At 45.2% G+C, this 57,671-nt stretch carries 52 protein-coding genes, 1 tRNA gene, 1 other RNA gene, 1 pseudogene and 2 other annotated features (2 of these 57 cut by a window edge); of the genes and pseudogenes, 48 read left to right on the top strand and 7 right to left on the bottom strand.

The genetic code is table 11. The features are described 5' to 3' along the window. The 4 genes from A4V09_RS08620 to A4V09_RS08605 form a co-directional block, all read left to right on the top strand. On the top strand, positions 1-178 hold the 3' portion of the coding sequence (locus A4V09_RS08620) for a sporulation initiation factor Spo0A C-terminal domain-containing protein (protein WP_242964030.1). Its footprint begins 104 nt before the window's first position; only the last 178 of its 282 coding nucleotides appear in the window; its start codon lies off the left edge, out of view; it ends in the stop codon at positions 176-178. 682 nt (positions 179-860) lie between these two features. After that, positions 861-1,292 (top strand): PadR family transcriptional regulator, encoded by a 432-nt coding sequence (locus tag A4V09_RS08615; RefSeq protein ID WP_065544704.1) that lies wholly within the window; start codon positions 861-863, stop codon positions 1,290-1,292. 79 nt (positions 1,293-1,371) lie between these two features. After that, the gene (locus A4V09_RS08610; protein WP_157766927.1) at positions 1,372-1,701 is read left to right on the top strand and encodes a hypothetical protein; all 330 of its coding nucleotides are present in this window, start codon (positions 1,372-1,374) and stop codon (positions 1,699-1,701) included. Continuing rightward, entirely contained in the window at positions 1,694-2,167 is a 474-nt protein-coding gene (locus A4V09_RS08605; protein ID WP_065541978.1) for a hypothetical protein, read from the top strand. Before A4V09_RS08610 ends, A4V09_RS08605 begins: the two co-directional genes overlap by 8 nt. A gap of 432 nt (positions 2,168-2,599) precedes the next feature. On the opposite strand, the gene A4V09_RS08600 is transcribed toward A4V09_RS08605, so the two are convergent. The 3 genes from A4V09_RS08600 to A4V09_RS08590 form a co-directional block, all read right to left on the bottom strand. Next, the gene (locus A4V09_RS08600) at positions 2,600-3,238 is read right to left on the bottom strand and encodes a DUF3298 and DUF4163 domain-containing protein (RefSeq protein WP_065544703.1); all 639 of its coding nucleotides are present in this window, start codon (positions 3,236-3,238) and stop codon (positions 2,600-2,602) included. Positions 3,239-3,243: 5 nt separating this feature from the next. Beyond that, on the bottom strand, positions 3,244-3,720 hold the full coding sequence (locus A4V09_RS08595; protein WP_065541977.1) for a TspO/MBR family protein: 477 nt from the start codon (positions 3,718-3,720) through the stop codon (positions 3,244-3,246). Between the two features lie 78 nt (positions 3,721-3,798). Further along, a complete protein-coding gene (locus A4V09_RS08590) occupies positions 3,799-3,978 on the bottom strand; it encodes a DUF6774 domain-containing protein (protein WP_065541976.1) in 180 nt (59 codons plus the stop codon). Between the two features lie 43 nt (positions 3,979-4,021). Here A4V09_RS08590 and A4V09_RS08585 point away from each other — a divergent pair, with 43 nt between their 5' ends. Continuing rightward, positions 4,022-4,900, top strand: a complete 879-nt coding sequence (locus A4V09_RS08585) for a uroporphyrinogen decarboxylase family protein (RefSeq protein ID WP_157123481.1) — start codon at positions 4,022-4,024, stop codon at positions 4,898-4,900. Between the two features lie 96 nt (positions 4,901-4,996). Here the strand turns inward: A4V09_RS08585 and A4V09_RS08580 are convergent. Together A4V09_RS08580 and A4V09_RS08575 are read right to left on the bottom strand one after the other, a co-directional pair. Then, a tRNA-Pro gene (locus A4V09_RS08580) sits at positions 4,997-5,070 on the bottom strand. Between the two features lie 224 nt (positions 5,071-5,294). Beyond that, on the bottom strand, positions 5,295-5,687 hold the full coding sequence (locus A4V09_RS08575) for a pyridoxamine 5'-phosphate oxidase family protein (protein WP_065541974.1): 393 nt from the start codon (positions 5,685-5,687) through the stop codon (positions 5,295-5,297). 115 nt (positions 5,688-5,802) lie between these two features. Here A4V09_RS08575 and A4V09_RS08570 point away from each other — a divergent pair, with 115 nt between their 5' ends. The 32 genes and pseudogenes from A4V09_RS08570 to A4V09_RS08430 all read left to right on the top strand — a co-directional run bounded on the left by A4V09_RS08570 (position 5,803) and on the right by A4V09_RS08430 (position 43,013). Continuing rightward, complete coding sequence (locus tag A4V09_RS08570; protein ID WP_065541973.1) at positions 5,803-6,840, top strand: SGNH/GDSL hydrolase family protein; 1,038 nt, start codon at positions 5,803-5,805, stop codon at positions 6,838-6,840. 61 nt (positions 6,841-6,901) lie between these two features. Beyond that, positions 6,902-7,165 (top strand) — a binding site (T-box leader). Between the two features lie 138 nt (positions 7,166-7,303). Beyond that, positions 7,304-8,959 (top strand): 2-isopropylmalate synthase, encoded by a 1,656-nt coding sequence (locus A4V09_RS08565; protein ID WP_065541972.1) that lies wholly within the window; start codon positions 7,304-7,306, stop codon positions 8,957-8,959. A 736-nt stretch (positions 8,960-9,695) separates the two neighbouring features. Continuing rightward, positions 9,696-10,526, top strand: a complete 831-nt coding sequence (locus A4V09_RS08560; RefSeq protein ID WP_065541971.1) for a cell wall hydrolase — start codon at positions 9,696-9,698, stop codon at positions 10,524-10,526. Between the two features lie 20 nt (positions 10,527-10,546). Beyond that, positions 10,547-12,034 carry a threonine synthase gene (gene thrC / locus A4V09_RS08555; RefSeq protein WP_065541970.1) on the top strand — a complete coding sequence of 496 codons (1,488 nt, stop codon included), beginning with the start codon at positions 10,547-10,549 and terminating at the stop codon, positions 12,032-12,034. A gap of 122 nt (positions 12,035-12,156) precedes the next feature. Then, positions 12,157-13,848, top strand: a complete 1,692-nt coding sequence (locus tag A4V09_RS08550) for a phosphoenolpyruvate carboxykinase (ATP) (RefSeq protein WP_065541969.1) — start codon at positions 12,157-12,159, stop codon at positions 13,846-13,848. A 133-nt stretch (positions 13,849-13,981) separates the two neighbouring features. Then, positions 13,982-14,752: an HD domain-containing protein gene (locus tag A4V09_RS08545; protein ID WP_065544702.1), complete on the top strand. Its 771-nt coding sequence runs from the start codon at positions 13,982-13,984 to the stop codon at positions 14,750-14,752. A 55-nt stretch (positions 14,753-14,807) separates the two neighbouring features. Next, positions 14,808-14,989, top strand: a non-coding RNA gene (gene ssrS / locus A4V09_RS08540) — 6S RNA. Between the two features lie 184 nt (positions 14,990-15,173). Next, positions 15,174-16,238: an aldose epimerase family protein gene (locus A4V09_RS08535; RefSeq protein ID WP_065541968.1), complete on the top strand. Its 1,065-nt coding sequence runs from the start codon at positions 15,174-15,176 to the stop codon at positions 16,236-16,238. 154 nt (positions 16,239-16,392) lie between these two features. Continuing rightward, positions 16,393-17,961, top strand: coding sequence for a fused MFS/spermidine synthase (locus A4V09_RS08530; protein WP_065541967.1), 1,569 nt, complete (start codon positions 16,393-16,395; stop codon positions 17,959-17,961). A 95-nt stretch (positions 17,962-18,056) separates the two neighbouring features. Continuing rightward, the gene (locus A4V09_RS08525; protein WP_065544701.1) at positions 18,057-19,514 is read left to right on the top strand and encodes a SpoIID/LytB domain-containing protein; all 1,458 of its coding nucleotides are present in this window, start codon (positions 18,057-18,059) and stop codon (positions 19,512-19,514) included. Positions 19,515-19,585: 71 nt separating this feature from the next. Beyond that, entirely contained in the window at positions 19,586-20,539 is a 954-nt protein-coding gene (locus tag A4V09_RS08520) for a YihY/virulence factor BrkB family protein (RefSeq protein WP_065544700.1), read from the top strand. 44 nt (positions 20,540-20,583) lie between these two features. Beyond that, positions 20,584-20,814, top strand: a binding site (T-box leader). Between the two features lie 101 nt (positions 20,815-20,915). Then, positions 20,916-21,935, top strand: coding sequence for a phenylalanine--tRNA ligase subunit alpha (gene pheS / locus A4V09_RS08515; protein WP_065541966.1), 1,020 nt, complete (start codon positions 20,916-20,918; stop codon positions 21,933-21,935). Positions 21,936-21,998: 63 nt separating this feature from the next. After that, on the top strand, positions 21,999-24,416 hold the full coding sequence (pheT, locus tag A4V09_RS08510; protein ID WP_065541965.1) for a phenylalanine--tRNA ligase subunit beta: 2,418 nt from the start codon (positions 21,999-22,001) through the stop codon (positions 24,414-24,416). Positions 24,417-24,456: 40 nt separating this feature from the next. Continuing rightward, entirely contained in the window at positions 24,457-25,059 is a 603-nt protein-coding gene (locus tag A4V09_RS08505) for a histidine phosphatase family protein (protein ID WP_065541964.1), read from the top strand. A 77-nt stretch (positions 25,060-25,136) separates the two neighbouring features. After that, a complete protein-coding gene (gene queA, locus A4V09_RS08500) occupies positions 25,137-26,174 on the top strand; it encodes a tRNA preQ1(34) S-adenosylmethionine ribosyltransferase-isomerase QueA (RefSeq protein WP_065544699.1) in 1,038 nt (345 codons plus the stop codon). A 319-nt stretch (positions 26,175-26,493) separates the two neighbouring features. Continuing rightward, positions 26,494-27,984: a GntR family transcriptional regulator gene (locus A4V09_RS08495; protein ID WP_242964115.1), complete on the top strand. Its 1,491-nt coding sequence runs from the start codon at positions 26,494-26,496 to the stop codon at positions 27,982-27,984. Positions 27,985-28,116: 132 nt separating this feature from the next. Continuing rightward, entirely contained in the window at positions 28,117-31,554 is a 3,438-nt protein-coding gene (locus A4V09_RS08490; protein WP_084043501.1) for a diguanylate cyclase, read from the top strand. A gap of 71 nt (positions 31,555-31,625) precedes the next feature. Beyond that, a complete protein-coding gene (locus A4V09_RS08485) occupies positions 31,626-34,406 on the top strand; it encodes an ATP-binding protein (protein WP_065544698.1) in 2,781 nt (926 codons plus the stop codon). 94 nt (positions 34,407-34,500) lie between these two features. Further along, a complete protein-coding gene (locus A4V09_RS25730) occupies positions 34,501-34,623 on the top strand; it encodes a hypothetical protein (RefSeq protein ID WP_274537195.1) in 123 nt (40 codons plus the stop codon). Positions 34,624-34,639: 16 nt separating this feature from the next. Then, the gene (locus tag A4V09_RS08480; RefSeq protein ID WP_065541961.1) at positions 34,640-37,372 is read left to right on the top strand and encodes a PAS domain-containing hybrid sensor histidine kinase/response regulator family protein; all 2,733 of its coding nucleotides are present in this window, start codon (positions 34,640-34,642) and stop codon (positions 37,370-37,372) included. Positions 37,373-37,592: 220 nt separating this feature from the next. Then, on the top strand, positions 37,593-38,060 hold the full coding sequence (locus A4V09_RS08475) for a response regulator transcription factor (protein WP_084043499.1): 468 nt from the start codon (positions 37,593-37,595) through the stop codon (positions 38,058-38,060). Positions 38,061-38,065: 5 nt separating this feature from the next. Further along, positions 38,066-39,370, top strand: a complete 1,305-nt coding sequence (locus A4V09_RS08470) for a VirB4-like conjugal transfer ATPase, CD1110 family (RefSeq protein ID WP_084043498.1) — start codon at positions 38,066-38,068, stop codon at positions 39,368-39,370. 194 nt (positions 39,371-39,564) lie between these two features. Next, positions 39,565-39,699 carry a hypothetical protein gene (locus A4V09_RS25725; protein WP_274537194.1) on the top strand — a complete coding sequence of 45 codons (135 nt, stop codon included), beginning with the start codon at positions 39,565-39,567 and terminating at the stop codon, positions 39,697-39,699. After that, on the top strand, positions 39,696-40,073 hold the full coding sequence (locus A4V09_RS08465; RefSeq protein WP_084043497.1) for a hypothetical protein: 378 nt from the start codon (positions 39,696-39,698) through the stop codon (positions 40,071-40,073). The genes A4V09_RS25725 and A4V09_RS08465 overlap by 4 nt, the downstream gene beginning before the upstream one ends. A gap of 91 nt (positions 40,074-40,164) precedes the next feature. Beyond that, positions 40,165-40,974 (top strand): DUF6674 family protein, encoded by an 810-nt coding sequence (locus A4V09_RS08460; RefSeq protein ID WP_065541960.1) that lies wholly within the window; start codon positions 40,165-40,167, stop codon positions 40,972-40,974. Between the two features lie 13 nt (positions 40,975-40,987). Then, positions 40,988-41,110: a hypothetical protein gene (locus A4V09_RS25720; RefSeq protein ID WP_274537193.1), complete on the top strand. Its 123-nt coding sequence runs from the start codon at positions 40,988-40,990 to the stop codon at positions 41,108-41,110. Continuing rightward, on the top strand, positions 41,094-41,411 hold the full coding sequence (locus A4V09_RS25715; RefSeq protein WP_065541959.1) for a JAB domain-containing protein: 318 nt from the start codon (positions 41,094-41,096) through the stop codon (positions 41,409-41,411). The genes A4V09_RS25720 and A4V09_RS25715 overlap by 17 nt, the downstream gene beginning before the upstream one ends. 40 nt (positions 41,412-41,451) lie before the next feature. Next, positions 41,452-41,604 (top strand): JAB domain-containing protein, encoded by a 153-nt coding sequence (locus tag A4V09_RS26755; protein ID WP_157123479.1) that lies wholly within the window; start codon positions 41,452-41,454, stop codon positions 41,602-41,604. Between the two features lie 105 nt (positions 41,605-41,709). Further along, positions 41,710-42,036 carry a nucleotidyltransferase domain-containing protein gene (locus tag A4V09_RS08450; protein ID WP_065541958.1) on the top strand — a complete coding sequence of 109 codons (327 nt, stop codon included), beginning with the start codon at positions 41,710-41,712 and terminating at the stop codon, positions 42,034-42,036. A 45-nt stretch (positions 42,037-42,081) separates the two neighbouring features. After that, positions 42,082-42,300, top strand: coding sequence for a DUF3791 domain-containing protein (locus tag A4V09_RS08445; RefSeq protein ID WP_065541957.1), 219 nt, complete (start codon positions 42,082-42,084; stop codon positions 42,298-42,300). Continuing rightward, a pseudogene (locus tag A4V09_RS24300) lies at positions 42,297-42,781 on the top strand (DUF3990 domain-containing protein). The gene A4V09_RS08445 and the pseudogene A4V09_RS24300 overlap by 4 nt, the downstream one beginning before the upstream one ends. Continuing rightward, a complete protein-coding gene (locus tag A4V09_RS08430) occupies positions 42,774-43,013 on the top strand; it encodes a hypothetical protein (RefSeq protein WP_065541956.1) in 240 nt (79 codons plus the stop codon). The pseudogene A4V09_RS24300 and the gene A4V09_RS08430 overlap by 8 nt, the downstream one beginning before the upstream one ends. A gap of 154 nt (positions 43,014-43,167) precedes the next feature. On the opposite strand, the gene A4V09_RS08425 is transcribed toward A4V09_RS08430, so the two are convergent. Beyond that, positions 43,168-44,588 (bottom strand): IS3 family transposase gene (locus tag A4V09_RS08425; RefSeq protein WP_242964028.1). Its coding sequence is split into 2 segments (ribosomal slippage): positions 43,168-44,102 and positions 44,102-44,588, totalling 1,422 coding nucleotides; the frame shifts between segments, so codons are not numbered across the junction. Positions 44,589-44,680: 92 nt separating this feature from the next. Here A4V09_RS08425 and A4V09_RS08420 point away from each other — a divergent pair. The 9 genes from A4V09_RS08420 to A4V09_RS24870 all read left to right on the top strand — a co-directional run bounded on the left by A4V09_RS08420 (position 44,681) and on the right by A4V09_RS24870 (position 55,953). Continuing rightward, entirely contained in the window at positions 44,681-46,036 is a 1,356-nt protein-coding gene (locus A4V09_RS08420; protein ID WP_065541954.1) for an LPD25 domain-containing protein, read from the top strand. 108 nt (positions 46,037-46,144) lie between these two features. Continuing rightward, on the top strand, positions 46,145-46,990 hold the full coding sequence (locus A4V09_RS08415) for a phosphoadenosine phosphosulfate reductase family protein (RefSeq protein ID WP_084043494.1): 846 nt from the start codon (positions 46,145-46,147) through the stop codon (positions 46,988-46,990). 23 nt (positions 46,991-47,013) lie between these two features. Further along, positions 47,014-47,553 carry a hypothetical protein gene (locus tag A4V09_RS08410; RefSeq protein WP_065541952.1) on the top strand — a complete coding sequence of 180 codons (540 nt, stop codon included), beginning with the start codon at positions 47,014-47,016 and terminating at the stop codon, positions 47,551-47,553. Continuing rightward, positions 47,543-49,699, top strand: coding sequence for an NlpC/P60 family protein (locus A4V09_RS08405; protein WP_065541951.1), 2,157 nt, complete (start codon positions 47,543-47,545; stop codon positions 49,697-49,699). Before A4V09_RS08410 ends, A4V09_RS08405 begins: the two co-directional genes overlap by 11 nt. 10 nt (positions 49,700-49,709) lie before the next feature. Then, positions 49,710-49,910 carry a DpnD/PcfM family protein gene (locus A4V09_RS08400; RefSeq protein WP_065541950.1) on the top strand — a complete coding sequence of 67 codons (201 nt, stop codon included), beginning with the start codon at positions 49,710-49,712 and terminating at the stop codon, positions 49,908-49,910. Positions 49,911-49,918: 8 nt separating this feature from the next. Next, positions 49,919-50,515, top strand: coding sequence for a hypothetical protein (locus A4V09_RS08395; RefSeq protein WP_065541949.1), 597 nt, complete (start codon positions 49,919-49,921; stop codon positions 50,513-50,515). 14 nt (positions 50,516-50,529) lie between these two features. After that, positions 50,530-54,501, top strand: coding sequence for a helicase-like domain-containing protein (locus tag A4V09_RS08385; RefSeq protein ID WP_065541948.1), 3,972 nt, complete (start codon positions 50,530-50,532; stop codon positions 54,499-54,501). A gap of 41 nt (positions 54,502-54,542) precedes the next feature. Next, on the top strand, positions 54,543-55,709 hold the full coding sequence (locus A4V09_RS08380) for a helicase-related protein (protein ID WP_157123478.1): 1,167 nt from the start codon (positions 54,543-54,545) through the stop codon (positions 55,707-55,709). Positions 55,710-55,770: 61 nt separating this feature from the next. Next, positions 55,771-55,953 (top strand): septation protein SpoVG family protein, encoded by a 183-nt coding sequence (locus A4V09_RS24870; protein WP_157766922.1) that lies wholly within the window; start codon positions 55,771-55,773, stop codon positions 55,951-55,953. A gap of 338 nt (positions 55,954-56,291) precedes the next feature. Here the strand turns inward: A4V09_RS24870 and A4V09_RS26745 are convergent, their stop codons facing one another. Continuing rightward, positions 56,292-56,774, bottom strand: coding sequence for a GHKL domain-containing protein (locus A4V09_RS26745; protein ID WP_162291105.1), 483 nt, complete (start codon positions 56,772-56,774; stop codon positions 56,292-56,294). Between the two features lie 504 nt (positions 56,775-57,278). Here A4V09_RS26745 and A4V09_RS24290 point away from each other — a divergent pair. Both A4V09_RS24290 and A4V09_RS08365 read left to right on the top strand, forming a co-directional pair. Then, positions 57,279-57,446, top strand: coding sequence for a hypothetical protein (locus tag A4V09_RS24290; protein ID WP_157123477.1), 168 nt, complete (start codon positions 57,279-57,281; stop codon positions 57,444-57,446). A gap of 82 nt (positions 57,447-57,528) precedes the next feature. Then, positions 57,529-57,671 carry the 5' portion of a M73 family metallopeptidase gene (locus tag A4V09_RS08365; RefSeq protein ID WP_065541944.1) on the top strand. It continues 169 nt past the right edge of the window, so 143 of the gene's 312 nt are visible here — the first part of the coding sequence; its start codon is at positions 57,529-57,531; its stop codon lies off the right edge, out of view.

The raw sequence follows: 57,671 nt of genomic DNA, 5'->3' as shown, positions 1-57,671 counted from the left end.
GAGGGTGGAGAGAAACATACGGACTGTAATTGAAAAGTGCTGGGAAAATAACCGGGCATTTATGGAAGAGATTGCAGGAAAAGAATTGGAGATTTGTCCGAGTAATGGTCAGTTTTTTGATTTTGTAGCCTATTGGATGCTTAAGAACAATGCTGCTGAGAAAGATAAATCTGTATAAACCGGTTCTTCATGTGTCGTATAATGTGTTATTCCCCCGCTTCCATCAGTCAGAAATATAGACATTGGGCGGGGGATGCTTGTATCAGGAGATGAGCCGGACCCGGATAAGAAATGGCTGTAATTATGAAGTTCTAGACAAGCAGAGAATAGGGGCATGTGTATATATTTATATAGAAGCAAAATTATAATTTGCATAATGTTGCTGTTATATCGCTTATCGTTGCGTAATGGTTGCTATAATTGCTATCTGATATAAAATGATTATATCAATTGGATTAAGAAGCGGGGGTTGGTCTGATGTGGAAACGGTTGAAATCATAAGATAAAAAGTCAGAATGAAGATAGAATGGAAATAGTCATGTTGAATATGCATTTTACAATGTTTAATGAGCAGATCAGAAATTGCAAAAAATGTAAAATACTAACAAAAATGCTTGAATAATATGGAATATAGTGTTAATATTATTACATAAAAAATGAGCTATTACAAATACGAAATAATTGTAATCTGTTATAATACGATCATTTTATAAAATTGCATTCAGATAACATACATGCTCAGTGAAAGGCAGGGGATAAAGACACTAGTTATCAGAACAGGGATCAGAGGTAAAAGATAAGAGTTTTATTATATATAGGTTAAAATGGTTTTATTTAACATTAAGAGGGATAAAAAGACAGTGAAAGGAGGAGTGAAAGAAGAAAGAAACGTATATTTTACAATAATAATAGAGAGAGAGGGTGATATGATGGGAAACAGTGACAACTTTAGAAAAGGTGTAATGGAGTTATTGCTTCTTAAAATCATATCTGAAGGAGATTGCTATGGTTACCAGATTTCCCAGACTATGAAGAAGTTATCTGATGGAGTAATAGTAGTGGCTGAAGGGTCTATGTATACTGCGCTTAATAAATTAGAAAAGAAAGGATGTGTATCCGACTACAGACGCAGGGTGGGAGACCGTCCGGAACGCATATATTATCATTTAGAGAATGCGGGTAAGGAAGAATTGAATCGATTGATGATAGATTATGCTGAATTTACAGAGGCAGTAAAGGTTGTTTTGGCTTATGCAGGTGAAGAAAAATTGGAGCAAAGGGATATTATTTAATATGGCGTCATTACAAAGGAATAATTGTGCGCAGAAGTACTATAAAATACTTCGAGAATTATTTTTGAATATTAATTATATGGACGGAAAATTTTTGAAGGATTTTAGGTTTAATTTGTTTCAATACGTTAAAGAACATCCGGGATGTACATACGAGGGATTGATTGAAGAGTTTGGATCACCAGAAGAGACCTTTTGCGAGTATGTTGAATCAAAAGATGAAGATTATCTTATATCTAGTATTAATAAAAAACATTTCAGGGAATGGATGAAAGTCGGGATAATAGTTGCTTGCATTTGCAGTTGTCTTATCTGGGGCTTGTTTTATTATAGGATATATAAAGAGAGTACAAACGCTACAATTAATAAAAAAATAATTTTTGTCGAGGAGGAAAATATTAATGAGTAAAATTAAAAAGGTTTTAGGAATTATGCTAGGTGTAATGTTGCTTTGTTCGCAAGCACTTTTGGTTTCTGCAGCACCTGTGGATACTGTTAACGTGGAAAGACAGTATTTAGAAAATGGTGATTATATAGAAACCGTCATTTCTGAATCTCCAATTGCATCATATGCCAGTAATTCAAAATCAGGTTCAAAAACTTCGACATATTATAATAGCGATGATGTTGCTTTATGGTATGTAAAAGTAACAGGATCGTTTACATACACAGGCAGTAGTGTTAGGTGTACTGGTGCTTCTGTATCTGCAGATTCTTATAGTAGTTACTGGGGGATTTCTAATCGTTCTTCAAGCTATAGCGGTAATATTGCAACAGCCAAAGCGACAGGAACACATTATTTTGGTAATGCAGTTGTTGAAAGAGTAAATGAGACTGTCAATCTTTCCTGCAGTGTTAATGGTTCTTTATATTAGAACAGATAAAGAGATAGGGTAGTTGAGAAAATTTCTCAACTACCCTATTGTTATTAAAAAATATGGATGTTAAAAAACTTTATATCTATGAAAAATTTATTGGGCCATCTATATAATAGAAAACCTTTGGAAATAAAGCCATTAAATTATAAATCAAGGTGCATAAATGAGAAGTCAGAAGAGGAAATTGTTGCAATAAATCGCCCGGTCAATTATAAATTCACCTGATATTCTGCTGTAGGATAAGTCCTCAGGCGCGTTAGATACTCAGACTACCGGGAAAATCATAGGATTATTCCTGCGTCTTAAGAAAATTGAATGGCGGTAATTATTGTCACACATAATCCTTTAGTAGCTGGGTGCTGCCAGCGAATCATCCGGTTACAGGGTGGGAAGCTAACAGGAAAAGCCAGGTAAGCCATTCATTAGTAGTTAAAAACTAACCGGAATATAAAATTCAGGCAATCCCGTAGAATAAGGCGCGATATCATACTGCTGATAATAGATGACCATCATTCCTGGCTGTATATAAAAACTATTCACGTTAAAGGTATCTTGCAGAAGCGCTCTATAATCTTCAAAATATATACCTGGATTTGCCTTTAGTCTTTCTGCAACCTGTCCCTCCATAGATTTTTGAAGCTGATACAATGAGACAGGGGTAAGAGGATAGAAGTCTGTGAGACGCAATGATTTTCCTGTGTTAAAGTCCCAGGTGTCGGAAGTGCGTATTGTTTGGCCGTGCGCTCCGCCCGCATAGGTATATGTATCCATATATAAACTGACGATGCATCCTGCATTATAAGTGATCTGATAAACAACATCGAGAGTGTAAATGGGAAATGGCCGGGGGCTTTGGGGGTATTCTGCGTCTGCTGCTGCCTGTGCGTAGAGCACTTTTCTGCCGTATTCTTCGGTTTTCTGTGCCAGTTGGGCATAATGATGGTTTATGGATTCACTGGCATCACTGCATGTTGTGGTAAAGGAAGGATAATTGATCTTATATGTGAATACCGGTATCTCTTTATAGTACATGGTATCGGTTAAGGTATTTGTAGTGATTGTCTGCATCATGATTACCCCGCTGATTTATTCATAATATATATCATAAAATTTAGATATGCCGCAAATATACACCAGATAAAATAAGGTATTTGTAAATAGGCAGCAACAGGGCTGATCTTATAGAACTGATAAATCATAACAGCAATAAGTATGATCAACGCCAGCAGCCATAAAAATGCAAAGAAGTATTGCGATAAGCCAAAGAAAATGATGCTCCAGAAGAAGTTAAAAAGCAATTGTATGGCATACGTTTTAAGAGCACTGGATTTACCCGATGAATTTGATTCATAAACGATATAGGAAGATATGCCCATCAAAATATAAAGTATTGACCATACTATTGGAAAAATAAAAGCCGGAGGACTTAGAGCAGGCTTATTTATCAAAAAATACATGGACCTGTTTCCGCTGATCAGTGTGGACAAAGACCCAATGGCGAGTGGAAGAAGAATGGAAATCACCAAAGCGCTTCTGTTATTTTTGTTCATGTCCGTAATGTACCCCATATACCGGCAATTACTTAATACTATGCAGTTTTATAACCACTTATGAGAACTGTTTGAGCGCTAATCCGTTTTCTTTATTTTATCGCTGCAGCAGATTTCTTTGTGGACAAGGATTGTGTCCAGTGTATCGCCAAGCTGAGAAAAAACAGCAGCCATAATAGCTAATTCGTCCTCCGTGCAGTTGTTGGAAAGAGCACAGGCTACGGAAGATACAAAAGCAACAAGTTCACAGGAATTCATATTTATCACCTCTGGTTTATTATTATGCAGGAACCACCGTAAGGTGTTAAATCAAAATCCTCCTTTGATGACCTTCAAGGCCGCTGTACACCCTATTCAAACCGGTAGGAGAGCAGGATTCAAAGGCATTGATGCAGCCGGGGGTTTTATCACCATAGGCAGTAGATATTTCAGCCACTTTGAAATATTCCTGAAGGCTCAGTATATCTGTGAAATCCGGACTTGTTCCGCAATAAGTTTTTGTCTGAATCATAATGCGCTGATGGCACTGATTGAGCATCCCGAATCCTGCAAAGATTTTTTCCATGCTATGGCAGATTGGAAGATAGAATACTTTAAGAAAATAGGAAAATATTATGATATAGATATTCTGAATGCACATGATGACTATGACAGTAATGACCGCATGTTCATGTCCCCGGATCTATGGCGTAGTCTGATCAAACCGGAACTGACAAGAATAGTGGAGGTCTGCCACAATGCGGGAATGCTCTATCAGCATCACAGCTGCGGCTTTATTGAGCCGATTGTTCCCCATTTGGTGGAAATTGGCTGTGACGCTATTGATACCTTTCAGGCATGTAATAAAAATACACCGGAACTAAAGAGGAAATACGGAGATAAAATAACATTTTGCGGCGGTTTTGACAACATGAATGTTCTGGACGTGCCGGGCGTTTCACCGGAAGCTGTTAAAAAGGAATACCGCCGAGTGATTGATTCCCTGGCACCGGGCGGGAGTTATGTGATTTACCCCATTGGCGGGACATTTGAGTTCGTAGAGCCATTTTTGGAGGGGCATTTTTCCTACGGGATGCAGTTTTATGCAAATCCTCAAAACAGGCAAAGGAACGAAGAAATCAAGGGCTGGCAAGCTGCTGTCCTTGATTTTATGCTGTACAATATACAAACTGATTTATGATAGGCGTCTTCAGGCAGCTTCAAAGAAACCGTTAAGGTATAGCACAAAAAATGCTGGATGGCCGCATAACTGCGACCTCCAGCATTCACTTTTTAATCGGGGCAACAGGATTTGAACCTGCGACCTCACGGCCCCCAGCCGTGCGCGCTACCAAGCTACGCCATACCCCGTAACGATTATTAATTATAACAGAATTTTTGGAAAATGCAAGAAAAAATAGAAAAAAAGTTTATTTTTTTTATTCACATTGTATTTAAGGGAAAAACTGCACATTTTGCCAGGGCTTTCTGGGCTGTTACAGAACAGTTACCCCTTCAGTTTCCTGGACAAAGGACCGCAGATTCCCCATCTGCAGTCCTCCAATCTGAATAATACAAAAATGCGGATAACCATCTTAGAAATGGATCACCCTTGGCTCATCCGTAAATGAGGCAAACGTAGCCACAGCATCTTTCAGATAGAACACCTGTGTATTTCCGTCGCCTGGCTTATACATGGACTGTAAGTCAGGGTAACCGTCCAGCATATGCTTTTGTGCTTCCACTCTGTCATCCAGTACTGCAGCAGCCGTGATCCGCAGCCAGTGTCCGCCGTCACATGCGCAGATTTCAATTTGGGGATTTGATTGCATTTGTTTGGAGACATCTTTTACTTTACCAGTCTGGATGTAAAGTCTGCCTTCAAATATGTCCACAGTTCCAAAAGGACGAACCCTTGGCTGGCTGCCCTCTGTGGTTGCCAGAAAATAAGTCCCGCATTTCTTTAGAAAATCATAAATTTCCTGCATATAACAGACCTCCTTTGTAAGATTGACATTTTTTTGCCCCTATACTAGTATTATAACAAATGCATTTGAAAAAGAAAGCATTATTATTTAAAGGATACAGCGGGAGGAGAAACTATTGAAGATAGAAGATTTGGACAGCAATTTTAAACAGGTGCAGTCAGAAGCATCATTAACCTATCTGAAGATAACAGATACCGAGGCAGAGATTGAGGGTGTGCTGCCGAATACCTGGAAGCGCCTTCCCGATGCTGTGCTGAAAGAAATAGACAGGCCGGAGTTCACAGCACTTGCCCATCACACCAGCGGAGCTGTTCTGCGTTTTCAGACAGATACAAATATTCTGGGTTTGTGTATGGAATTACTGGAACCGGATTTTATGATGTCTCATATGCCCCTGACCGGAAGTGCAGGTATGGATGTGTTTGTAAACGGCAGCTACGCCGCTACTTTCAGGGCAGAACCAGGGGAACGTGCGGTAAAGGGAGAAATTCCCCTTTCAGGTGAAAAGGTAGAAATAGACGTATATCTGCCTCTCTATAACGGTGTGCGTGAATTTTACCTTGGAGTCAAAGAGAACGCCTGTATAGGGAAACCATTAGAGCATAAAATAAAGGAACCGGTCATCTTTTATGGTTCTTCCATCACACAGGGCGGCTGTGCCTCCAGAACTTCCAACGCATATCCGGCTCTTGTGACCAGGTGGATGGATGCTGAGATGTACTGCCTGGGATTTTCGGGCAATGCCAGAGGAGATTTACCGATTGCCCGGTATATATCTGAGCTGCCTGCAAAATGCCTGGTCTATGATTACGACTACAATGCTCCGGATGCTGCATTTTTGAAGGCAACACATGAACCATTTCTGGAATGTATTCTTTCCCGAAAACCAAAGCTTCCCGTGCTTGTTATGTCCAGGCCAAACCCGGAATTTAAGTCAGAAGAGATGCAGGGCAGGGAGCGCAAGCAGATTATACAGGGAACTGTGTTAAAGTGCAGGGAAAAAGGATTTCAGGTAAACTTCCTGGATGGCGCAGAGCTGTTTGGGGAGGAGTCAAGGGAATGCTGTACTGTGGACGGGATTCATCCCAACGACTTGGGATTTTACCGGATAGCAAGGAAAGTCGTTGAAAAAATACATGCGTTTATCTCTTGACTTTTTCTGCAAGGAATGGTATCGTAACTTTAACACAACAGCAACAAGCTGTTGGAATATGAGAAATGCAAAGATAAGGATTAGTACAGATTCATATCGGATTTCAGAGAGCCGCTGGCTGGTGTGAAGCGGCAGACGCAGAATCTGGAACTGCCCTTGGAGCAGCTGCCCGAACTTTCGTAAGGAAACAGTAGATGCAGACGGAACCCTGCCGTTATCAGAAGGGAAAGATATAAGGTGTACATATCTGTATCTTATTAAGCGTATGAAGTATATTCATAAAGTAGAGTGGTACCGCGCAGGACAGTAGTCTTTCGTCTCTATTACAAGCATATTGTAATAAAGATGAGGGGCTTTTTTTATACCCTTTGGGCAGTTTTAGAAATCCCTGGAGGTCCGGGCATACCGCCTGTCATAAAAGCTTAGATATAGGTATCCAAAACAAAGTCAGGAGGAAAAAAGAATGAAAAATTGCAGTAAGTACAAGAGACAGTATTTCATGCCGCCGGTAACATGCATGAAGTGGGCGGAAAAGGAGTATGTGGACAAAGCTCCCGTATGGTGCAGCGTTGACCTGCGTGACGGCAACCAGGCACTTGTTATCCCCATGAATCTGGAACAGAAAGTAGAGTTTTTCAAGCTTCTGGTGGATATTGGATTTAAAGAGATAGAAGTAGGATTTCCGGCAGCTTCTGAGACAGAGTATACGTTCCTCAGAAAGCTGATCGAGGAGGATCTGATTCCGGATGATGTTACGGTTCAGGTTTTGACCCAGGCCAGAGAACATATCATCAAGAAAACATTCGATGCAGTAAAAGGTGCGAAGAATGTAATTGTCCATGTATATAATTCCACCTCCGTTTCACAGCGTGAGCAGGTGTTCAAAAAATCAAAGGAAGAAATTCTGCAGATTGCAGTGGAAGGTGCGAAACTTTTAAAACAGCTTACAGAGGAAGCAGGGGAAAACTACCGGTTTGAGTACAGCCCGGAGAGTTTTACAGGAACGGAACCCGAATATGCACTTGAAGTGTGCAATGCAGTGCTGGATATCTGGCAGCCCACCGCAGACAGGAAACCTATCATTAACCTTCCTGTGACAGTAGAACATTCCATGCCCCATGTATATGCGAGCCAGGTAGAATATATCTGTGAGAACCTGAAGTACAGAGAAAATGTTATTGTTTCCCTTCATCCCCATAACGACAGAGGATGCGGCGTGGCTGATTCTGAAATGGGACTACTGGCCGGCGCAGACCGTATAGAGGGAACACTTTTTGGAAATGGTGAGAGAACCGGTAATGTGGATATCATTACTTTGGCGCTCAATATGTATTCCCAGGGTGTTGAGCCGAACCTGGACTTCACCGATATGAGCGCGATCTGTGAGAAATACGAGGAATTCACAGGCATGAAAATCAGTGAGAGAAGCCCATACTGTGGCGCGCTGGTATTTGCAGCTTTCTCTGGTTCCCATCAGGATGCCATTGCAAAAGGCATGCACTGGCTGGATGAAAAGAAACCGGAACACTGGACCGTTCCGTATCTCCCCATTGACCCAAAAGACGTGGGAAGAAACTATGACGCAGATGTTATCCGCATAAACAGCCAGTCTGGAAAAGGCGGTGTAGGTTATATTCTGGAAACAAAATACGGATTGAATCTTCCGGCAAAGATGCGGGAAGCTATGGGATATACAGCAAAGGCTGTCTCAGACCATACACAGAAAGAATTACTGCCTGATCAGATATTTGAGCTGTTCAAAAAGACATTTGAGAATGTTACATCCCCGCTGGAAATCTACAGTGTTCACTTCCAGCAGAAGGATGGGGGGATTACCGCACAGGTGATATCCAGCTTTAACGGGTGTGAAGTGACAACAGAGGCAGCAGGAAACGGACGTCTCAATGCAGTCAGCAACGCGTTGAAGAAGGAATACGGCTTCCAGTATGATCTGATAACTTATCAGGAACATGCTTTGGAGCAGAGTTCCAGTTCCAAGGCCATTGCCTATGTGGGTATCCGCAAACCGGACGGCAGCCTTGCCTGGGGAGCAGGTGTGGATTCTGATATCATCAGGGCATCCATCGACGCGCTGGTGACAGCTATCAATAACAGATAAAAAAATGTGTATAAATATTTCAAGGTAAAGTTATCATTTAGAGTAAATGAAATACACATGGTAAATAACATTTTATGCTGAATAATGGACGGGTAAAATAATAGATTTTTACCGGTCCATTATTCTTAGTTTTGCGTACGAACATATGTTCCTGAAATTGCTCCATATACAAATAAAAGCGCGGATATCACCCTAAGACTAAGTTGAATATTGAAAATACGGGATTATTATCTTAAGTGGTTTAATGACAATATCCACAGATTATTTATCCGTTAGAGCACAAGATCCGGATTACATATTATCTTGTGTGAACAAGAAGTATATTAGTTATTACCATAAAAGCAGGGCAGATAAAAAATGACAGCTTCCGGTTTGTTGTGGAAAAATGGCGTTCCGGTCTTGGTGCCATCGGGTATGACTCCTGCAAAGGGACATTTGAGGACGGCGCCGGAACTTACCGTCTGGGTGCGGCCTGGATATCATAAGCAGATAGAATAAAAGAAAATACAGATATTCCCACATTTTAGTGAAATAGAGGAAAAAAGCACAAAAAAGTGTATAAAATAACCATCAATAAATAAGATAATATTGTGAAGATTAGCTAAAAGACGCCCCGGCTTATTGACTTCCATTGCCAAATTATTTTATAATCCATATAATTCATGACATCAGTATCGGAACAGAGAGTTGTGGCTGGTGTCTATTCGATTAAGAAAAACAGGCAAAGGAAAAAGGTATGGACATTATTCGTACGATTGCGGCCGGATTTTTATTTTTGATCCGGAAGATATCTAAAAAGAGCCGGAGAACCTGTGCATTGGTTGTGACCGGGGCGGTGGTGATCGCTGCCGTGGCATTTACCTTTCACGGGCTTCATGCAGGCGGAAAAAATAATGTATATGCATCTGTGAGTGATGACAAAGATCCGCCCAAAGACAAGGATGAACCGGAGGAAGAACAGCTGTACGGTCTGGACGCAATTATTTCAGGTGTATTGATAAGTCAGGATACCCAGAGCGAAGTACATCGGCTTGGCACCTCCTGTGAAGCTGTGCTGGTAGGGCAGAGAACAGGCAAAAAGGTGCAGGAATCACATTTTGATTTCAGCGAGGAGACAGCCACCAGCGTGGCTGAACTGGAGAATCACTCCATCGGTGCTTCTGAGGGACTGCTCCGGATGACAGATCAGGATTACGAGACGCTTCTGAAAATAGTGGAGGCGGAGGCCGGAGGAGAGGATATCAAAGGCCGTATTATGGTGGCAAATGTAATTTTTAACCGGGTGAAAAGCCCGGATTTCCCAAACAGTATCCATGATGTGGTATGGGAGAATTCGGACGGAAGTCCCCAGTTTTCTCCTACAGTTGACGGCAGGATCAATACGGTCACCGTTTCAGAGGGAACCAGAGAGGCGGTCAACCGGGCGATTGATGGGGAAGATTATTCCCAAGGTGCGCTGTTCTTTATGGAAGAGGCTTATGCGGAGCAGCACAATATTAAATGGTTTAAAGAGGATTTAAAATTTTTATTCCAATATGGGGTACATGACTTTTTCACGTATCCGTAAAGAAGAAAGGACATATAGAGATGGAGATTTTGTACAAAAGTACTAGAGGAACAGGAGAATGCGTAAAGGCATCCGAAGCAATTTTAAAAGGACTTTCAAAGGACGGCGGTTTATTTGTGCCTACAGAGATTCCTGAGCTGGATGTTCCTATGGACAGACTGGCAGGGATGACATACCGGGAAATTGCTTATGAGGTTATGCGCCGTTTTCTTACGGATTTCACAGAGGAAGAGTTAAAGTCATGTATTGCCAGGGCTTATGATTCCAAATTCGATACAGAAGAGATAGCACCTTTAGTAAAAGCGGGAGGTGCATACTATCTGGAACTGTTCCACGGAGCAACTATTGCATTCAAAGATATGGCACTTTCCATTCTGCCCCATCTTCTGACCACTTCTGCCAAGAAAAATCATGTGAAAAATGAGATTGTGATCCTCACTGCCACTTCAGGCGATACAGGAAAGGCAGCCATGGCCGGTTTTGCAGATGTGCCGGGTACAAGAATCATTGTTTTTTATCCCAAGAACGGTGTCAGCCCTATTCAGGAAAAACAGATGGTGACACAGAAGGGAAATAATACATATGTGGTGGGTATCACAGGCAATTTCGATGATGCCCAGACTGCAGTGAAAAAAATGTTCAATGACAAAGCAATGGAGGAGGAGCTTGATAAGGCAGGCTTCCAGTTTTCCTCTGCCAACTCCATCAATATCGGCCGCCTGGTCCCTCAGGTAGTGTACTACGTTTACGCTTACGTGAACCTTTATAAGAATGGTGAGATAAAAGATGGTGAAAAAATTAACGTAACGGTGCCCACAGGTAACTTCGGAAATATCCTGGCCGCCTATTATGCCAAGAATATGGGACTGCCTATAGACAAATTGATCTGTGCTTCCAATGAGAATAAAGTCCTTTATGATTTCTTCTCCACCGGAAATTATGACAGGAACCGTGATTTCATCCTGACTTCATCCCCGTCCATGGATATCCTCATATCCAGCAACTTAGAAAGGCTTATTTACCGCATTGCAGGGGAAAACGCGGACAAAAACCGTGAGATGATGGAGCAGCTTTCCAAGGGCGGGATTTACCAGATCACAGAAAAGATGCGCAGCCAGCTTGCTGATTTCTACGGCAATTTTGCCACAGAGGAGGAGACGGCAGGTGTAATAAAGGCTCTTTACGGGGAAACAGGCTATGTGATCGACACCCATACAGCTGTGGCGTCCTGTGTCTACGGAAAATACGCGGCTGAGACCGGGGATAGTACCAAGACGGTCATTGCCTCCACAGCCAGCCCTTTTAAATTCACAAGAAGCGTTATGAATGCCATTGACAGTAAATATGATTCCATGGGTGATTTTGAGCTGGTGGATGAATTGTCCAAAATTGCAAATGTGAAGGTGCCCAATGCCATTGAGGAGATTCGTACAGCCCCTGTTCTCCATGATACGGTTTTAGATGTTCCGGAGATGCCGGCAGCAGTAAAAAATGTCCTTGGGATTTAAAATATTAAAATTCTATAAAATGTAAAAAAATCGTCAAGAAAATACATTGTTAAACTATTGACTTTTAAAAACTAACATGAGATAATGAATTGACTTTGAGATAAGATTAAGGAGGAAACCATATGTCAACAAAAGCATATTACCCAATCAACGAGATTGGAGCAGGCAAAACTGGCTTCAGCAAAACTCGTTCCATTATTGAAGCAGCGTTCTATGGCAACAATGTTGTTAAGGTTAACACATTAAAAGAGGCATATGAATTAGCGAAGAACTCACCTGGAACAGTCGTTACAGATATGCCTGTTTATAGAGGCGAAGAGTTTGGTCTTGAGAGAGACGCTAAAGTTTTATTATTCAACGATGGTGCTATCACAGGACGTTATGCAGCCGCACGCCGCATTGCCGGAGAACCAGGTGTTGACTGCGCAGCTCTTGACAAAGTGGCTATGGATGCTATTTATGAAGCCCGCTGGAAAACCATGTACCATGCAGAGGTATATGTAGGCCTGGATCCTGAATTCATGGTAAAAGCTCACCTGCTGATTCCGGAAGGCGAAGAGAACATCATGTACTCCTGGATGCTGAACTTCCAGTATATGTCTGATGACTATGTTAAAATGTATAAAAATTCTCAGCCTGTAGGTGAAGGAAAAGAAGCAGATGTTTACATCTTCTCAGATCCTCAGTGGGCACCGGCAAGCCGTCCGGGTGTTGACTACAGCTGCTTAAGCGATCCGCAGACTCTGTGCTACTTTAACACAGACCAGAACTGTGCTTGTATCCTTGGTATGAGATACTTCGGTGAGCACAAAAAAGGTACTCTGACCATGGCTTGGGCTATTGCCAACAGAAATGGTTACGCAGCATGCCACGGCGGACAGAAAGAGTACACACTTGCTGACGGTTCCAAATACGTTGCATCCGTATACGGTCTGTCAGGATCAGGTAAATCCACCATCACACATGCAAAACACAATGGCAAATACGAAATCAAAGTTCTGCACGATGATGCATTCATCATCAACACAGATACATGTGCTTCCGTAGCATTAGAGCCTACATACTTCGACAAAACACAGGATTATCCGGCAGGATGTGATGACAACAAGTTCCTTCTCACTTCCATGAATAACTCTGCTACATTAGACGAGGATGGAAACATCCAGCTTGTAACAGAAGATATCAGAAATGGTAACGGACGTGCGATCAAATCCAAACTGTGGGCACCGAACCGCGTTGACAAGATCGACGAGCCGGTTAATGCTATCTTCTGGATCATGAAAGACCCGACCATTCCGCCGGTAGTTAAATTAAAAGGTGCTTCCCTGGCATCTGTAATGGGTGCTACTCTGGCTACAAAACGTTCTACAGCAGAGCGTCTGGCACCAGGTGTTGACCCAAATAAACTGGTTGTTGTTCCTTACGCTAACCCGTTCAGAACATATCCGTTAGCTGATGACTATGATAAATTCAAAAAACTGGTTGAAGAGAAAAATGTAGACTGCTACATCATCAATACAGGCGATTTCATGGGCAAGAAAGTTCAGCCGAAAGATACTTTAGGTATTCTGGAAGCGATCGTAGAGAAAAAAGCAGAGTTCAAACCTTGGGGACCGTTCTCCGATATCGAAATCTTCGATTGGGAAGGATTCGTTCCGGATATGAATGACGCTAACTACGTTGAGCAGCTCAAAGCACGTATGAATGACCGTGTAAATGAGATTAAAGCATTCGAGACCAAAAAAGATGGATATGACAAACTTCCTGCTGATGCTTTAGATGCGATCCAGAAAGTTGTTGATGAATTAAAATAATTCAGGTGACCAAAATAGAAAGAACGCTTTGCGGACTTACTATTGCTATGAATGCGGCGGACCGTCAGTGATGGCGGTCCGTTTTGTTGTTTCATACCCGGGGATACGTCCGCCGGGCAGCGGAGATGAAAATATGATTGATTTGGAATACGCAAAAGAAAGCTTCCGGCAGTATCTCAGTCATTATGACAGAAGCGATGATAAGATCATGCTGAAGGAGGTTCATACTTTCTGCGTTCTGGATGCAGCAGATTATATCTGCAGGGAGGAAAAGGTCTCCGGTGAAGACCATGAACTGGCGCTTCTCATTGCACTGCTCCATGACATTGGAAGGTTTGAACAGCTTAAAACCTTTAACAGTTACGATGACAATCTCTTTGACCATGCTGAGTTTGGCGTAAAAGTCCTTTTTGATGACAATAGGATCAGAAATTTCATTGAGGATGACAGGTTTGACAGCATTATCAAAACAGCAATTGCCTGTCATTCCCTCTATGAAATTCCGGAAGAGATACAAGGAAGAGAACTCCTGCATTGCAGGATCATCAGGGACGCGGATAAGCTGGATAATTTCAGGGTCAAAGATACAGAGAATGCAGAAGCTATCTTTGGAATTTCAGCGGAGGAAGTGGGCCTTGAACCAATCTCTGAGAATATCCTTCAGGCTGTGGAAGTGCACAGATGTATCCGTCGGGGAGAGAGGACCACACATATGGATATGTGGATCTCTTATCTGGCTTTTATCTTTGACCTGAACTTCCGTTCCAGTTTCCTGTATATTAAAAACCAGGATTACATGAACCGGAATATTGACCGCATACCCTACGGGAACGAGAAGACAAAAGCGGATATGGAAAAAGTGCGCTCTATCTGTAATATTTATATTGAAGAAAAAATTTATTAAGTGTGTGCATTTTTGTTGAAAAAGTTCATATACTAGAGTATAATAAAGATACGAAGTAATCCTGGGGTGTGCGATGCTCCTACAGTTTTTGAACCTACATTTCTTTAAACGGGATTCCTATATTTCTGTTCAGATGTCAGGCCGTCATTGCGCAGCGGAAGGCAGAAGAACAGTTGCGGTTGCCCACCTGGCTTAGGCTAGGAGTCAGAAAGTAGGAAACGGCATCCTGGGATTATAAATATAACAGCAATTTGGCTGGATATATTATGAATAGTGTAACTGTTTCGTATTTATGCAGTTACGAATAATGAACATTTGCAGCAGGAACGCCGCATTTGATGCGAGAGTCTGAAGAATCAGACTCTTTTTGTTTATAACAACAGAAATGCAGATCAAATCATGAAAAACAGGAGATTAAGACATGGGAGTGACAAAAAGAAGCTTTGGAAAGAGTCCTGAAGGAAAAGATGTATTCCTCTATGAACTGAAAAATGGAAACGGCATGGCAGCATTTGTAACAGATTTCGGTGCCATACTGGTCAGTGTGATGGTTCCGGCTAAAGATAAGAATTTGACAGATGTAGTTCTTGGCTATGACACTGTGGAAGGATACTATGAGAATAAACCTCATTTCGGTTCCCCCATCGGCAGAAACGGAAACCGCATTGGCGGAGCAAAGTTCACTGTGAATGGCAGAGAGTATGTGCTGGCTCAGAATGACAACAAGAATAATTTACATAGCGGCCCTGACTTTTACCGCACCCGTGTTTGGGATGTGGAGGAAGTGAAAGAGGAGGAGAACGGTATCACCTTCCGTATCTTCAGCCCGGACGGCGACCAGGGCTTCCCCGGAAACTTTACCGGATTTTTAACATATAAGCTTACGGATGCTAATGAGCTTGTTATGCATTACACAGGAAGCGCAGATGCCGATACCGTTGTGAATATGACCAACCATTCTTACTTTAACTTGGCAGGGCACAATGCGGGAGCAGAGAGTATGCTGAATCATATGGTTCAGATCCATGCACCGGAATTCACGCCGGTTTCCGATTCCGGAGCCATTCCCACAGGTGAGATCCTGAAGGTAGAGGGCACACCCATGGACTTTACCTCCCCCAAAAGGATCGGACAGGATGTAGAGACTGACTATGAGCAGCTCATCTTCGGCGGCGGCTATGACCATAATTATGCACTGTGCAGGGAAAAAGGCGGGATAAAAGAGGCCGCAAAGGCTCACAGCGATGCGACAGGCATCACCATGAAAGTATTCACGGACCTTCCGGGCATGCAGTTCTACATCGGCAATTTTATCAACAACGAAAATGGAAAGGGCGGCAGTGTCTATACAAAACGTGCCGGTTTCTGCATGGAGACGCAGTACTATCCCAATGCCTGCAATGAGGCTGCTTTCCAGTCTTCCGTTCTGAAAGCCGGGGAGAAATACGATACTACCACAATATATCAGTTTATTACAGAAGCGTAAACATTATACTGAACAGTTACGCAAAAAAAGAAGACGGGCTGCCGTAAGCAGGTACGCGGGCACCGAATAGAGGTGCGGACGGCTTGTGGCAGCCCGTTTTTGCGGCTGCAGTTATGGCAGGGTAATAATTGAGAGAGACAACAGGAGGCAAAATATGGAGTCCAGATTATTGAGAAACAAATATTTCTTGTATGTAACAGAGTTTTTTTCCGGTATGTCTGTTATGGCTGTAGAATTGGGGGCGAGCAGGCTGATGGCGCCTTATTTCAGTTCCTCCCAGATTGTATGGACCGTGATCATCGGAGTGATCATGATCGCCATGGCAATTGGAAATGTATGGGGCGGGCGCTCTGCGGACAAGCGCCATGACCCGGACAGGCTGTACCGGAGGCTTTTGATCGCCGCTATATGGATCGCGCTCATACCGTTCGCGGGCAGATATCTGATCGCAGGTATCTCTTTGCTGCTGGCGGTTTTTATAAAATCCAATTTTCTTGTCTGGGCAGCACTTTTTACCTGCTTGGCGATCTTTGCGTTTCCCTGTGTTCTGCTGGGAACCGTGACACCGTCTCTGGTAAAGTTTTCTGTGAGCAATCTGGATGACAATGGAAAGACTGTGGGAGAGCTGGGTGCCTTAAATACCATCGGAAGTATTATCGGTACCTTCCTTCCTACCTTTGTAACGATTCCAGCAGTGGGGACTGCGGCTACTTTTCTGATATTTTCAGCAGTTTTGGCCGCTATCGCTGTGCTCTACTTTGTGACAGTTAAGAGAAAAAGAGGACTATGCGTGGGAACCGCGGCGGTTCTGTTTATTCTGGCACTGCTGACACCTAAATTCAGCTTTGCTTTCTGGGAAAAAGATGTGACGCTGGAGGATGAGTCCATCTATAATTATCTGCAGGTAAAGGATGAGGAGGAGCAAACGATCCTGTCCACCAATGTGCTTTTTGGCGTGCAGTCCATAAAGACGAAAAACCAGGAGCTGACAGGGATGTATTATGACTATGCTCTGGCCGCCCCTGTTATGGCCGGAGTCAATACAAAAAAGGACAATCATGTGATGATTCTTGGATTGGGAAGCGGCACATATGCAGATTACTGTGACCGCTATTTTCCGGGAACCAAAATCCAGGGTGCTGAGATTGACGAGAAGATCGCGGAGATCGCCACAGACTATTTCGGACTGCCGGACAGTGTGGAGGTGGCAGTGGAGGATGGCAGAGCCTACCTCACAGCTTCTGAGGACTCCTATGATGTGATCATGGTGGATGCCTACCAGGATATCACCATTCCGTTTCAGATGTCCTCGGCTGAGTTTTTCAGCCAGGTTGAAACGCATCTGAAGGATAACGGGGTGATGGTGGTCAATATGAACATGAAATCCAGTTCTGAGGATTCCATCAATGATTATCTCTGTGACACCATAGCTTCGATATTCAAGTATGTATACACCGTACCGGTGGAAGGCGGGACCAATATGGAGGTTTTTGCCTCTAATCATGTGATGCTTCCGCAAATGCTTGAAAAAAATGCTGAGAAGCTTCCAAAAGGGGAATTGCAGAGCATGATGGCAGCCGTTTCGGAAGGGCTTGCCAGATATGAAGGAAAGGACAGGATCCTCACAGATGACAAGGCCCCGGTGGAACTTTTGGGAATGAAGGTTTTAGATGAGATCATCGGGGAAGAGCTGGACTATTACAGGGAATTATATCTGGGATAGTGGCGGACATGCTCAGAATAAAGACCTTGGGGTATGAAATCTTTTCTTCTTTCATATATTAATATATGGACTGGAAACAGAAATTAAAATGGAAGATGCTGATTATACTGCTTGCCGTGATCGGAATCTTGATTGTGTGGCAGGCAAACAGAGCGGGAGTAAGAAGACAGGAAGATTACCGGACACAGAGCCTGCAGGAAAATATGATCAAAGAGAATGAGCGGGCCAGTGCCGGTCTGACCCTGCCGGCTTCCTCCCGGAACAATGCGGATGCAGAGGAAAAAGGGCAGGAGAGTGCTGCAGATCCTGCAGACACAGATGCCCAGGCTGCTCATACAGAACAGAACAGCAGCCAGGCTGCCCAGGATTCAGAGAGTGAAGCGGCAGCGGCGGCGGTACAGGACCCTCAGATATCCGTATTGCTTATGACGGACGGATACAAGGGATATACGCACCAGAGTGTGAACTTACAGTTTCAGGGCAGTTATCATCTGAAAGGGAGCCAGGAGATGGACTATGCAGACGGTGAGACATTGGAGCTGACTGCGGACAGTCCTTTATTCCAGGATGGAAAGCTGGAGCTTCAGGCCGGTGGAGAGGAAAACAGGGCGACCCTGCTGTCAGTCGAAAGGCAGCAGGGAAATCCTGCCTATAGAGGGGATTTTACTGTTTACCAGGAACAGGGAGGCCTGCGTATTGTAAATACGCTGCCTTTGGAAGAATATCTGTATGGTGTGGTACCCAGTGAAATGCCGGCCTCCTATGACAAAGAAGCATTGAAGGCGCAGGCGGTCTGTGCCAGAACATATGCCTGTGTGCAGATGCAGAAAAGTGCTTTAGCTGACCTGGGCGCCCAGGTGGATGACAGTGTGGATTATCAGGTCTATCAAAACGGCGGTGAGGATGCCGGGACGAGTGCAGCCGTGGATGAGACAAAAGGAGAAATTCTGGAGAGCGGCGGCCAGCCCATTACAGCCTATTATTTTTCTACATCCAGCGGTAAAACCAGCACAGATGAGGTGTGGGAAGTATCTGCGCCCGCGTCCTATCTGAAAAGTGTGGACTGCAGTTATGACGCAGAGGAGCCGTGGCATCAGTGGAGTATCACATTTTCCGCCAAACGCCTGTTGTCTGCTGTACAGGCAAAATACGCGGGAGTAAAAGAAATCCAGGGGATAGATGTGGAGAAGACAGGTGAGGGCGGTGCCGTCATGAATCTGGCGGTCAATACGGACCAGGGTGTCTACAAGATCAGCAACGAGTACGACATACGTGCCCTGCTGTCACCGGATGGCTTGTCTATTACAAGGCAGGACGGCTCTGTGGTGAAAGGCTCTAACCTGCTCCCAAGTGCATATTTTACTCTGGAAGAACAGCGGGATGAAAATGATGTCCTTACAGGATATGTGATAAACGGCGGCGGTTACGGCCATGGCGTAGGTCTGAGCCAGAACGGCGCCAAGGGGATGGCAGAGGCGGGGATGAGTTATCAGGAGATCCTTTCGTATTTTTACCAAAATGTGGAGCTGGCTGATATCAGCAGCATTCTGTGAAACTTGTCATCCGAAGGGGCACATGCTATAATGGGAAAATAATGCGAAAATCACATACGGGTGCAGATAAAATGAAGATAATAAAAAGCGTGGTGCGCACAGTCACCGGATTTATGGAGAATTTGAATAAGAATCACGTGTCAGCCTACTCTGCACAGGCTGCCTATTTTATTATACTTTCTTTTATCCCGTTTATGCTCCTTCTCATGACCTCTGTCCGGTATACGCCTCTTGACAGGCAGGAGGTGATCAATGCGGTAATGCAGATCTGCCCGGAGAGTTTTGAGACCTTCATTCAGGGGATCGTCAATGAGGTGTATGAAAAGTCACTGACCGTGGTTCCCCTTTCCGGTGTCATTGCTCTATGGTCTGCAGGGAAGGGGATCCAGTCTCTGACCAATGGATTCAACTGTATCTATCAGGTGAAGGAGACCAGGAATTATATAGTGACAAGGGTACGCTCTGTATTCTACACACTTGTGTTTGTCATTGCCATTATACTGACCCTGATCCTCCAGGTCTTTGGCAACAGTCTGCAGAGGGAACTCAGCAAACATCTGCCGTTCCTTGACAAACTGGTATCCATGATAATCAGTATGCGAGTGACTATCACGCTTCTGGCACTGTGTGTGGTGTTCCTGTTTTTGTATAAGTTTGTACCAAACAGGAAGGCAACCTTCAGAAGCCAGATGCCGGGGGCTGTGTTCACAGCAGTGAGCTGGTCTGCATTTTCCTTTGGATTCTCTCTCTATTTTGATTATTATGAGGGAACATCGAATATGTATGGAAGCATGACCACCATCATACTGATTCTTTTATGGATGTACTTCTGTATGAATATCATGATGATAGGCGCCCAGATCAACTGTTATTTTGAGGAAAAATTCAAATGGGTGCATCAGGTGGCAACCGAGACCCTCAAGAGAGAATATCAGCAGCTTATCGGCAGGGATGATGAGGAGGAAACGGAGGATTTGGCAGAAAAAAAGGAAAAAAAAGATACAAAAGCTGACAAACCTTCTTGACAGAATGCAAATTAGTGGCTAAAATGGGTTACAGACAATACATGAAAAAGGCTGTGAAGGTGTCAGTAGATGTTTATCTTCTGTCAGAGATGAGGAGTCACCGGCTGAAAGCTCCTCTCAGTTCAGATAACCGTTGAGATTCCCACCGGAGCCGCATTTCTGAAACAACAGTAGGAAATGACGTCACTGTGCGTTAAACAGAAACGAGTGCCCGCTGTATTTTTACAGATGGGAACAAGGGTGGTACCACGGACTTTACAGGCTTCGTCCCTTTTGGGGGTGGGGTCTTTTTTTATTGTCAGGAATAAGTAACTAAGGCACTGGTAACTGTTCAGTACCCTACAGTTACAGGAATAAAACGTATAAGGAGATTGCTATGAAAGAAAAATTACAGCGTATTCAGGAAGAAGCTGCAAAGCGTATCCAGGAGTCGGATTCCCTGGAAAAATTAAATGATGTACGTGTTGCTTTTCTTGGAAAAAAAGGAGAGCTGACAGCAGTTTTAAAAGGTATGAAAGAGGTAGCAGCTGAGGACAGGCCAAAGGTTGGGCAGTGGGTAAATGAAACTCGTGCGCAGATTGAAAAACATCTGGAGGATACCAGAGTTAAACTGGAAGCAGCCGTTATGGAGGAAAGGCTGAAAGCGGAAGTCATCGACGTAACCCTCCCGGCTAAGAAGATGGAGATTGGCCACAGGCATCCAAACACCATAGCGCTGGAGGAAGTGGAGCGTATCTTCATTGGTATGGGCTATGAAGTTGTGGAAGGCCCGGAAGTGGAGTACATGGATTACAACTTTACAAAACTGAATATCCCGGAGGGCCATCCTGCCAGAGATGAACAGGATACCTTTTTTATCGACGATAAAATCTGTCTGCGTTCCCAGACTTCCCCGGTACAGGCGCGTACCATGGAGAAGGGAGAACTGCCAATCCGTATGATCGCACCGGGACGTGTGTTCCGTTCTGATGAAGTGGATGCAACACATTCCCCTTCCTTCCATCAGATTGAAGGTCTTGTCATTGACAAGCACATTACATTTGCGGACTTAAAGGGTACTCTGGAGGAGTTTGCCAAAGAACTGTTCGGACCGGAGACAAAGACGAAATTCCGTCCCCACCACTTCCCGTTCACAGAGCCAAGTGCAGAGGTGGATGTCTCCTGCTTCAAGTGCGGAGGCAAAGGCTGCCGTTTCTGTAAAGGTTCCGGCTGGATTGAGATTCTGGGCTGCGGTATGGTGCATCCCCATGTTCTTGAAATGTGCGGCATTGACCCGGAAGAATACACAGGCTTCGCGTTTGGTGTGGGACTGGAGCGTATTGCATTACTGAAATATGAGATTGATGATATGAGACTTCTGTACGAAAATGACACCAGATTCCTGAAGCAGTTCTGATCCCGGAGAAGAGAGAAATCAGGAGATCTAAAGGCAGAATAATAATTATAGAGGAGAACAACAATGAATACATCTTTATCATGGATTAAAATGTATGTGCCGGATCTTGACGTTACGGCACAGGAATATACAGATGCAATGACCTTATCCGGAACCAAAGTGGAAGGGTTTGAAGAGCTGGATGCAGATCTGGAAAATATCGTTATCGGACAGATTGAGAAGATCGAGCCTCACCCGGATGCAGACAAACTGATCATCTGTCAGGTCAATGTGGGAAGTGAGACTGTTCAGATCGTGACCGGTGCACCAAATGTAAAAGAGGGCGACAAAATCCCGGTAGTCCTGGACGGGGGCCGTGTGGCAGGCGGTCATGACGGCAAGAAGACACCAGGCGGTGTAAAGATCAAAAAAGGAAAACTGCGTGGGATAGAATCCTGCGGCATGATGTGCTCTATTGAAGAGCTGGGCTCCACAAAAGAATTTTATCCGGAAGCTCCGGAATACGGCATATACATTTTCCCGGAGGATGCAGTGGTTGGCGAGAGTGCTATCCATGCACTGGGACTGGATGACGTGGTATTTGAATATGAGATCACTTCAAACCGCGTGGACTGCTACAGTGTGATCGGTATCGCAAGAGAAGCAGCAGCCACTTTTCATAAAAAATTCGTTCCTCCAACAGTGGAAGTGAATGGAAATGAAGAGGATGCCCATGACTACGTCAAAGTGAGTGTTGAGGACCCGGATCTGTGTCCCCGCTACTGTGCAAGGGTGGTAAAAAACGTAAAGATCGGTCCTTCACCGAAATGGATGCAGCGCTGTCTGGCTGCAAATGGTATCCGCCCCATCAATAATCTGGTAGATATCACCAATTACGTGATGGAAGAATTCGGACAGCCTATGCATGCCTATGATATGGACACCATTGAAGGACAGGAAATCATTGTGCGCCGTGCCTCAAAAGATGAGAAATTCGTCACACTGGACGGCCAGGAGCGTGTTCTGGATGATTCCGTGCTGATGATCTGCGACGGCAAAAAACCGGTTGGAATTGCCGGTATCATGGGCGGGGAAAATTCCATGATCACCGATACAGTAAGCACTGTATTATTTGAGGCTGCCTGCTTTGACGGTGTTAATATCCGTCTCTCCAGTAAAAAAGTGGGACTCAGGACAGATGCTTCCGGAAAATTCGAGAAGGGACTGGATCCAAACAACGCGGAGGCTGCCATCGACAGAGCGTGCCAGCTGATCGAAGAATTTGGCTGCGGTGAAGTGGTGGGCCAAATGGTTGATGTGTATTCCAAAGTGAAGGAACCGGTACGGGTTGCATTTGAGCCGGAGAAGATAAATGACTTACTGGGGACTGAGCTTTCCAGGGAGGAAATGCTTTCCTATCTCTCAAAAGTGGAGCTGGCATATGATGAGAACACCAATGAAATCGTAGCACCTACCTTCCGCGCTGACATTTTCCGCACTGCGGATATTGCGGAGGAAGTGGCACGTTTCTACGGTTATGACAATATCCCCACAACCCTTCCAAAGGGAGAGGCTACCACAGGAAAACTGCCGTTTAAGCTGCGCATTGAGCAGGCTGCAAGAGATATGGCAGAATGCAATGGATTTTCACAGGGGTACTGCTATTCCTTTGAAAGCCCTAAGGTATTTGACAAACTGCTGATTCCCGCTGATGATGAGCTGCGCAAAGTGATCACCATTTCCAATCCTCTGGGTGAAGATTTCAGTATCATGAGGACTACACCGCTGAACGGTATGCTCCAGTCTCTCGGAACAAATTATAAGAGAAGAAATAAGGATGTACGTCTGTATGAGCTGGGCAATATATATCTGCCGAAGGAGCTGCCTCTTAAGGATCTGCCCAAAGAGAGAATGATGTTTACCCTGGGTATGTATGGAGCAGGAGATTTCTTTACCATGAAAGGCGTTGTGGAGGAATTCCTGGATAAGATCGGTATGCACGAGAAGGAAGAATATGATCCGAGATCAGGCAGGCCCTTCCTCCATCCGGGGCGTCAGGCAGACATTATCTACAGCGGAACCATGATCGGTTATATAGGAGAGGTACACCCGGCTGTTGCGGACACCTACGGCATTGGAGAGAGAGCTTATGTGGCTGTGCTGGATATTCCGGCTGTTTTGGAGTTTGCAACATTTGACAGAAAGTACGAAGGAATCGCAAAGTTCCCGGCAGTGAGCCGTGATATCAGTATGGTAGTACCGAAACACGTGCTGGCAGGTGAGATTGAACATATTCTTGAACAGCGCGGCGGCAAAATCCTGGAGAGCTATCATCTCTTTGATATCTACGAGGGAAGCCAGATCAAAGACGGATATAAATCCTTGGCGTATTCTGTTACCTTCCGTGCGAAAGATAAAACACTGGAGGAGGCTGAGATCACAGCAGCCATGAAGAAAATCTTAAACGGGCTGGAAGGCCTTGGAATAGAGCTGCGTAAATAAGACAAAAGGCGCGGCTTGCAGAAATTTTAGGAGAGCGGGAATGAAGCTTTATATTATCCGTCACGGGGAAACCTCCTGGAATGTCCAGAGAAGGCTTCAGGGAGCCTCGGATACGGATTTAAATGAGAATGGCATTACTCTGGCAAAGCGGACGGGGGAAGCGTTAAAAGAGATTCCCTTTGACCTCTGTTTTACCAGCCCGTTAAAACGGGCTAAAATAACTGCAGAACTGATACTGTCCGGAAGGAATATACCCATATATGACGATGAACGTCTCCGGGAAATTTCTTTCGGCGAATGGGAAGGGCGGGATTCCGCCCTTTTGCCTGCCCATATGCTGGATAATTTTTTTCATCATACAGAGGTATATGAGCCGCCAAAAGGCGGGGAGAGTATCAGGGAAATCTGCACAAGGACAAAAGATTTTTACCAGGAGCTTATATACAGGGAGAAGCTGCAGGATAAAACACTGCTGATCGCATCCCACGGATGTGCTGTGCGGGCGCTTCTGCAGAATGTCTATGCCGATGCGGAAATCGATAATTTCTGGCATGGCTGTGTTCCGCCCAACTGCGGTGTCAATATCGTGGAGGTGGCAGACGGCAGGGCAGTGCTTCTGGAAGAGGATGTAGTGTTTGGCTGATCAGCCATGTGGCAGGCAGTGTCAGGGAACCGGATCTATCTGCCCGGCCTGCTGTTTACAGAAATAAAGGAGAAAACATGAAGACATCGGATTTTTATTATGATTTGCCGGAGGAACTGATCGCGCAGGATCCCCTTGCTGACCGTTCCGCCTCCAGGTTGCTGCATCTGGACCGGGAAACAGGTGAGATCGAGCATACAGATTTTAAACATATCACCAGATATTTAAAACCGGGAGACTGCCTTGTCATCAATGACACAAAGGTGATTCCCGCCCGTCTGTACGGAAGCAAGGTGGGAACAGATGCCGGGATTGAGATACTGCTGCTGAAAAGAAAAGGCGATAATGTGTGGGAAACACTGGTAAAGCCGGGGAAGAAGGCGAAACCGGGGACGGTTATCCGCTTTGGGGACGGACTTCTCACAGGGGAAGTCATAGATGTGGTGGAGGAAGGAAACCGTCTGATCAAATTCAGCTATGAGGGCATTTTTGAGGAAATCCTGGATAAACTGGGGGAAATGCCTCTTCCGCCGTATATTACCCATAAGCTGCAGGATAAGAACAGATATCAGACTGTTTACGCCAAAAATGAGGGAAGCGCAGCCGCGCCTACGGCAGGGCTGCATTTTACAGAGGAACTGTTGGAAGAGATTCGGCAGATGGGAGTGGGGATTGCCCATGTTACGCTGCATGTGGGACTCGGAACTTTCCGCCCGGTGAAAGTTGATGATGTGGAAAAGCACCATATGCATTCAGAGTTTTATGTGGTGGAGGAAGATCAGGCAAAACTGATCAATGATACCAAGAAAAACGGCGGCAGGATCATTTCGGTTGGAACTACAAGCTGCCGTACACTGGAATCTGCCGCGGATGAGAATGGAAATCTTCAGGCGAAAAGCGGATGGACAGAGATATTTATCTATCCGGGGTATGAATTTAAGATCATTGACGGATTGATCACTAATTTTCATCTTCCGGAATCTACTCTGCTCATGCTGGTATCGGCTTTGGCTGGGAAAGAACATATTATGAAGGCGTATGAGGAGGCTGTGAGAGAAAAATATCGGTTCTTTTCGTTTGGGGATGCTATGTTTATTACAGATAATCAAAAGTAAACTATATAGTTGATGAAAAGAAAGCAGCCAGGAGGTCAACCCTCCTGGCTATTGCTGTTTTGGGAATAGATAAATTGGTGACGCAGACCGTTCATGAAAACTATGCTTTGCCCAACACACGCACCACCCTTTGTGGCAACCGATGGGCTTTGTGTTTCTGGACTTCAACCTGTTGGATCTCTATCCCCTCATTGATTGGCCTAGGAACTTATTTTCTGCTTTTCTTGCGTTTTATCGTCAAATAGTGTAGTCTATATATAGTAAAATAAACTCCATTCATCCATGACGATGTTTCATAGGAGTAGAAAGGTTGGTAGGTATGGAAGAACCCTCAACTCTTTTTCAATATCTATACACCACCTTGACTGCGGAAATACACACGGAAAAGCTTCGTTATGGCGAAAGGCTGCCGTCGATCAGAGAACTTTGCCGAATATATAACGTAGGCATACGAACGGTAAACGACGTCTTAAAAGCGTTGAACGACAACGGATATATCAAAACAGAAATCCGAAAAAATGCCACGGTCATTTATCGAAACGACGAACTAACGGACTCCTTGCGTGCCAAACAGCTATTGGCACGTAAGGAGGCGGTGGTTGATTTACTGAAGACTATGGGCTGTTTCTTCCCGCATATAATCGCCAGCGGCGCCATGATGTGCGATACCTCTCATTTGGAGGAAATGATTCGGTCTGCGAGAGGGCTTACGGATAAGCCGATCAAGGAGAAGTGGCGCGTCAGCACCCATATTATTCAGCAAATCATTTCATTTCATGGAAACCGCCTGCTGACAGAGCTTTTCATCAATATGAACATATACGGGCAGGTGCCGGTATTGGAAGGGTTTAAGAATCCATTCCTTGATATGACATGGGACCGGGAACGAAATATTAGCTACCTTTTTGACGCGATCAAAGCAAAAGATTATGAAGGACTGTATACACGTATAGAAGAGCTGTATGTAAATGGGGCCAGAAAAGTAGAAAAATATTTAGAGGAACTTGCGGAAATATATCCCCAGTTTTCCAACCTGGAGAAATCTGCCTATCAATGGGATGCCAGAAACGGCCGCGTGTTTCTCTATATGGAGATCTCTCGCCAGCTCGCTTCCAAGATAGGAAAAAATATCTATCCAGTGAATGGCAGCCTGCCGACAATCATGGAACTGGCAGATGAGTATGCGGTTTCGCCGTCAACAGTGAGAAAAGCGCTGGGGGTACTGAATACATTGGGAATTGTCCGAACCGTTAAAAAGGCCGGCTCTATTGTTACGCTGAACGCTGCCGCCAGCTTCGATATTCAAATAAAAGACGCAGCCATGAAGCGCGATGCGGTTACCTTTCTGAGCGCCCTCCATATGTGCGCCATGACCTGCCGGACGATAGCCCTTCTGGGATTTGACCGTCTTGAGCCGGAAACCATCCACCGTCTTGTTATTGAGGGGGCGGATGAAGATAACCGCTCCGTGGCATTTATATTAATAAAAGCCCTTGTCAAGGCGCAGCCTTATAACGGGATACGCGAAATATATGCTCAAATGGAACTGCTTCTCTCTTGGGGATATTACTTTTCCTTTGCACAACGGAATAAAGAGCAGTATCAGTTTGTCCATGAAAAAAGCAAAACGGCGCTGCAATTTTTGCTTATAAAAGAAAAAACGGCGTTTGCCGATATCATACAGGAAATCTACATGGATATCTTTACCCTCATAAGAAACACCTTGGTTTCCTATGGTGCAATGGAGGGAATATGTTTGGCTCCCCCAGCGCCGGATACTTTTGAAAAGAACAGAACTTTGCTGCACTAGGATCATACATGAAAATCACGTATAGTTCTTTTAACGAACATAATCTGTATACGTTTATAACTTTATAACACCCAACGCTAACGCAAATTCGGCATCTTGACAGCATGATGCTGTCCCGGAAAGGAATGAGTTATGACGATGAACCGCAATACCCTTTTGATTGTAGACGATATGGAGGTCAACCGTGCTATCCTCCGTAATTTGTTTGCCAAAGACTTTAATATACTGGAAGCACAGAACGGTGAGCAGGGGTTGATGCTGCTGAACCAGTGCTGTGACCGGATCGCCGCTGTGTTGCTTGATATCGTCATGCCTGTAAAAGACGGATATCAGATGATGGCGGAAATGAAGTCAAGCGGTCTGCTCCAGACAGTTCCGGTCATCGTCATAACCAGTGAGGAAGCACCGGAGGATGAGGTGCGTGCCTTTGATTCGGGCGCGACGGATATCATCCTGCGCCCCTTTGAAGCTTGTACGGTAAAGCGCCGGGTGCAAAATGTGATTGAATTAAATGAGCACCGGCAGCATCAGGAGGATATTATCCGGGAGCAGGCCGTTACCCTGCGGAATTCCACCGATGCGCTGACGGACGTCCTCTCTTCCGTCATTGAACACCGCAGCGTGGAAACAGGGCAGCACGTTTTGCGTATCCGGCTGTTCATCCGGGCGCTGCTGGAGGATGTGATGCGCAGTTATCCGGAATATGACCTGGACGAGAGGAAAATCGAGGTGATTGCCAGAGCCGCTACCCTTCACGATATCGGAAAGATTGCGATCCCCGATGCTATTCTCAATAAACCGGGCCCCCTGACTCCGGAAGAAATGGAAATCATGAAAACCCATCCCGCGAAAGGCTGCGAGATATTAAATGATCTTGGGCGTATGCACGATAAGGAATATCTGCAATACGCATATAACATTTGCCGTTATCATCACGAACGCTGGGATGGAAGCGGTTACCCCGAGGGCCTTGCCATGAACAACATTCCAATCTGTGCTCAGGCGGCGGGTATTGCCGATGTGTATGATGCGCTTACCACGGACCGGGTATACAAAAAGGCGTATTCCCCCGAAACTGCCAGCAATATGCTCCTGAATGGCCAGTGCGGCATTTTTGCTCCGCGCCTTTTGGAATGCTTTAAGAAGATTCGTGAGATATTTGCGAGGATTGCCAATGAATATGCGGATGGACATTCCCCGCAGATACACTTTTCTAAAAACCATGATCCAGGTATAAACGAACCGTCATTTGAAATCAATACACTTGAATTCGGCCAGATGAAATATTTCGCCATGCTTCGCTATGAGAATTCCACGGTAATGGAGGTGGATATGAACAGCGGCGTCTATCATCTGGTCTATAAGCAGAACAATGATTTTGACAAGCTGAACCCGGTGGGCCTTTTTGAAGCATCCTATTTGGCGTTTTTGCAGGAAGCAGTTCATCCTGATGATAGGGATCTCATCCAGCCTGTCGGTTATCTTGAGGAATTTTTAAAAAGCGGCGTCATGAAGAAATCCCGGAAGTACCGTGTGTATCATTGCACCACCGGGGAATACATCTGGTATGAAGTGACAATACTGCGAATATATGCAGATATCCCAAATCAGCATAAAATACTGGTGGTTTGGCGTATGTGCGATAAGAATGCAGCTTCACCGAGAAAGGCCTCCAATATAGCTTGCCCGGTTATGGACAATTCGCTGCTTGGCATACAAAAATGCCTGAATGACCGGTGGTTTACCGTTATAGACATCAATGACGGGTTTACCGCTCTGCTAGGATACACCAGGGCTGAGATGGAACAGGTATTTCACAACCGGTTTACGGAAATAATTTATCCAGAAGACCGGGAAAAAGTTATCAGGGAGGTCAGAGAACAACAAAATAAAGGAAATACATATGAAATAGAGTACCGGGTGGTTACGAAAGACGGAAAGGTACTTTGGATACTGAATAAGAGCCAACTATATACAGACGAGAGCGGAATGGATTACATCAGCTGCATGCTGATTGACATCACAACAGAAAAGAAGGAGCAGGAAAAGCTCCGGCTGGCCCTGGAGCGCCACCGGATTATTCTTGACCAGTCAAACGACGTCATCTTTGAATTGGATATGGCGTCAAACAAGCTCTATTACTCCCGAAATTGGGTCAAGAAGTTTGGGTATGATCCTATTACCGATGAGATCAATCTTCGGATTCCGCAGTCATCCCATATCCTGCCGGAAGATGTCCAGGTCTTCGTCCATCTGCTGAACCGTGTGAGCGAAGGCGCGCCTTATGTAGAAGCGGAGCTGAGGATTGCAAACGCCGAAGGCCGGTACATATGGTGCCGCATCAGGGCCACTACTCAATTTGATCAGGATGGACAGCCTGTCAAGGCGGTTGGCGTGATCTTGGATATTGACCGGGAAAAACGCCGGACACAAAATCTGATTGAAAAAGCGGACAGGGATGGGCTGACGAATTTGCTGAACAAGGAGGCTGCCTATCGGCGGATACGCAGTATGCTGGAGGACAGCCAATCAGCTGGAGCAGGTGCTATGCTTCTGATCGATCTGGATAATTTCAAAGCGGTCAACGACACCTACGGCCACATGTTCGGCGATGCCGTACTGATCGAGGCGGCGGATCAGCTGCAAAGACAATTCCGTTCCGAGGATATTGTCGCCCGAATCGGCGGGGATGAGTTTCAGGTATTCATAAATCATATTCCGAGCCGGGATTTACTGATAAGACGTGCAGAAAAATTGGTAGGTGTCATGCAAACCATGCTGCAAGATACCCAACGAGACGTTTCCCTTTCCTGCAGTGTGGGCCTTGCCTGCTACCCCCACGATGCGTCCAACTATCAGGACCTGTTTAACTGCTGCGACCGTGCTTTATATATGGCGAAGCTGCTTGGGAAAAACCAGTTCGCCTTTTATAATGAAGATACCTCGAATCGTGTGGCTGAGGCAGCAATGCAGCGGTCATCCATGAAGCGTACCCGAATTGAGTCGAACGAAAGCGGTGATTATGAGGTTGCAAAATTGGGCGAGCAGGCTTTTCAAATCTTGTATAAAACGTCCGAGATGGAAAAAACTCTTCCATTCGTATTAAAAATGTGGGGACAAAAATTGGGAGTAAGCCGGGTCAGCTTGTTTGAGGGGGCTGGTAACGGCAGAACCTGCAGCAATACCTTTGAGTGGTGCAACGAAGGAATCTCTTCGCAAAAAGAGAATTTTCAGTGTATTCCTTATGAGGAGATGGATGTTTGCCGGGAAAGCTTTGACAGCAAAGGTGTTTTCTATTGTGCCGATACATCTGTCCTGCTAAAAGAGCAGCGTCGTTTGTTGATTCCTCCGGATGTCCGCTCCATGCTGCAGTGCGCGCTCTATAACGATGGAAAATTTGCAGGAATGGTCGGTTTTCATGATTGTTCAGGCAGAATGTGGGTGCAAAACGAAATTGATGCCCTTATCCTATTTTCCGAACTGCTCTCCACGTTCCTTTTCAAATGGCGTGAAAAGGAACGGGCATCACAGGCGAAAAAAGGATGTCCGGCGGAACCATGCCGGAGGTAGATCAAAATCTGCTGTCCTGTAGCACAAAATTTTACATAGGCGATGAATCCGCCGGTTCTGGAGGTTTCAAAATGAGCAAACGACTTTTAACGCGATGTATATATTTATTGTCTGCTGTTTTTATCTTGGCAGTCTTTCCGGTTACTGCCGCAGCAGAAGAGCCGGAAGATCCCCGTGTGCTAACCGTAGCATTCCCAGAAAGCCCGGGAATCAACGAGGTGTATGAGGACGGCACCTTTGGCGGATGCGTCTATGATTGGCTGCAGGAGATTGCCAAGTACACCGGCTGGGAGTATGAAATTGTCACAGGTGACGGCAACGAGCTGATCCATGATATGATGGCAGGCCAATACGACCTGATGGGCGGAATGTTTAAGAATCCGCAGATTGAGGAATATTTTAATTATCCGAAATATATCATGGGCTCCAATTACTCCTTGCTTATATACCGCAGGGACGATCAAAGCATCAAGCAGTACGACTATACCACCATGAACGGCAAGCGCATCGGCGTACTGCGCAAGGCCACCGCAAAAATAGAACGGCTCGAGAAATTCCTAGATTTCAACAATATTCAATGTGAACTTGTGTATTATGACGACAGCAAGGAGTATGAAAACTGCCTTGAGACGGATAAGGTCGATTTGCTGCTGGGAAATGACATATACATGAAAGACCATTACAATGTAGCCGCCAAATTCAGCGGGGAGCCATACTACATCATCACTCCCAAAGCGGACCCGGAACTGTGTGAAGAATTATCCTGGGCGATGGAGCAGGTATATGCCGCCAATCCTGCTTTTGCGGAGCAGCTGTACGATAAGTATTTTCCAGACAAATATATTAATTCCATCACATTTACCGACCAGGAGCTATCCTACATTAAAGAAAGAGGGACCTTGAAGGTTGCGGTTCTTCGGGACCGATACCCGCTGTTTTATATGCAGGAAGATGGAACAAAAGGCATGGTACCCCAATGTTTGGCTCTTGTTGCGGAGCGGACAGGCATTTCCTTTGAATATGTACTTGCCGACACCTATCAGGAAATGTTGGATATGGCTCTTGCGGGCGAAGCCGACCTTGTCGGCAGCTTTATGGATAACGACGCTTCCGCCAAATCCCTGGGACTTATTCGTGTCTCTGAATATGCGAGACTCGATTCCGTTATCCTTCGTGACAAACGAAGATCCAGCACAGGGCCACAGGTTATGGCAGTGCCCAAAGGACGTACGGTTAAGCCGCTTTCAGACGAGGATACCGCTATATATTACAGTGGGTATCAGGAATGTATTAACGCAATCAACAGCAATGATGACGTGGACTATACCATTATGCCGGCCGCCTTTGTTGACGACTACTATTCAAAAGACTATTACGCCAATATCCTATTGATAGCGGACACTGGTGCGCAGGTAAAATTCAGTCTGGCTTTACCGCAGCGGACGGACGCGGTCCTCTATTCCATCCTCAGTAAGGCTGTCAATAATATTTCTGCCGATGAGACTGTGGAACTAATTGCAAACAATACTATGATACCAAGGAACAACGCCATCACCCTGAAAAGCCTGATCTATACAAATCCTGTCATGTTCCTGACCATCTGTATCGGCTTTATCCTGCTGATCTTTATGATTATCTTCTTGATCAGCCGCTATAAAATGCGGACAAAAATGATCCGGCTGGAGCTGAATAAAGCGGTGGAGACCAGCAAAACCAAATCCGAGTTTTTGTCCCGGATGAGCCATGAGATCCGGACGCCCATGAATGCTATCATCGGGCTGACAAACCTGATCAGGATGTCCGGCGGAACCACGCCGGAGGTGGATCAAAACTTAGGGAAAATTCATTCTTCCGCGAACTTTCTGCTTTCCTTACTTAACGATGTGCTGGATATGTCTAAGATAGACAGTAATAAGATGAAGATTGAAAGGGTGCCGCTTGATCTGGAAAAAATGGTTCTGCAGACTGAAAGCATGCTGGGGGCGCAGGCCAAGGAAAAGGGAATCTCTCTGGAGGTGTCCTGCCTAACGGAGTCTCCCCATGTTAAGGGTGACCGGATGCGGCTGCAGCAGGTGCTTACCAACTTACTGTCGAACGCTTGCAAGTTTACCGACAAGGGTGGATCGGTATGGATGCGCATTGAGGAAAGAGAACGTTCGATTGAATCCGTAACCCTACGGTTCAGCGTAAAAGACAACGGTATTGGCATTCAGCCTGAGGATATGGAGAGAATCTTTTATTCCTTTGAACAGGCAAAGAATAGTAACCTGCGGGCATCCGGTACAGGTCTGGGCCTTGCCATCAGCAGCCATCTGGTATCCTTGATGGGCGGAGAACTGAAGGTGGATAGCAAGCCTGGAATTGGATCGGAATTTTACTTTACCATAAAGCTTCCCGTGTGTACCGAACCGATCGCTGATGAAAATGATGCGGTTGAGATTGAAGAGGAAAAACTGCGGGGGCTTCATGTACTGTTGGCTGAAGATAATGATTTGAACGCGGAAATAGCAGTTTCGCTTATGGAGATAAAAGGGATTACGGTGGACAGAGCCATAGACGGTCAGAAGGCAGTGGAGCTATTTAAAGAAAGTCCTCCGTCAACTTACAACGTTATTTTAATGGATATTAATATGCCGATAAAGAATGGACTTGCGGCCACCATGGAAATCCGGGCGCTGGCAAGACCGGACGCAGCCACTGTTCCAATTTTGGCTATGACGGCCAATACCTTCCAGGAGGATCAGGAAAGTGCGGCAAAAGCCGGCATGACGGGCTTTTTGCCCAAGCCTTTTGATATCGGGCAATTATATCGTCTGCTGTTAGATGCAAAGGACTCTGTTCTGCGTAAATAGTTATGGTAGTATGCCCATCTGGCAAAGGCCATTGAGCCGAAACGGCTGTACCGGATACTATATGACTTTATGTTTGGCAAGGAGGAGTGAGAAGATGGGGAAGTTCAAAATGATTTTTGAGGCCTATGGCGCCGATTACAACCAAACCATAAAACGTATACTGGACAGGAAAATTCAGGCGGCGTTTCGGAAAACAGAAAAGCTTCGGCAGGATTAAAAAAAGGGGGACTGTTATGAATGAAAAGAGCCGGCTCTCTATGGAACATCTGACTGAAGTACTGGATAACGCGCCAGCAGCCATTTATGTTTCAGCGGCGGACGACTGGGAACTGCTTTATATCAACCGGACGGCAAAGGAAATGCTGTTATGGAAAACACCGGGTCAGGGAACAACCTGCTTTCAAGCGGCAGGTCTTAATGAACCATGTCCTTTCTGCAAAGTAGACCAAATGAATGACAAAGAACTTTTGGTACGGGAATTCATGCGTTCCACGGATGGCCGTATTTACCAGCTCAGCGGAAAGCTGATTAATTGGAACGGACGGTCCGCGCACATCGAATACATTCTGGATATTACGGAAAAGAAACGGGAAGAGGAGCGGCTGGAGCAATACTTCCAAACCATTATTGAAAATTTGCCCAGCGGTATTGCCGTGATCCGGTACGAAAAAGACGGGGCTATGACAAAGGAATACATATCCGAAGGTTTTGCCGCTATGACCGGAAGGAATCCCAATGAGGCATGGAAGCTGTGCCGGCAGGATGCAACAGCAAGTGTCTACCACGAGGACAAGGAGTGGCTTAAGGCGGAACTTTCGTCGCATATGGCAAGCGGCACAGAACACTTTGAGTCGATCTACCGGCTGAAAAATGAAGCAGGCGGCTACATTTGGGCCAAGACTAAATTTTCCATCATCCAAAATAACGAGGGAACAGGCAGGGTATATGCCGTCTACCATGATATTACGGAAGAGAAGGAGCGGAATCAGCTCAGACGTCAATATGACGACTTAATTGTCCAGCACTCCCGTCTTGCGGGGCCTGATGTTCTGATCGTCGGCCGCTGTAATATCACCCGGAACCGGATTCTGGAAATCGACGACCATACCCATTCCGGCCTTTTAGAACACTTTGGGACGGTGCGGGAAGCGTTTTTCACCGGGCTTTCAAGCTTGATCGTGGACAAAGAGGAGCGGCAGGCGTTCCGAGATATATATTTGAACGCACCAGCGGTCGCGGCTTTTGCACGGGGGGAAACCGAGCTGAACCTGAAATGCTTTGTTAAGCTGCCGGCAGACGAGAAGGGCCGGTATGTGCACATTAAGGTGATTCTGGTGGAGGCGCCTGACAGCGGCGATATCACCGGAATCCTAACAGTGACAGACATTACGGAGCAGGTCATATCAGACCGGATTCTGCACCAGATTTCCGTCGCCAGCTACGACTATGTCGCAGACTTGGATCTCGAGCAGGACGTCTACAGGATTTTGACCTGCAACGAGGAGTCAAGTTTTACACCGCCGCACCGGGGCAGCCATACGGAGCTGGTTTCCACCATGCTGCAGACCGCAATTATGTCCAAGGATAAGGAGCGGTTTGCAATGGCTATGGTATCGGCTGAAATCCTCCGGCGGCTGGAACAGGAGGGAACGTATACGGTTTCCTACTCTCTGATGGGAGAACATGGTGAGATTCGCACCAAAAACCTCACCATGTCTGCCGTGAACCTGCAGCTTTCGCGGGTTTGTCTGGTCTGCAGCGATATCACCGATTCAGTGAGGACGCTGGAAAATGCATTGGCGCTGGCAGAAGAGGCCAGTGTGGCAAAAAGCGATTTTCTGTCTGCCATGAGCCATGATATCCGCACGCCTATGAATGCCATTATGGGAATGACGACGCTGGCCGTCGCCCGGTTGGACGACAGGGATAAGGTGGCGGACTGCCTGCAGAAGATTTCCGTTTCCAGCAAACACCTGTTAAGCCTGATAAACGATGTTCTGGACATGAGTAAGATCGAGCGCGCCAATATTACGCTGAACCATATGCGGGTATATTTGCCGGAGATAGTGGAACAGCTTGCCGCTATTATCGAACCTCAGGCGAAAGCGGCAGGTCTTACGATGGAGATTCAGGCGGAGGGAGTTACACATCCGGCCTTTTATGGGGATTCACTGCGGATCAACCAGATTCTCATCAATATTCTGAGCAATGCCGTAAAATTCACCCCGGAGGGCGGGAAAGTGGAATTTTGGGTGGAAGAAATTCCAACGGTAAAGGCTTCGGAGCATGTCCGTTACCGGTTTACGATTCGCGACACCGGAATTGGGATGCCGGAGGAATTCATCAACAATATATTTGCTCCCTTTGCCCGGAGCCGTGCGGCGGCGCGGATCGAAGGTACAGGCCTGGGCCTGAGTATTACAAAAGGCCTTGTGGATCTGATGAACGGAAAGATCACTGTGGAGAGCCGCTTAAATCATGGCTCCGTCTTCCAGGTGGAGCTTGAAGGCGAAGTTGCGGAAGCTGCAAGCGAACCTGTTTTGGCGGGTGATTTTTCGGGCGAGGCCGATGAGAACGTCTTTTCCGGACGGCTCTTTCTGGTGGCGGAAGATAACACCATTAATTCGGAAATTCTCTGTGAACTTCTCAGTATGTATGGCGCAGAGTCTGTACCGAGAACGGACGGCCTCCAGGCGGTACGCACCTTTCAGGAAGACGCGCCGGGAACCTATGACGCTATCCTGATGGATATCCAGATGCCCGATATGGACGGATATGACGCAACCCGCGCCATCCGTGCTTTAGACCGGCCAGATGCCAAGACCATCCCTATCATCGCCATGACCGCCAACGCCTTTGCCGAGGATATTCAAAAATCCCTGGACATCGGGATGTCGGCCCATGTGGCGAAGCCGATTGACCTGGATATTCTGCGGGCGGTGCTGCGTAAAGTTTTTGAGAGGTAAAGGGGCAGATGTGACACTGACGTTTGGCGAGATCGAACTTGATACGACGGGAAAGCAGATTTTTCTGAGCGGTGAAATTCTTTCCGGGTTCATATGTCGTCGCTGCTAAATCACTGCCAGCATCGGTGTGGCATTGACACATCGGTGGCATTTGGATGACAGAAAAATAAACGCACCGGCCGGGCGGCCGGAGGTGAAGTAAGGCAGGGAATAGAGCTGTCTGCAGTGTGAATCTGTCTCTGACGGAAAGGCAGCACTTGAACAGGAAAAGGTAGATTTGATTTTGCTGGATATTAATCTGCCGGACGGAAACGGGATGGACTGGCTGGCGGAGATTCGGCAGCGCAGTGCCTTGCCGGTGATCCTGATCTCGGCTAATAATATGGAGATGGATATTGTAACAGGCCTGCAGCTGGGGGCAAACGACTATATCACAAAACCTTTCAGTCTGATGGTCCTTCGGGCAAGGATTGAAGTTCAGTTCAGGGAAACGGAGGCTGAAAGTCCGGAAATCTTCCAGACAGATTATTATTATTTTGATTTTCGGAAAATGGATTTCCGGGTGGATGAAAGCCCGGTAGAACTGAGCCGGACCGAACAGAGACTTCTGCGGAAACTGGTGGAAAACCCCGGGGCGGTTTTAACAAGGGAAATTCTGACAGATGAAATAGCATTACGGAGACTTTGAGGAACATGGGAAATGGGCGGATGTGCCAGATCGAACCGCATTATTACCAACAGTTGGAAGCGCTGAATACCGTGCTTCCGGTAGGCGGGCGGCAGGTGTCCACACTCCGTACCATGCTGACCAGGGACATCGCCGCACTTCTGCCTTTTAATGTGCAGGAATTGAATGAGAAAGGCGGTGTCTGCTACGGAATCAACCAGGTGTCCCATAATCTGTGTCTTGCCAACCGGAAGAATCTGGCGAATGGTAACGGGATGGTATTCGGCATACCGGGCAGCGGAAAATCGTATTTCAGTAAATCCGAGATGATGCAGGTGTTTTTAGGGACGGAGGACGATATTATTGTAATCGACCCTACCCTGGAATACTTTGATATTGCACAGGCGCTTGGAACTCAGGCAGCGATCATTAACCTGTCTACTTATACAAAGAACTATATCAACCCTCTTGAGATGGATGTGTGGACCCTTGACCTGAACGATTCCCAGGGATATATCCGTGATAAGGGAGAGTTTATGCTGGGATTGTGTGAGCAGTGCTATGGGGATAACCTGAACAGCCGGCATAAATCTATCATTGACCGATGTGTACGGAAGCTGTATATCGACATTGCAAAAAGCAGGGAGAAGCATATCCCGACAATGGGGGAATTCTATGAGCTTTTGCTGGAGCAGCTGGAACCGGAGGCAAAGGATATCGCATTAGCATTGGAGTTGTTTGTAAGTGGCTCTTTGAATATTTTCAATAACCATACCAATGTAAATGTGCAGGCGCGGTTTGTTGTTTACGGGACCAGGGACTTGGGAAAGGAACTGGGGGCAATCTCTACGCTTGTCATGTTGGAGAACATCAGTGCAAGAATTGCGGAAAATGCAAAGATCGGACGTGCCACATGGCTGTATATTGACGAGTTCCATACGGTTCTTGATAAGGAATACAGCGCAAAATATCTCTACACTTTGTGGAAAAAGGTGCGAAAGCTGGGCGGCTTATGTACCGGGATCACACAGAACATAGTTGATATGCTGCAGAATTATACGGCAGTCACAATGCTTGGAAACTCAGAGTTTATCGCCCTTTTGAAACAGGCAAATGTAGACAGCCAGGAGCTTTCCCGTGTGGCCGGGATACCGGAAGCGCAGCTTCGGTTTGTAAATAATTCCCCGTCCGGTACGGGAATCATCAAGCATGGCAATGTCTGCATCCCATTTGACAACCGGATGAGCAAGGAAGAAAACCCGATCTATGCGCTGTTTAATACGAACCTGCATGAAAAAGCCAGAAAAGAAGAAGGGCTTGATGTAGATTAGTATGTGTGAGGAATGAAAATTCAGTGACAAATTTTCATATTCCTTGTTGATATGTCTGTAAGTTCTGAGTACAATAAAGAAAAGGAGCAGGAGGTGCCGATGATGCCGAACAGGAGGAATATTTTACAGAGGTTGGTTCCGATTTCGCGGTTTAACAGGGGAAAAGCAGCGAAAATCTTTGACTGGTTCCGTACTTGCTGCTTCTTGAGGCCAACAGCAGGATTGAGGCAAACAGCCAACAAGCAGTGATTCCGTGGAATATAGTCCTTGATGAATTGGGAATTACCGAGGAAGAGCTTGAAGAAGCGGAGGATGTTGAAATCGAATGACTTGGAATGTGGAATTTTTGGAAGAGGCAGAAAAGGTAGTATCGGCAGTTGGATATGGAATGTCCAGAAAGAACCATAAGCGTGTGAATGGAAGGCTTCTTCAGATGGATAAGCAGTTTTCTGATTTAAAGGAACGACAGAAAAGCAGGATAGCAGAATGGCTTTACATGGCATACAGGGAAGCGTGCCTGCGGACAGGAAGGGAACCGGACAAAGAGGCAGATAGGGAAATTCTGAATTCTGTGATGGCAAAGATTGAAGATGCAGAAATATGGATTCCTTATGGGGAGATCGTGTCATATTACAGGCGGAGGAAAAAGCACATGAAAAAACGCCTGGATAAAGAAAAAATACGGGAAGATACTATAGAGTAAAAAGGGTGCCAGCAGCGGTGTTTGGCATCTTTTTATTTCATTGAAATTTGTAACTGCAGGTGCCGCCAGTGGATGAAACTGGCGGCTGTTTATGTATATGGGAGTGGTAAAGCTGGAGTCAAATTTGTTTGTGCCATTGGGAGAACAGGAACACTTAAAGGAATTTTTTGATACGATGCGGGAAAACAGCAGAGAAGGGACTGCGGAGGATGTGGAGCAACTGATTGCCTGTGTAGAAGAGCTGCAGGAAGATTTATCTGATGCAATGGAAGAAATACAATTTCTTAAACAGCAGATAAAGGATATGCAGGATGCAACCATGAAGGCAAAACTTCAAAAAGTACAGGAAGAGATGATGGATTCCGTGAAAATGGCATGTCAGCGGCTTGACAGAGTGAAAAAGGATATTGCCGGGCAGGTCAGGAATGCAGCGGCAGTATGTAAAAAGAAAGGCATCCAGGCGCTTGACAATATCCTGGATGCGGCACATATTTACGATGGGTTAAGTAGTGTGGAGCAGCATTTGAATAACGCTGTGACAGTTATGGAGCGGAAGATTGAAAAGGTTGACCGGATGGCGGACGAGCTGCACGAAATGAAAGGGCATATGAAAAATATAGGGAATGTGGCAGCGGGCAGGCCTGTTGCTATTCCTGCCGAGAGAGACCGTTCCAAAGGGATTTTGGCAAAGATTGAAAACAGCATGAGATACTGTAAAAAACTGATCGCAGGCATGGGGCAGAAACTTCTTGTGGCAAAAGCCCACGTGGTGCATTTACAAAAGGAAGCTGAGCGGAAGGGAGAAGAGAAGATTGCTTCGGTACAGGAAATCCTGAAGGAAATGCGTGAATCCTCCAATATGGCATTGACAGCACAAAACCGTGCATTAGAGTCGAGATAATAAGGGGGAACGGATGGAAGAACAGAAAGAAATTGCAATGACACTGAATCAGTTATTCTTATTAATGGAATTCCTGCCGGACGGAGTAAGCCTGGAGATTTCGTTGGAAAAGGAAAAGGATGAAGAACGCACATGAATTGGAGGTTGTCAGCATCCGTTTGGTGGATGAGCCGCCGCTTCTTAGCGAAAAACTAATAAAAACTTCGCGGGATGTGATAGAGGTAATGGGAGAACATTTGCAAAAGTATGACCGGGAGTTATTTTGCATTCTAAATCTGAGGACGAAAGGACAGGTAATCAATATGAATATTGTAAGCATGGGAACACTGAATCTCTCTCTGGTTCATCCACGTGAAGTATTTAAGTCGGCGATCCTGTCAAACGCTGCCGGTATTATACTTCTGCACAATCATCCTTCCGGTGCCAAGCGATTGTGACATTAAAGTCACAAAACAATTAGTTGAATGAGGCAATCTGATGCGCATACCGGTAGAAGACCATGTAATCGTAGGGGATGGCAGTTATTACAGTTTCCGGGAAAACGGTCTGGTGCTTCCTTCGACAGAATCTATTGGGATAGTGTCAGAGCAGGGAATTAATTATCGGGCAGATAGAACTGGACGGAGGTAAATCGCAAAAAACACGCAAAAAAGGTTACATTGACTGGATTGCTGTTTATGGGTATAATAAAGAAAAAGTATTTTTAAATAGGGTAGACATAGAAGAGGTAAATTTATGGATAGGATCATTTTGGATGAACTGGTAAATGGAATCCTCGTAATTATGAAGCCTTTAGTCGTACAGATTGTACTTTATGGTTCTGTAGCAAGGAAAACAAATACAGATGAGTCGGATGTGGATGTTGCGCTTTTAATCAAGGATACTTTAAATAAGGAAACGGAAGATATGCTTTCTGAATTCATTGTTGATATGAATTTGAAATATGATAAAGTATTTTCTGTAATTGATATTGATTATGGTAATTTCCTAAAATGGAAAGACGTAATGCCTTACTATCAGAATTTGGTAAACGAGGGGATTGTCTTATGGAGCAACGCATAAACCGGGTAAATCCTATGAATTCTTACAGGAAAGGAGAATGAATAAATGAGCAGACAGGAAGAAAGAGAAGCGAACCTTATTGTAGTCGCAGCAGTTGAAGAATATGGGTTACGTCATCATATGTCTGTTAAAGAGGTTTTGTCTCTTTTTGAGCGGTATGATATTGCTGATTTGCTCCGTTCTCAACACGAGGTGCTGCATATGATGGATTTGGGAGAAGGGGCAAATTTTGCTGAATCGGTTTTACAGGGGGCGGCATTATGATAAAATTGACTGTTTATCATGGTACGGACTGTATTTTCCAGGATATTGACCTTCATAAATCTATAGGCGGGCGTGATTTTGGGTGCGGCTTTTATACAACACGATTGCGGCGCAGGCTGAGAGCTGGGCGAGAAGCAAAAAGATACGGAACAAAAGTAAATCTGCATATGTCTATGTGTATGAGGTAGAAATACCAGATGATTTGTCAGTGCATAAGTATGAGGGACTGACGACAGAGTGGCTGGAGATGGTAAGAGACAATCGGAAGAATGGAGGCATTCAGCATGATTATGATATTATGATCGGACCGGTTGCAAATGACGATACAATGGTAACAGTAAACCGGTTTGTGCAGGGAATATATACAGCGGAAGAGGCTATCAGCCGGCTGCGCTTTTCAAAAGCAAATGACCAGGTAACGTTTCATACGGAACAGGCAGTGAGCTGTTTAAAACTGATAAGGAGGTATCAGGTTGGGTAGTAAGTATACTTATCATGGAATTGACATTACGTTGGATGTTTACGAAAAGATCTGTTCTGTTGTTGAACTGATGGCCGAAAAAGAAAATAAGACCTTTGATGAGTGCTATTTTTTGTTTTCTTCGTCCGAGGTATATGAGCTTTTGCAGAATGAGGAATCCCTTATGTGGTCGGAGAGTGCGGAGTATCTTTTGGATGAATACTATAGAAGACAAGAACCCATTCTTGCATAATGTACGATCAGAAACCATTTTAAAAAGTAATTTAATATTGGATAGATAGGAAACTTAACAGAGTTCCCTAAAAACAAAGCATTACCGCTGTGTATGAGGTGACCCCTAAAAGTTAGACTTTATTAGCGAGACAGTTTCGGCTGCCTCGCTATTTTTATGCAGCCAAGAGGCTGAGCCTGTATTGTACAGGACTCATCCATCCTAGTTTTTCTTTAATCCTCTGCTCATTGTAATACTTGATGAATCTTTCTATTCCTGATTTTAACTCTTCGAAACTGTAATAAACAGCACCATAGTATATCTCCTGCTTTAGCAGACCAAAGAAGTTTTCCATAACAGAATTGTCATAGCAGTTGCCTTTTCGCGACATGCTTTGGTAAATACGCTCCTCTTTAAGACGATGCAAGTATACCCCCATTTGGTATGCCCATCCCCGATCTGAATGAAAAGTCCTGCGATAAGGACAATCAGAAGTTATTTCAATCGCTTTATTTAACGCATTCATCACATTTGCAGCAGTTGGTCGTTTAGCAATTCCGTAACTTATAATTTCTCCATTACACATGTCCATGAACGGATCCAGATACAGCTTGTGCATCGTCATGTGCCCTTTCGCGTCCACTTCATAGTATTTGAACTCTGTGGTGTCTGTCGTTATTTTTTGATGTGGTATATGTGTGTGAAATCTTCTTCGAATTCTATTAGGCGCAACAGTCCCTACATTCCCTTTATAAGAACTATATTTACGGCTTTTTCTAGTATACGATAGGACTTGAAGATTTAGCTTCTGCATAATGCGTTGAACCTTCTTCTTGTTTATCAGCATTCCTTGATTTCGAAGTTCTCCATACATACGTCGATAACCATAATCCTTGTTATTCTCATGGATTTCCATGATTTTATTTTCAATTTCTTTATCCGGATTTACTCTATCAAATCTTTTTTGCCAATACATATAGGTTGCTTTTGGCATACCGGAATACGAGAGCAGAACTTTTAATCGGAATTCTCCTCGGAGGCTGTGGATGACTCTTGCAATTCTCTCGTTTTTGCCTCGTCCTCTAAACGCAGCCTCCTCAGTTCTTTTAAAAATGCGTTCTCTATTTTTAGCTTGAGAAGTTCATCTTCAAGTTCTTTTACGTGTTCTGTACTTGTATCGACGGATACAGGATTGTCAGGAAGTACTTTGTTTTTATCAGTTGATGTCTCCAATGTCTTCTTACGACCTTTCTTACGTGGTCTTAACGCATCAGGTCCGGCAACACGATACTCATTCACCCATTTGCAAACAATCGCATTATTATTGATGCCGGAAGACAGAGCAACTTCCTGATACGACAACTCACTTGATAAATACAACTCTACCACATGAAGTTTAAACTCGAAAGAGTAATTCTCATTTTTACGGGATTTCAACAATCCTTCGTCACCGAATTGCTCATAATAATGAACCCAATTTAAAACTTGATGTCTGTTTTTAATACCATACTTTTCAGCAAGTAATGTGTAGCCACCTTCTCCACATAAGTAAGCATCAACGACTTGCTTCTTGAACTCATAGCTATATTTAGCCATAAAAATACCGACCTCCAATCATTAGATTATAGGTCTAACTTTTGGGGGTCGGTACACTTTTTTTGTTGTAAAAAATGAAAGGAGGCAGATGTGTGGAAACTGCTAAGATGGGCGAGAATGCCGCCAACGGTGTTCAGGTCACTTATTTTGTAGCGGAATGTATGGAGTTTTTGCGGTATGGGGAGTACATGGAGGATATTCCGACCATAAAAGAAGCATTGGAATATTACGATAAGATTCCCTCGGACCGGTTGAATGCCGGAAAAGGGATCGGTATTCATATACACGATCCAAACGAGAGGGAATATACGTCGGAATACCAGCTCCTTACGTGGCAGACGCTGGATGTTGATTCTTTGCAAATGATGTATGGAATCGAAAAATATCCTCAGGTTATGGAAGCTGCAAGGGAACTGGCTGCTTTAGGAACGGATATTACGGTAGTGGACACGAAGGGGCTGCTGAAAAAGGCGGAGATTGTGGTGGACGCTGCGGAGCTGGCAAAGAAGATCAATGACCTGCAGCGGAAACTGGATATGGATTCTTACGATCACTTTTACCCGGATGCCGCTGTTCAGGAGAAGAAAATTACCATGCAGATACTCACGGAACATGGGAAAAAGGAGTACCTGGACTGGCTGAATACTGGCAATTTAGAACAATTCCCGGAAGTGGGGGCAGAAGTTAGGGAGATTCGCGGTCTGCTTGAAAACGCAGATATCCAGTGGCCGGCAGCATTATCCCCGTTTATTTATATCCGTTTCAGTGAATCAGCAGGCATGGAAGAGAGGGATGATATACCGATAGAGGAGGCAGACCCGTTGTTTGGTAAATTAGATCAGGAGCGTGTAGAGAATAACAGGAAAAAAGGGGAAGGTGGCTATGATAAGACCGCGTTTATCATCTATTATCAGATGGAAGGAGAACGTTCTACTTATGAAGGAAGGCAGGATTTTGGGGATGGGGAGGGAAGCCTTCTGAACCATATCGAGACATTCTCAAAATACTATCTGGAAACGGAGGAGGGAGAGCAGATGTTGGAAGCAATGAAGGGGGAAGCTGCCAGGTCCCTAAAAGAAGCCTGTGAATATACGCGTGATGAATTGCTTCCGTTTTTAAAATATTACTGCAATCTCTATGCCATAGAGGAAGCCTTAAAAGAAGAGCAGAATATCAGTGAAAAAATTCCCATAGCGACAGATAGACAGGAAGTAAGGTGCGGATACCAGAGGGATTTAGCTGCATTCATAGAAGAAAGCCGGCGGGCGTTGTCTCAGGGCGGCACACTTCCGAAGATGCCGGATATTAAAGATTATGAAGAGACAAAAGAGAAAAAAACATACCGGGAGCAGGTTATGCAGGAGATTGAGGCAGAAGCGAAAAAGTATGGCATGACCGTAGAGGAATATGCGAAGAATGGATATGAACCAAGTGTGAAAAAAAGATAACCAAATGGAGAAAGGAGGCGGAGTTCCGGCCGGGTAAAAGATATCTTCACTCCTTTTCGATTGGATTTAGAGAGAACAGCGATCAAACGGATTCAGGCTGCCAGCGAAATGGCGCTGAACCATTATGGAAAACCGCTGCTGGTTACAGACAGCGGGGGAAAAGATAGTGCGGTATGCCGGGAGCTTGTCAGACGTTCCGGCGTTCCCTATGAGATCATACACAATTTAACTACAGCAGACGCTCCCCAGACGATTTTGTATATCCGGGAGCGTTTTCGCGTTGCAGAGGCAGCAGGCATTCCATGTGAAATTCAATATCCTTATTATAAGGGGAAACGAGTTACCATGTGGAGCCTGATCCCACAAAAGAAAATCCCGCCTACCCGCCTTGCGCGGTACTGCTGTGAGGTACTAAAGGAAGGGAGCGGAGTCGGGCGGTTTATTACTACAGGTGTTCGATGGGCCGAGAGCCGGAAGAGGAAAGCTGGCAGAGGCATTTATGAAGCCTTTGACAGAGACCAGACAAAAAAGCTGATTTTGAACAACGATAATGATAACAGGAGACAGTTATTTGAATCCTGCCGGGTTCGGAGCAAACATATCTGTAATCCGATTGTGGACTGGAGTGACCGGGACGTATGGGATTACATCCAGTCTGAGAAAATTCCAATCAATCCCCTTTATGAAATGGGATTTTACAGAGTCGGATGTATCGGCTGCCCGATGGCAGGCAAACACCGGTACCGGGAATTTGCCCTTTTTCCGACCTATGAACGTGCATACAAAAGGGCGTTTGAAAAGATGCTCCTTGTACAGAAACTGGAGGGAAAAGATGATTCAACCGGGGGATGGGTTGACGCAGAAAGCGTATTCCGGTGGTGGATGGAGGATGATACCATTCCGGGACAGTATAAATTACAGTTCAATGAAGAGACCAATGAAGTGTATTACTGACGGTTTTTCAGTGTAGTAGGGAGGTGAGAAGCATCAGGGGAAAATACAGGATTTCCTATGGACTGCAATACGATGCATGGGAACTGGCGGTACAGCTTCCGGAACCGGAGATGTATGAATCGGAAGAGGAATCCAGGAGAAAAAGTGAAGAACAGACGGTATCTGCATTGCTGACTGCGGATGCCATTTTTTTGTTTTACGGGAAAATGGTCCAGAAACTCCTGCCGGAGCAGAGGGAATTTTATCAGTTTTCTTTTTTAAAGGAAAAAGCCTATGACCGGCTTGGGCCACCCCTGTCACCGGAGGATATCGACAAGCTGATCGAAAAAGATATGCTGGAGGAGGTTATATTCAGCAGCCAGTATATACTGACAGAGGACGATTATGTGGAATTTCTGGGGGATTTGTCAGATGCTTACCGGGAAATAGGAAAAACGAAGAAACCGGGCTATTGTCTGCCGGAGAAATTGGCAAAAAGGGAAGGAAGAGAGATCTGCGGATATCTGTTCGGAAGCCTCTGGTACAAGGTGGAGCTTGTGAAGGAGGCGGGCTATGGATATTAAGATCGTAAAAGAGAAAACCCCGGAAGTAAAAATTAAGAAGGAAGCGGAGGTATCCATACATAAGAAAAATCTCATATCTGCCAGAGCGGAAGACCGGACGTCCTTTCATGTAAAAGACAGTTCGGACTTCTTTGGAAATAAGAAACCGGAAGGAAAAAATCTGGGAGAAAAAAATCCTCTGGCAGAATCCCAGGCTGGAAATAAAGCCCGGGACGCGGGAGCGCAAAAGAGAACCGGAAGGGACGGAAAGAGCAGCCTGCCGGCATATCAAAAGAATGCTGCAGCAGCCACGAAGAAAACGGATGCCAGGAATCCGGCGAACCACAACATACCTTTGTCGGGCAGGGAGAAATCCCCGCCTGCAGGGGCGAAGGCTGTCCCGGTAAGCTCTGAAACCATGCAGAAGGCAGGTGCTCTGACAAATGGGGAAGCAAAAGAGAACTTCAAAAGAAGGAAAAAGGTAAAGTCCCTTTCAGAGACCCCGAAAATACATCCCGGAAAAAATGAAATAGCGATAAAGGGTGTAAAACAGGGAGGCAAAGCAATCCTTACCCAGTTGGAGGGCGGGGAGGAAGCTAATGAAGCACTTTCGGTTATGACAGCGGCCAACCGTCCGTTTAGCAGCATAGGAGAAAAAAGAAAATATGCGCAAGCAGAAGAGAAATTGAAAATAAAGCAGGCGGACCAGAAGATTTCCAACAAACAGCTTCGGAAGGAACTGCAAAAGAAGAAAAAGGGCATTGTAGAGAAGCAGAATAAACAGGCAGTACGCCAGCGGAAGATACAGTACATCATTAATAAGCTGACCGGTTCCGGAGAACAGGACAGCCTCCTTCAGACGGCAAAAGATATTGTCCGGATGAAGGCGTCTTTTGTCATGGTTCAGGTTGTGAAATTTATCGGGGCGCTGCTCGCTCCCCTGTTCGGGATTCTGTTTATGGCAGCATTCCCGGTAGTGTTGATCGTTATGCTTCTTTACTGTTCCCCTTTAGGGGCGTTTATGGAAAATCCGTCCGATGAAACACCGTCCATACAGGAGGTATTGGGCGGATATTATATGGAATTTAACCAGAGCGTTTCGGCAAATGCCGGGGAAAATGGGGCGATCTCTTATCTGCATGAGAAGGATGGGAATTATGTGAGCAACTATATGGATACCTTAATGGTCTATATGGTGCAGTATGGTACCGGGGATTTGGGGATTGTGATGGACGAGGAACATAAGCGCCTGCTGAAAGAAATCTTTGACGAGATGAACAGCTTTGAAGATACTACGGTAACAACTACGATCCAGGCGGGACAGTCTTTGGGGAATGTAGTCACAAGCGCCTACTGCTCCTGTCCGATCTGCTGCGGTGTCTGGTCCGGCGGTCCTACGGCTTCCGGCGTCATGCCGACAGCAAACCATACTCTTGCGGTGGATGCATCCAATCCCTTTGTGCCGATGGGGACGAAGATCATTATGAATGGGACAGAATATGTAGTAGAAGACACTGGAAACTTTGACCAGTATGGTGTGCAGTTTGATATTTACTTTGATGACCACGGGACAGCTACCAACTGGGGACACCAGACAATGGAGGCGTTTCTGGCTGACGGGGATGAAAATACCATATCCATTACAAGAAGAGGCAGTTATGTGAAAAACATGGATTACGAGGACTACATCGCACTTGGAAAATTAACGGAGGAGCAGGAAGAGCTCCTGCGTGAAGCAATGAGTGAGGAATTCCGCAGTGAGATCCCGTCCTTTGGAGTGGGAAGTGATGTTGCGAATCTTGCCCTTACCAAAGTCGGCTGCCAGTACAGCCAGGAAAGGAGATATGAGGAAGGATTCTATGACTGCAGTTCCCTGGTACAGAGATGCTATGCGGAATTTGGTATTACGCTTCCAGCTACTGCATCTACCCAGGGAAAATATATTGTGGATCATGGACTGGAAGTAACGGAGTATATGCTGGAGCCGGGAGACCTTATTTTCTATTCTTATGAGAATAATGGGGAGTTCCTCAATATCTCCCATGTGGCGATCTATATCGGAAACGGCAGGATGGTCCATGCAGCAAATACGGCAAGGGGTGTAGTAAACGACCCGTTTATTCCAACAAATGTTGGTTTATATGGAAGGCCCAGTTTAGGGCAGTAAAGGAGGCATTATGGAAGAAAAAGAGTATGAGGTTACAATACGGGAAATCCTGCAGCGCAAGGTAAGGCAGCGGGCGGCCAGTGAAGAAGAAGCACAGGATATGGTAGAAGCAAGATACCGAGCGGGGGAGATCGTTCTTGAAGCGGATGATTTTTTTGACCATGAGTTTAAGTGCCGGGAAGTTCCGCACACGCGGGAACAGAACAGGTAGGAAAAAACATGGGAAGAAAAGGAAATACGGCAGATTACGCAGAAGAGTTAAAAAAAGATTACGAATGCTGGTTTACGAGGTGGAAGGAAGGCTGGAGTGACCCCGGCTATCCGGATGGGACGGGCATTAACGGGGCAAGAGGACGGATCGTGTATGATAAAAAGGAACTGGAAAAGGCAGGCGGGGAAATGCCGGAAGAGTATTTCCGGCCCCTTCCCCCGGAAGTTCCGGAAAACTATATGGCGCGGCCAAAAGCCCTGTGGTATGGAGGAATCCAGAGATACCGGCAGTATCTGGCGGATGAAAATTATCAGTATCTGTGTCAGGTTAGGGATTCCCTCTCACGGGAGACCATCAAACACAGCAGTATAGATAATGTGATTGGTTACGCAAAGGGGCTTAAATACGCATTGGAACATAAGGATTTTCTCACACTGCGCCGGCACTTTAAATATCCCGAAATGTATATGGAGAGCTTCCGGGACTGCCGTGTGCGGATTGGAGAAATGCTCTTAAAGGAAGAGAAACAGAAACACATTCCAGTGGAAGAAAAGGGCGGGCAGATAAGCCTGTTTGAGATGGGAATGCCGCACATGCACAGATAGAGAGGAGGGGATGTATGGAACACATCACAAAAGTAAAGGACTTATATGAGCGTACAGTTACGATGATCTCCGAGTCTGAGGAAAACTGGAGGGAGTTTCTGGAATGTATGGGAAGGCTGTACCAGTTGGACTACTTAAATACCTGTATGGTATATGCGCAGAGGCCGGATGCTACGGTCCTTGCCGGGTTTGATGAATGGATGGAACTAAACCTTCCTGTCATGAGGGGAAGCAGGGGAATCGCAATTTTTCCGTCAAAACTGTTTGGGGAAAATGTGACCCATGTATTTGACGTTTCCGACACAAAAGGGCCGGGTGTGCGTCCGTGGAATTGGACGGTCAACGGCACGAACCGGAGGAAGCTGGCGAAGATGTTATTCCCGGAAATCTACGAAAAAGAAAAAAAATTTAAAAATTCCCTAAACACCTTTACAAGAACGTATGTTTGGTTTATGATAAGGGAAGAGGATGGAATTTCCAAAACGCTGCAAAGGCTTAAGGTACTTACCGGTGCCGAGGCAGAACTGGAGGAAATGGAGATTACTAGGTTCATTGTGGACAGCGCGCTTTATGCGGTGGAAAGCAGGTGCGGTGTTACAGACGGGGAACTGGATTTTTCTCTTATCAGCCGGTACCAGAATGAAGAAATCCTATACCGGGCGGGGCGGCTGGTCTCCCATTTATCAGGAAAAGTATTATTTGAAATATCAAAAACCATGAAAACCATTGACTTGGAAAGGAGTGCATATTATGGCAGGGATTACAGGAATTCAGTACAGGGAAGTGGACGGCCTTCAATATCCCGTATTGGAGGGGACCATGAGCGAGGAAACGGTAATGGCAACACTGGGCAAGTACGGCAGGATGGCAGCCAGAGACCTGCAGGAGAACGATCCGGACCGGTACGGGATGATGCTGCTGTCGGGAATGCTTCTTCCGAAAATGCAGGAAGTACAGGAGCAGGCGGAAACGCTGCACGAAGAGATCGCGGAGAAACTGGTACAGGCATGGATGGCACAGGACAACGTGAATCCATACGATACCATGAAAATGACGGGCCTGCGAACACAGGCAGAGATGGAAGCCGAGGAAGAAGTGATCAGGGAAGTCATTCATCAGATGAGATAACAAAAACACAGCAGCAGGAAGATATGCCGCAGGAGGAACAGAAACAGGAAGAGGGAACCGCTTTGGCGGTTCCTTTTGCTTTGTCTGATATCCAGCCGGGGGAAGTCACGGAAGAAATGAAACGGATCATCCTGCTGGAAATGACAGATGACGAAACAAAACAGGCGGTGTATCTGTTTTTTGCCAACAATCCGGATAGTGAAGAACGCGGGGAATATCTGCATGAGGTTTATGGGGATGATGAGGTACGGAAGGAATCAAAAGAAAGCTTCCTGTCTTATGAAGGCGGGCGTGACGGTTTTTATCTGCTTTGGGCACAGGAAGATTCCATGTATGAAGGGTACTGGCCCTGGGAGGATGTATGCGAAAGTATCGAAAACCTGATCCGTGAAAGGAATTACCTTCCGCTGGAATCCATTTCTGACGCAGCAATAGATGAAGAGGACACCGAAGCGTATGTGGAGGATACGGAACGTGAGCCGGAGGCCGTAGAAGAGAAAACGGATGAACTGGAGCAGTTAAAAGTAAAAATCCTGGATATCGGGGAAGCATTTTATGGACACAAGAGCAGTGTGGATGTCCTGAACCAGATGATTTGCCGGATTTACAGTACGAACCTGACCGGGGAAGAAAAAGCGGCGTTTCTGAAAAATGTGCTGACGCAGTATGGGGAAGTACCGCAATCCTACCATGCGGCGCGCCTGGACAACGAGTTTTACGAATTTCAGATTCAGGAAGATGGCGTGAACATTTCGCGAGCAGACGACCCGGAGGAAGAATTTACCAATATCCAGTTTGACTGGGAGGAAATTGGGGACCTGACCGCTCATCTGGCAGAGGAAGACCGGATTCCTTACAGTGAGGATTTGGAAACGATCAAAAAGCAGCAGAAAATGTACCAGATGCTTTCCTGGTTTGTAAAGCTGCAAAATGCGTATGTGCTGCTTTTGGAGAAAGAAGAACTGGAATTTCCTTCCGGGGAGCTTCAGCAGATGGTGGAGAACGGGGCTTTTGAAGTGCCGGCGAACCCTTACCATGACGCAGTAAGAAAAGCAGCGGCACGGGAATTTGTGGGAAGTTCTATGGCTATCGCTCAAAATGTGGAAGCACTGGAGAGGGTGCAGCCAAAGGACCTGACCGCACCGGAGATATCAGTGAAACTGGGGACTACCTGGATTGACACGCAGGATTATGAAAAATTCCTTTATGAAACTTTACAGACACCGGAAAAATACCAGAGGGGAAGAGCTCCGCTGCGGCTTGCCGTGACTGTGGAGAGACTTGAAATGGATATGTCCTACCATATCGAAAACAAACAAATTGTGTGGAATACCATTCTTGCGCAGCAGACCTTTGGAACCAGCCGTATAGATGCCTACACGCTTGCGGAAGAGATCATGAATGGCCGTGTGATCGCAGTGCGTGACCGCATTGAGGATGGGGATAAGGTCCGGTATGTGATCAATAAAAAAGAGACAATGCTTGCCCGGGATAAGGCAGACCAGTTAAAAGAGGAGTTCCGGAATTGGATTTTTAAAGACCCGGAGAGGAGGAAAAAATATGTGGATTATTATAACCAGACCTTTAACTGCATCCGTCTGAGGGAATATGACGGTTCCTACCTGCAGCTTCCGGGGTTAAGCCCACTGATCGAGCTTCGGCCTTATCAGAAAAACGCAGTGGTGAGAATCTTATCATCGGGCGGGAATACCCTGTTAGCCCATGCGGTGGGAGCCGGAAAAAGTATCGAGATGATTTGTGCCTGTATGGAAATGCGCCGGCTGGGGATCGCAACCAAGCCGATGATCACGGTACCGAACCATTTGACTTACCAGATGGGAGCGGAATTTATCCGGACATTTCCCAATGCGAAGATACTGATCGCAAAAAAAGAGGATTTTCAGAAGGAAAACAGGAGGCGGCTGACTGCCCGGATCGCGACAGGGGATTATGACTGCGTGATCGTGGGGCATACCCAGTTCCAGAGGATTCCGGTATCAAATGAGCGCCAGGAGGCAATGATAGAAAAACAGGTGCAGCAATTGGTATACGCGATTGATGCAGCAAAAAGGAAGGAAGGCAAAAACTGGTCCGTAAAACAGATGGAGACAAAAAAGCAGCAGCTTCTGGATAAGATCGAGCGCATGAACAACGAGGAGATCAAGGACCATGTGGTATGCTTTGAGGAACTTGGGGTAAATGCGCTTTTTGTGGATGAAGCGCATCAGTTCAAAAACCTTGAAATTTTTACAAAGATGAGCAACATTGCCGGCATTGGCTCCAATGGTTCCCAGAGGGCTATGGATATGCGCATGAAAGTACAATATATCAATGAGATCAACCATGGAATGGGCGTGGTCATGGCAACAGGTACACCGATATCAAATTCCATGACGGAGCTGTATGTCATGCAGGTGTTCTTACAGGAAGCACGGCTCAGGATGAAAAATATTTATAATTTTGACGCCTGGGCTTCCAACTTCGGAGAAGTGACAACCGCATTGGAGCTGGCCCCGGAAGGTACCGGTTACCGGATGCGGACCCGGTTCAATAAATTTGTGAACCTGCCGGAACTGATGATGATGTTTAAAGAGGTGGCGGACATTATCCTGCCGGAAATGCTGGATATCCCAAAACCGAAGCTGAAAGGCGGGAAGTACATCATTGTAGAATCGGAGGCGTCTGACTATGTGCGTTCACGCATGGAGGAAATGGTAAGCCGTGCGGAGGCTATCCATAACGGCATGGTAGACCCACGGACAGATAATATGCTGAAGATTACCGGGGAAGCAAGGCTTTTGGGGACAGACCCGAGGCTTCTGGATTTGATGCCCCGGTGGATGAAGATTCCAAACTGAATAAGGCAGTAAGGAATATTTACCAGGAATATACCGATGCTATGGAGATAAAAGGAACGCAGATCATCTTTTCCGACATCGGGACACCGGGAAATGGAAAACTATTTACGGTATATGATTATATCAAGCAGGAACTGGTATTAAAAGGAGTGCCGGAGGAAGAGATCTGCTTTATACACGATGCCAAAACAGATGAGCAGAGGGACCAGATGTTTTCTGATCTGCGCAGCGGAAGAAAGAGGATCATTCTTGGAAGCACGGATAAACTGGGGACCGGGACCAACATCCAGGACAGGATTGTTGCCCTGCATCATATCGACTGTCCCTGGAAGCCTTCGGCCATAGAACAGCGTGAAGGCAGGGGGCTTCGGCATGGAAACAAAAATGAAGAGGTAAGTGTCTACCGGTATGTGACGAAAAACTCCTTTGATGCATATCTTTGGGAACTGGCAAGGGATTGTGAAGATGTGGACGAAACCGTTCTGAATTTTGCGGAGATCAAGGCGGTAGCCTCGGGAAACCCTTTAATCCTGGAAAAGCTGGAGGTTGACAACGAGGTAACGAGGCTCCGTGTCTTAAAATCCGCTTATGAAGGGAAAAGGTATCTTCTGCAGGATGCGTTTACCGTCCAGTATCCACAGCGGATTGCGGCCAGAAAGAAGGAACTGGAGAAGCTGGAGGGAGATATCCGTACCAGGAATGTAGAAATGGAAAAGAATCCGTTGTTTGAGATCGTCCTGAAGGACCGGAAATTTACAGAACTTAAGGAGGCTGGGGAATTTCTCCGGGCCATTATAGAACATACCATTCTTTATGAAGAGCTTTCCATTGGCACTTATAAGGGATTGGAGATCGCCCTCAATAAAAATTCCGAGGGAGCAACCCTGTATGCGAAAGGAAGCGGGCTGTATAAGGTGGAACTGAAAAAAAGCGATTCCGTAAATATCGTCCGTCTGGAGAATACCATAAATGGACTGGATAAAGAGGCGGAGGAAATCCGGCAGAAGATTGCTGATTATCACACGGAAATGGAAAACGCAAAAATAGAATATGAAAAAGAATTCCAGTATGAAGATCTGCTAAAGGAGAAACTGAAACGGCAGACAGAGATCAATAGCCAGTTGGAGATCAAAGAGGAAAATGAGGTTATTGACAACGTACCGGATGAAAGTGTGGCAGCGCCGCAGATCGCAGCGGCCACAAGATAGGTTACAGGTGCCGGGACTGGCATCTTTTTTATTATTGGAAGACCAGAAAGGAGATTTTTTTATGGATTATAGTATCAGAGTTTATAAAGTGGACAAAGAGGACAGCAGGTTAAGAGGATTTGTGAGCATTACATTTGACGGGGCATTCTGTGCCAAGAGCATTGCGCTGAAACAGTCTGCCAAAGGAAGCCTTTATCTGGAGATGCCGAAATATCTGGATTATGAGAGCATTCTTTGGTTTTAAGGATGCGGATTTCAGAAAAGCGGTTACGGAGCAGGTGGTTGATGCTTACGAACAGATTATTAGTTGCGGTGACGTTTGAAACAATATCAATATTGCCTAATAAAATAAAAAACAGATGCTGTTAGAATGCAGCACCTGTTTTTTGGTTACTTGCTTTTTAGAATTCGTAAACGTTGTGTAAATAGTGAATTAGTGGTCTCAGTATCCCAGTAAACGTAACTGTATTTTGAAACGATTTCGTGAGCATTATATAATCCAATCCCCCTGTTAGGACCTTTTGTGGAGATGGTGGGTTGGCGCAGTGTTGCAAACGGTATTCCGCTGTCATGGAACGTGTTTTAGATAATGAATGTATATTCATTATCTAAATTGATAACGGCAAATTGAATAGAAGGTACTTCGGTTTCAAGTGTAGCTTCTATTGCGTTATCAAGAAAAACACCCAAGATACGTGCCAAGTCAACAGTGTCCATTGAAATTTCAGATATTTCTTCTGTAACTTCTATGTTTACATTGATGTTGAGCTCCATGGCATATAACAGTTTGGCAGAAATAATACTTTTTAATTCTGTGATTTTTATATTCATTAACTGGTTCATATGTGATGTGTTTTTGGATAATTTATTGTTTAGTGGAATAATTTCTTTGTCAAAATACTTTTGTAGTCCATCTATATCCCCAGTCTCAATATATCCAGACATAGAAAGCATTATGTTTAAATAATCGTGTTTGAACGAGCGTAGTGAAGAATACATATTTTCTATCTGATTTGTATAGTCCTGCAGTTGGTCATAGGCATCCTGGCGCATGTCCAAATCCATTTGGACTATATGAGCTTTGATAATGTTGACGATCAGAACAGTATTTATGATGAAGTAACATCCGAATAAAATGCAGTTAAATGTAATGATCTGACGATTATAGCCGATATATTCACCTATAACAATATTAAACAAGAAAATAAATAAACATATAATTAAATTGGTCGCAATTAATATAAGGAGTTGTTTGGAAATACCTGCATGTAGTTTTGTGATCAAGTAGCGTAGTAATTTCTCTATAAGAGGACAGATAATAGCCAAAAGCAATATATATAATGCAATATATAATAGATAATATCTGTAAGAGTTCTGTAAAGACGAAATCGGAATAATAAAAGTGTCCCAAAGAAGGGTAAAAATATTATCCCAGAGAACACAAAACAAATATGTTGCAATAAATACGTTAGACGGTTTTTCTTCGAAGAATATGTTTTATTCGCTTTTCGCAATAATTGAGATTCTTCAAGTATAATCACATTATAAAGAATACAGGGAGGAGCCAAAATGAAAAATGAATTTAAAGTAATATTAGGAAATTGGGTAATCAAATTAGGAGAGCATTCTGTTGGAAAATGTATGTACGATCCTAAGATTCCCCAGGAATTAAAGGATGAAATGAAAATAATAGAAGAAAATGCAAAAAGTGGTTTTATGCATGTAAGAAATACATAGTTAAGTCTGCTTTTAAATTGTTAAAGGGCTATTATGACGTCGGATAGCTTTTTATAAATAAAAACGAAGGAGGAAAAAATTTATGAGTATTAAGAAAATCAAGTACAACATGGCATCTTTTTTGGCAATGGGTCTGCTTACCATTGCTACGTTAGGGACAGGTGTGGCCGCTGCTGCATCCGGAAATGCAAGTGTAGGTGGCGGTGAATGGTCTTGGAGCAGCGT

The sequence above is a fragment of the Blautia pseudococcoides genome (assembly GCF_001689125.2).
GTDB classification, from domain to species: Bacteria; Bacillota; Clostridia; order Lachnospirales; family Lachnospiraceae; genus Blautia; species Blautia pseudococcoides.
Note: the sequence above shows the minus strand (reverse complement) of the source record. Positions and strands in the feature narration are given on the sequence as shown.

Bases quoted from the DNA above. Each gene is read 5' to 3' on its own strand.
- A4V09_RS08605 (WP_065541978.1), top strand. From the start codon at position 1,694: ATGAGTAAAATTAAAAAGGTTTTAGGAATTATGCTAGGTGTAATGTTG.
- A4V09_RS08450 (WP_065541958.1), top strand. From the start codon at position 41,710: ATGGATAGGATCATTTTGGATGAACTGGTAAATGGAATCCTCGTAATT.
- A4V09_RS24290 (WP_157123477.1), top strand. From the start codon at position 57,279: ATGAAAAATGAATTTAAAGTAATATTAGGAAATTGGGTAATCAAATTA.
- A4V09_RS25730 (WP_274537195.1), top strand. From the start codon at position 34,501: ATGGGGAAGTTCAAAATGATTTTTGAGGCCTATGGCGCCGATTACAAC.
- A4V09_RS08520 (WP_065544700.1), top strand. From the start codon at position 19,586: ATGAAGATAATAAAAAGCGTGGTGCGCACAGTCACCGGATTTATGGAG.
- A4V09_RS08480 (WP_065541961.1), top strand. From the start codon at position 34,640: ATGAATGAAAAGAGCCGGCTCTCTATGGAACATCTGACTGAAGTACTG.
- A4V09_RS08460 (WP_065541960.1), top strand. From the start codon at position 40,165: ATGTATATGGGAGTGGTAAAGCTGGAGTCAAATTTGTTTGTGCCATTG.
- A4V09_RS08590 (WP_065541976.1), bottom strand. From the start codon at position 3,978: ATGAATTCCTGTGAACTTGTTGCTTTTGTATCTTCCGTAGCCTGTGCT.
- A4V09_RS08385 (WP_065541948.1), top strand. From the start codon at position 50,530: ATGGAACACATCACAAAAGTAAAGGACTTATATGAGCGTACAGTTACG.
- A4V09_RS08530 (WP_065541967.1), top strand. From the start codon at position 16,393: ATGGAGTCCAGATTATTGAGAAACAAATATTTCTTGTATGTAACAGAG.
- A4V09_RS08485 (WP_065544698.1), top strand. From the start codon at position 31,626: ATGAGCAAACGACTTTTAACGCGATGTATATATTTATTGTCTGCTGTT.
- A4V09_RS08490 (WP_084043501.1), top strand. From the start codon at position 28,117: ATGACGATGAACCGCAATACCCTTTTGATTGTAGACGATATGGAGGTC.
- A4V09_RS08525 (WP_065544701.1), top strand. From the start codon at position 18,057: ATGCTGATTATACTGCTTGCCGTGATCGGAATCTTGATTGTGTGGCAG.
- A4V09_RS08465 (WP_084043497.1), top strand. From the start codon at position 39,696: ATGACTTGGAATGTGGAATTTTTGGAAGAGGCAGAAAAGGTAGTATCG.
- A4V09_RS08600 (WP_065544703.1), bottom strand. From the start codon at position 3,238: ATGCAGACAATCACTACAAATACCTTAACCGATACCATGTACTATAAA.
- A4V09_RS24870 (WP_157766922.1), top strand. From the start codon at position 55,771: ATGGATTATAGTATCAGAGTTTATAAAGTGGACAAAGAGGACAGCAGG.
- A4V09_RS08380 (WP_157123478.1), top strand. From the start codon at position 54,543: ATGGAGATAAAAGGAACGCAGATCATCTTTTCCGACATCGGGACACCG.
- A4V09_RS26755 (WP_157123479.1), top strand. From the start codon at position 41,452: ATGCGCATACCGGTAGAAGACCATGTAATCGTAGGGGATGGCAGTTAT.
- A4V09_RS08400 (WP_065541950.1), top strand. From the start codon at position 49,710: ATGGAAGAAAAAGAGTATGAGGTTACAATACGGGAAATCCTGCAGCGC.
- A4V09_RS08395 (WP_065541949.1), top strand. From the start codon at position 49,919: ATGGGAAGAAAAGGAAATACGGCAGATTACGCAGAAGAGTTAAAAAAA.
- A4V09_RS08565 (WP_065541972.1), top strand. From the start codon at position 7,304: ATGAAAAATTGCAGTAAGTACAAGAGACAGTATTTCATGCCGCCGGTA.
- A4V09_RS08470 (WP_084043498.1), top strand. From the start codon at position 38,066: ATGGGAAATGGGCGGATGTGCCAGATCGAACCGCATTATTACCAACAG.
- A4V09_RS08495 (WP_242964115.1), top strand. From the start codon at position 26,494: ATGGAAGAACCCTCAACTCTTTTTCAATATCTATACACCACCTTGACT.
- queA (WP_065544699.1), top strand. From the start codon at position 25,137: ATGAAGACATCGGATTTTTATTATGATTTGCCGGAGGAACTGATCGCG.
- A4V09_RS08595 (WP_065541977.1), bottom strand. From the start codon at position 3,720: ATGAACAAAAATAACAGAAGCGCTTTGGTGATTTCCATTCTTCTTCCA.
- pheS (WP_065541966.1), top strand. From the start codon at position 20,916: ATGAAAGAAAAATTACAGCGTATTCAGGAAGAAGCTGCAAAGCGTATC.
- A4V09_RS08415 (WP_084043494.1), top strand. From the start codon at position 46,145: ATGGCGCTGAACCATTATGGAAAACCGCTGCTGGTTACAGACAGCGGG.
- A4V09_RS08550 (WP_065541969.1), top strand. From the start codon at position 12,157: ATGTCAACAAAAGCATATTACCCAATCAACGAGATTGGAGCAGGCAAA.
- A4V09_RS08535 (WP_065541968.1), top strand. From the start codon at position 15,174: ATGGGAGTGACAAAAAGAAGCTTTGGAAAGAGTCCTGAAGGAAAAGAT.
- pheT (WP_065541965.1), top strand. From the start codon at position 21,999: ATGAATACATCTTTATCATGGATTAAAATGTATGTGCCGGATCTTGAC.
- A4V09_RS08575 (WP_065541974.1), bottom strand. From the start codon at position 5,687: ATGCAGGAAATTTATGATTTTCTAAAGAAATGCGGGACTTATTTTCTG.
- thrC (WP_065541970.1), top strand. From the start codon at position 10,547: ATGGAGATTTTGTACAAAAGTACTAGAGGAACAGGAGAATGCGTAAAG.
- A4V09_RS25715 (WP_065541959.1), top strand. From the start codon at position 41,094: ATGAAGAACGCACATGAATTGGAGGTTGTCAGCATCCGTTTGGTGGAT.
- A4V09_RS08445 (WP_065541957.1), top strand. From the start codon at position 42,082: ATGAGCAGACAGGAAGAAAGAGAAGCGAACCTTATTGTAGTCGCAGCA.
- A4V09_RS25720 (WP_274537193.1), top strand. From the start codon at position 40,988: ATGGAAGAACAGAAAGAAATTGCAATGACACTGAATCAGTTATTCTTA.
- A4V09_RS26745 (WP_162291105.1), bottom strand. From the start codon at position 56,774: ATGGATTTGGACATGCGCCAGGATGCCTATGACCAACTGCAGGACTAT.
- A4V09_RS08610 (WP_157766927.1), top strand. From the start codon at position 1,372: ATGGACGGAAAATTTTTGAAGGATTTTAGGTTTAATTTGTTTCAATAC.
- A4V09_RS08505 (WP_065541964.1), top strand. From the start codon at position 24,457: ATGAAGCTTTATATTATCCGTCACGGGGAAACCTCCTGGAATGTCCAG.
- A4V09_RS08405 (WP_065541951.1), top strand. From the start codon at position 47,543: ATGGATATTAAGATCGTAAAAGAGAAAACCCCGGAAGTAAAAATTAAG.
- A4V09_RS08545 (WP_065544702.1), top strand. From the start codon at position 13,982: ATGATTGATTTGGAATACGCAAAAGAAAGCTTCCGGCAGTATCTCAGT.
- A4V09_RS08560 (WP_065541971.1), top strand. From the start codon at position 9,696: ATGGACATTATTCGTACGATTGCGGCCGGATTTTTATTTTTGATCCGG.